Annotated in this window: 52 protein-coding genes (1 of these 52 only partly in view); 38 read left to right on the top strand and 14 right to left on the bottom strand. The window is 72.6% G+C overall.

Annotated elements, in window-relative coordinates; genetic code table 11:
- The first annotated feature begins 63 nt into the window (after nt 1–63).
- The 4 genes from HGA03_RS00515 (at nt 64) to HGA03_RS00500 (ending at nt 6,401) form a co-directional block, all read left to right on the top strand.
- Nucleotides 64–1,440 carry an MFS transporter gene (locus tag HGA03_RS00515; protein WP_168628269.1) on the top strand — a complete coding sequence of 459 codons (1,377 nt, stop codon included), beginning with the start codon at nt 64–66 and terminating at the stop codon, nt 1,438–1,440.
- A 361-nt stretch (nt 1,441–1,801) separates the two neighbouring features.
- Nucleotides 1,802–3,625 carry an ABC transporter family substrate-binding protein gene (locus HGA03_RS00510; protein WP_239073471.1) on the top strand — a complete coding sequence of 608 codons (1,824 nt, stop codon included), beginning with the start codon at nt 1,802–1,804 and terminating at the stop codon, nt 3,623–3,625.
- A 209-nt stretch (nt 3,626–3,834) separates the two neighbouring features.
- The gene (locus HGA03_RS00505) at nt 3,835–5,355 is read left to right on the top strand and encodes an ABC transporter permease (protein WP_168628267.1); all 1,521 of its coding nucleotides are present in this window, start codon (nt 3,835–3,837) and stop codon (nt 5,353–5,355) included.
- A complete protein-coding gene (locus HGA03_RS00500; RefSeq protein ID WP_168628266.1) occupies nt 5,352–6,401 on the top strand; it encodes an ABC transporter permease in 1,050 nt (349 codons plus the stop codon). The genes HGA03_RS00505 and HGA03_RS00500 overlap by 4 nt, the downstream gene beginning before the upstream one ends.
- A 52-nt stretch (nt 6,402–6,453) precedes the next feature.
- Here HGA03_RS00500 and HGA03_RS00495 read toward each other — a convergent pair whose 3' ends face one another.
- Nucleotides 6,454–7,077: a PH domain-containing protein gene (locus HGA03_RS00495; protein WP_168628265.1), complete on the bottom strand. Its 624-nt coding sequence runs from the start codon at nt 7,075–7,077 to the stop codon at nt 6,454–6,456.
- 84 nt (nt 7,078–7,161) lie between these two features.
- Between HGA03_RS00495 and HGA03_RS00490 the strand changes: the two genes are divergently transcribed.
- The 6 genes from HGA03_RS00490 (at nt 7,162) to HGA03_RS19210 (ending at nt 16,293) form a co-directional block, all read left to right on the top strand.
- Nucleotides 7,162–8,964, top strand: a complete 1,803-nt coding sequence (locus HGA03_RS00490) for an ABC transporter ATP-binding protein (protein WP_373307644.1) — start codon at nt 7,162–7,164, stop codon at nt 8,962–8,964.
- 136 nt (nt 8,965–9,100) lie between these two features.
- The gene (gene typA / locus HGA03_RS00485; RefSeq protein ID WP_168628264.1) at nt 9,101–11,029 is read left to right on the top strand and encodes a translational GTPase TypA; all 1,929 of its coding nucleotides are present in this window, start codon (nt 9,101–9,103) and stop codon (nt 11,027–11,029) included.
- A 5-nt stretch (nt 11,030–11,034) separates the two neighbouring features.
- The gene (locus HGA03_RS00480) at nt 11,035–11,997 is read left to right on the top strand and encodes a PIG-L family deacetylase (RefSeq protein WP_168628263.1); all 963 of its coding nucleotides are present in this window, start codon (nt 11,035–11,037) and stop codon (nt 11,995–11,997) included.
- A gap of 4 nt (nt 11,998–12,001) precedes the next feature.
- On the top strand, nt 12,002–12,364 hold the full coding sequence (locus tag HGA03_RS00475) for a DUF6113 family protein (protein WP_168628262.1): 363 nt from the start codon (nt 12,002–12,004) through the stop codon (nt 12,362–12,364).
- Entirely contained in the window at nt 12,364–12,852 is a 489-nt protein-coding gene (locus HGA03_RS00470) for a flavin reductase family protein (protein ID WP_168628261.1), read from the top strand. The genes HGA03_RS00475 and HGA03_RS00470 overlap by 1 nt, the downstream gene beginning before the upstream one ends.
- Nucleotides 12,853–12,978: 126 nt before the next feature.
- Nucleotides 12,979–16,293, top strand: a complete 3,315-nt coding sequence (locus HGA03_RS19210; protein ID WP_168628260.1) for a VanW family protein — start codon at nt 12,979–12,981, stop codon at nt 16,291–16,293.
- 1 nt (nt 16,294) lies between these two features.
- Here the strand turns inward: HGA03_RS19210 and HGA03_RS00460 are convergent, their stop codons facing one another.
- Nucleotides 16,295–16,516, bottom strand: a complete 222-nt coding sequence (locus HGA03_RS00460; protein ID WP_168628259.1) for a putative acetyltransferase — start codon at nt 16,514–16,516, stop codon at nt 16,295–16,297.
- 105 nt (nt 16,517–16,621) lie between these two features.
- Here HGA03_RS00460 and fdxA point away from each other — a divergent pair, with 105 nt between their 5' ends.
- The 3 genes from fdxA to HGA03_RS00445 all read left to right on the top strand — a co-directional run bounded on the left by fdxA (nt 16,622) and on the right by HGA03_RS00445 (nt 19,526).
- Nucleotides 16,622–16,948 (top strand): ferredoxin, encoded by a 327-nt coding sequence (gene fdxA / locus HGA03_RS00455; RefSeq protein WP_168628258.1) that lies wholly within the window; start codon nt 16,622–16,624, stop codon nt 16,946–16,948.
- A complete protein-coding gene (dapC, locus tag HGA03_RS00450; RefSeq protein ID WP_168628257.1) occupies nt 16,948–18,069 on the top strand; it encodes a succinyldiaminopimelate transaminase in 1,122 nt (373 codons plus the stop codon). Before fdxA ends, dapC begins: the two co-directional genes overlap by 1 nt.
- A 164-nt stretch (nt 18,070–18,233) precedes the next feature.
- A complete protein-coding gene (locus HGA03_RS00445; RefSeq protein ID WP_168628256.1) occupies nt 18,234–19,526 on the top strand; it encodes a citrate synthase in 1,293 nt (430 codons plus the stop codon).
- On the opposite strand, the gene HGA03_RS00440 is transcribed toward HGA03_RS00445, so the two are convergent.
- Both HGA03_RS00440 and dapD read right to left on the bottom strand, forming a co-directional pair.
- Nucleotides 19,502–20,434 (bottom strand): hypothetical protein, encoded by a 933-nt coding sequence (locus HGA03_RS00440; RefSeq protein ID WP_239073637.1) that lies wholly within the window; start codon nt 20,432–20,434, stop codon nt 19,502–19,504. The two genes, HGA03_RS00445 and HGA03_RS00440, sit on opposite strands and share 25 nt — an antisense overlap.
- Complete coding sequence (gene dapD, locus HGA03_RS00435) at nt 20,434–21,375, bottom strand: 2,3,4,5-tetrahydropyridine-2,6-dicarboxylate N-succinyltransferase (protein WP_168628255.1); 942 nt, start codon at nt 21,373–21,375, stop codon at nt 20,434–20,436. The genes HGA03_RS00440 and dapD overlap by 1 nt, the downstream gene beginning before the upstream one ends.
- 40 nt (nt 21,376–21,415) lie before the next feature.
- Here dapD and dapE point away from each other — a divergent pair, with 40 nt between their 5' ends.
- The 6 genes from dapE to HGA03_RS00405 all read left to right on the top strand — a co-directional run bounded on the left by dapE (nt 21,416) and on the right by HGA03_RS00405 (nt 27,411).
- The gene (gene dapE / locus HGA03_RS00430) at nt 21,416–22,504 is read left to right on the top strand and encodes a succinyl-diaminopimelate desuccinylase (protein ID WP_203767530.1); all 1,089 of its coding nucleotides are present in this window, start codon (nt 21,416–21,418) and stop codon (nt 22,502–22,504) included.
- 25 nt (nt 22,505–22,529) lie between these two features.
- Nucleotides 22,530–23,357 (top strand): LOG family protein, encoded by an 828-nt coding sequence (locus HGA03_RS00425; RefSeq protein ID WP_168628253.1) that lies wholly within the window; start codon nt 22,530–22,532, stop codon nt 23,355–23,357.
- Nucleotides 23,354–24,280, top strand: a complete 927-nt coding sequence (gene folP, locus HGA03_RS00420; protein ID WP_168628252.1) for a dihydropteroate synthase — start codon at nt 23,354–23,356, stop codon at nt 24,278–24,280. The genes HGA03_RS00425 and folP overlap by 4 nt, the downstream gene beginning before the upstream one ends.
- Entirely contained in the window at nt 24,277–25,464 is a 1,188-nt protein-coding gene (locus HGA03_RS00415) for a hypothetical protein (RefSeq protein WP_168628251.1), read from the top strand. Before folP ends, HGA03_RS00415 begins: the two co-directional genes overlap by 4 nt.
- 188 nt (nt 25,465–25,652) lie before the next feature.
- Nucleotides 25,653–25,820, top strand: coding sequence for a DUF3117 domain-containing protein (locus tag HGA03_RS00410; RefSeq protein WP_082812748.1), 168 nt, complete (start codon nt 25,653–25,655; stop codon nt 25,818–25,820).
- Nucleotides 25,821–25,854: 34 nt separating this feature from the next.
- Nucleotides 25,855–27,411 (top strand): leucyl aminopeptidase family protein, encoded by a 1,557-nt coding sequence (locus tag HGA03_RS00405; RefSeq protein ID WP_308439768.1) that lies wholly within the window; start codon nt 25,855–25,857, stop codon nt 27,409–27,411.
- Nucleotides 27,412–27,448: 37 nt separating this feature from the next.
- Here HGA03_RS00405 and HGA03_RS00400 read toward each other — a convergent pair whose 3' ends face one another.
- On the bottom strand, nt 27,449–28,081 hold the full coding sequence (locus HGA03_RS00400; RefSeq protein ID WP_168628848.1) for an O-methyltransferase: 633 nt from the start codon (nt 28,079–28,081) through the stop codon (nt 27,449–27,451).
- A 178-nt stretch (nt 28,082–28,259) separates the two neighbouring features.
- On the opposite strand from HGA03_RS00400, the gene sigE reads away from it, so the two are divergent.
- From sigE to HGA03_RS00370, 6 genes are all read left to right on the top strand, one after another.
- The gene (gene sigE / locus HGA03_RS00395) at nt 28,260–28,865 is read left to right on the top strand and encodes an RNA polymerase sigma factor SigE (RefSeq protein WP_203767528.1); all 606 of its coding nucleotides are present in this window, start codon (nt 28,260–28,262) and stop codon (nt 28,863–28,865) included.
- Nucleotides 28,862–29,830 (top strand): anti-sigma factor family protein, encoded by a 969-nt coding sequence (locus tag HGA03_RS00390; protein ID WP_168628248.1) that lies wholly within the window; start codon nt 28,862–28,864, stop codon nt 29,828–29,830. The genes sigE and HGA03_RS00390 overlap by 4 nt, the downstream gene beginning before the upstream one ends.
- A 56-nt stretch (nt 29,831–29,886) precedes the next feature.
- Nucleotides 29,887–30,243, top strand: coding sequence for a twin-arginine translocase TatA/TatE family subunit (locus tag HGA03_RS00385; protein WP_168628247.1), 357 nt, complete (start codon nt 29,887–29,889; stop codon nt 30,241–30,243).
- 68 nt (nt 30,244–30,311) lie between these two features.
- The gene (trpS, locus tag HGA03_RS00380) at nt 30,312–31,331 is read left to right on the top strand and encodes a tryptophan--tRNA ligase (RefSeq protein WP_168628246.1); all 1,020 of its coding nucleotides are present in this window, start codon (nt 30,312–30,314) and stop codon (nt 31,329–31,331) included.
- Nucleotides 31,328–31,930: a 2'-5' RNA ligase family protein gene (locus tag HGA03_RS00375; protein WP_168628245.1), complete on the top strand. Its 603-nt coding sequence runs from the start codon at nt 31,328–31,330 to the stop codon at nt 31,928–31,930. Before trpS ends, HGA03_RS00375 begins: the two co-directional genes overlap by 4 nt.
- 10 nt (nt 31,931–31,940) lie before the next feature.
- Nucleotides 31,941–32,951, top strand: a complete 1,011-nt coding sequence (locus HGA03_RS00370) for a YihY/virulence factor BrkB family protein (RefSeq protein WP_168628244.1) — start codon at nt 31,941–31,943, stop codon at nt 32,949–32,951.
- 124 nt (nt 32,952–33,075) lie between these two features.
- Here HGA03_RS00370 and HGA03_RS18550 read toward each other — a convergent pair whose 3' ends face one another.
- From HGA03_RS18550 to sdhC, 5 genes are read right to left on the bottom strand one after another with little or no spacing between them, the layout of a single operon-like run.
- Complete coding sequence (locus HGA03_RS18550; RefSeq protein ID WP_239073636.1) at nt 33,076–35,334, bottom strand: DNA-3-methyladenine glycosylase 2 family protein; 2,259 nt, start codon at nt 35,332–35,334, stop codon at nt 33,076–33,078.
- Between the two features lie 55 nt (nt 35,335–35,389).
- Nucleotides 35,390–36,154 carry a succinate dehydrogenase iron-sulfur subunit gene (locus HGA03_RS00355; protein ID WP_168628243.1) on the bottom strand — a complete coding sequence of 255 codons (765 nt, stop codon included), beginning with the start codon at nt 36,152–36,154 and terminating at the stop codon, nt 35,390–35,392.
- Nucleotide 36,155: 1 nt separating this feature from the next.
- Complete coding sequence (gene sdhA, locus HGA03_RS00350) at nt 36,156–38,009, bottom strand: succinate dehydrogenase flavoprotein subunit (RefSeq protein ID WP_168628242.1); 1,854 nt, start codon at nt 38,007–38,009, stop codon at nt 36,156–36,158.
- A gap of 35 nt (nt 38,010–38,044) precedes the next feature.
- A complete protein-coding gene (locus HGA03_RS00345) occupies nt 38,045–38,494 on the bottom strand; it encodes a succinate dehydrogenase hydrophobic membrane anchor subunit (protein ID WP_168628241.1) in 450 nt (149 codons plus the stop codon).
- 2 nt (nt 38,495–38,496) lie between these two features.
- A complete protein-coding gene (gene sdhC / locus HGA03_RS00340; RefSeq protein ID WP_168628847.1) occupies nt 38,497–38,910 on the bottom strand; it encodes a succinate dehydrogenase, cytochrome b556 subunit in 414 nt (137 codons plus the stop codon).
- 197 nt (nt 38,911–39,107) lie between these two features.
- On the opposite strand from sdhC, the gene HGA03_RS00335 reads away from it, so the two are divergent.
- The 11 genes from HGA03_RS00335 (at nt 39,108) to deoC (ending at nt 50,911) form a co-directional block, all read left to right on the top strand.
- Complete coding sequence (locus HGA03_RS00335) at nt 39,108–40,235, top strand: mannose-1-phosphate guanylyltransferase (protein ID WP_168628240.1); 1,128 nt, start codon at nt 39,108–39,110, stop codon at nt 40,233–40,235.
- Between the two features lie 30 nt (nt 40,236–40,265).
- Complete coding sequence (locus tag HGA03_RS00330; RefSeq protein ID WP_168628846.1) at nt 40,266–41,456, top strand: amidohydrolase; 1,191 nt, start codon at nt 40,266–40,268, stop codon at nt 41,454–41,456.
- 203 nt (nt 41,457–41,659) lie between these two features.
- A complete protein-coding gene (locus HGA03_RS00325; protein WP_168628239.1) occupies nt 41,660–42,733 on the top strand; it encodes a BMP family lipoprotein in 1,074 nt (357 codons plus the stop codon).
- 119 nt (nt 42,734–42,852) lie between these two features.
- Nucleotides 42,853–44,433 (top strand): ABC transporter ATP-binding protein, encoded by a 1,581-nt coding sequence (locus HGA03_RS00320; protein ID WP_168628238.1) that lies wholly within the window; start codon nt 42,853–42,855, stop codon nt 44,431–44,433.
- The gene (locus HGA03_RS00315) at nt 44,430–45,686 is read left to right on the top strand and encodes an ABC transporter permease (protein WP_373307701.1); all 1,257 of its coding nucleotides are present in this window, start codon (nt 44,430–44,432) and stop codon (nt 45,684–45,686) included. The genes HGA03_RS00320 and HGA03_RS00315 overlap by 4 nt, the downstream gene beginning before the upstream one ends.
- Nucleotides 45,683–46,981, top strand: a complete 1,299-nt coding sequence (locus HGA03_RS00310) for an ABC transporter permease (protein WP_168628237.1) — start codon at nt 45,683–45,685, stop codon at nt 46,979–46,981. The genes HGA03_RS00315 and HGA03_RS00310 overlap by 4 nt, the downstream gene beginning before the upstream one ends.
- A 10-nt stretch (nt 46,982–46,991) precedes the next feature.
- Entirely contained in the window at nt 46,992–47,399 is a 408-nt protein-coding gene (locus tag HGA03_RS00305; RefSeq protein ID WP_168628236.1) for a cytidine deaminase, read from the top strand.
- Entirely contained in the window at nt 47,396–48,682 is a 1,287-nt protein-coding gene (locus HGA03_RS00300) for a thymidine phosphorylase (RefSeq protein WP_168628235.1), read from the top strand. The genes HGA03_RS00305 and HGA03_RS00300 overlap by 4 nt, the downstream gene beginning before the upstream one ends.
- 151 nt (nt 48,683–48,833) lie before the next feature.
- On the top strand, nt 48,834–49,055 hold the full coding sequence (locus HGA03_RS00295) for a hypothetical protein (RefSeq protein ID WP_168628234.1): 222 nt from the start codon (nt 48,834–48,836) through the stop codon (nt 49,053–49,055).
- Nucleotides 49,056–49,160: 105 nt separating this feature from the next.
- Nucleotides 49,161–50,240 carry an adenosine deaminase gene (locus HGA03_RS00290; RefSeq protein ID WP_168628233.1) on the top strand — a complete coding sequence of 360 codons (1,080 nt, stop codon included), beginning with the start codon at nt 49,161–49,163 and terminating at the stop codon, nt 50,238–50,240.
- Nucleotides 50,237–50,911: a deoxyribose-phosphate aldolase gene (gene deoC / locus HGA03_RS00285; protein WP_168628232.1), complete on the top strand. Its 675-nt coding sequence runs from the start codon at nt 50,237–50,239 to the stop codon at nt 50,909–50,911. Before HGA03_RS00290 ends, deoC begins: the two co-directional genes overlap by 4 nt.
- Nucleotides 50,912–50,980: 69 nt before the next feature.
- On the opposite strand, the gene HGA03_RS00280 is transcribed toward deoC, so the two are convergent.
- Entirely contained in the window at nt 50,981–52,795 is a 1,815-nt protein-coding gene (locus tag HGA03_RS00280) for a phospho-sugar mutase (protein ID WP_168628231.1), read from the bottom strand.
- A 20-nt stretch (nt 52,796–52,815) separates the two neighbouring features.
- Nucleotides 52,816–53,646, bottom strand: a complete 831-nt coding sequence (locus HGA03_RS00275) for a purine-nucleoside phosphorylase (protein WP_168628230.1) — start codon at nt 53,644–53,646, stop codon at nt 52,816–52,818.
- A 103-nt stretch (nt 53,647–53,749) separates the two neighbouring features.
- Here HGA03_RS00275 and HGA03_RS00270 point away from each other — a divergent pair, with 103 nt between their 5' ends.
- A complete protein-coding gene (locus HGA03_RS00270) occupies nt 53,750–55,207 on the top strand; it encodes an NAD(P)H-quinone dehydrogenase (protein WP_239073634.1) in 1,458 nt (485 codons plus the stop codon).
- Here HGA03_RS00270 and ftsW read toward each other — a convergent pair.
- A complete protein-coding gene (gene ftsW, locus HGA03_RS00265; protein ID WP_168628228.1) occupies nt 55,137–56,345 on the bottom strand; it encodes a putative lipid II flippase FtsW in 1,209 nt (402 codons plus the stop codon). The genes HGA03_RS00270 and ftsW overlap by 71 nt on opposite strands.
- 149 nt (nt 56,346–56,494) lie before the next feature.
- A complete protein-coding gene (locus HGA03_RS00260; protein ID WP_168628227.1) occupies nt 56,495–57,475 on the bottom strand; it encodes a sugar-binding transcriptional regulator in 981 nt (326 codons plus the stop codon).
- A gap of 192 nt (nt 57,476–57,667) precedes the next feature.
- Between HGA03_RS00260 and HGA03_RS00255 the strand changes: the two genes are divergently transcribed.
- Nucleotides 57,668–57,671, top strand: partial view of an RpiB/LacA/LacB family sugar-phosphate isomerase gene (locus HGA03_RS00255; RefSeq protein ID WP_168628226.1) — the beginning only. Its footprint extends 464 nt past the window's final position; only the first 4 of its 468 coding nucleotides appear in the window; the start codon lies at nt 57,668–57,670; the stop codon falls past the right edge of the window.

The raw sequence follows: 57,671 nt of genomic DNA, 5'->3' as shown, positions 1-57,671 counted from the left end.
TCCTCTCGGTGCGGCGGCTGACCGGGTCATCGTAGGAGCACCCGGGGCGTAACGTCGTGGCACGTGCCGACCCCCACTCATGAGCGACCGTTCGGGCCGCGGTTCGTCGTCCCGGTGCTGATCGGCCCGGTGCTCAACCCGATCAACACCACAATGATCTCGGTCGCCCTGGTGCCGATCTCGCGGGATCTGGGCGTGCCGACGTCGCGGGCGGTGTGGCTGGTGGCCGGGCTCTACCTGGCGAGTGCGGTGGCGCAGCCGGTGATGGGCAAGTTCGCGGATGTGCTGGGCCCGCGCCGGGTGTACTCCGCCGGGCTGGTGCTGGTGGCGCTGGCGGGGCTGCTGCCCGAGCTGTGGTCCGGCTTCGGTGGGGTGCTGGCGGCGCGGGTGCTGATCGGACTGGGCACCTCCTCGGCGTACCCGTCCGCGATGACGCTGATCCGTGACCAGTCCGGCCGGGCGGGCCTGCCGACACCACCGGCGCTGCTGTCCGGGTTGTCGATCGCGAGCCTGACCACCTCCGCGGTGGGCCCGGTGCTGGGCGGGGTGCTGATCGCCGCCTTCGGCTGGCCGTCGATCTTCCTGGTGAACGTGCCGCTGGCGCTGCTGGCGCTGGTGCTGACCTGGCTGTGGGTGCCGAGCGACGCCACCCGCCCGCGGACGGCGGCGAGCGGTGTCCCGTTGCTGCGGTCGATCGACCCGGTGGGGATCGTGCTGTTCGCGGTGGGCCTGGCGGCGCTGCTGGTGTTCCTGCTGGAGCTGGGCGACCCGCTGTGGTGGCTGCTGGTGCTGTCCGTCGTGGTGCTGGCGGGCTTCGCGGCGTGGGAGCTGCGCCGGACCGCCCCGTTCGTGGATCTGCGGATGCTGGCGGCGAACGGGCCGCTGACCCGGACCTACGCCCGGATGTTCCTGGTGTACCTGGCCGCCTATGCGGTGGTCTACGGCTACTCGCAGTGGTTGCAGGGCGCGGCGGGCTTCGATGCCGATACCGCGGGGCTGCTGCAGTTGCCGACGGCGGTGCTGGCCGGGGTGGCGTCGGTGCTGGTGGCGAGGAACACCCGGCTGCGCCCGCCGCTGGTGGTGGCGGGGGTGCTCGCGCTGACCGGGGGAGTGCTGCTGATCGGCCTCGGCTCCGGGGCGCCGGTCTGGCTGCTGCTGCTGGTGGCCGGGGTCTTCGGCATCCCGCAAGGTCTGGCGTCGGTGACCAACCAGGCGGCGCTGTACCGGCAGGTGCCGCCGGCGCAGACCGGAACCGCCTCGGGGCTGTCCCGGACCGCGGTGTACCTGGCGGCGATCGGGTCGTCGGCGGTGATCGGCCTGACCTTCGGCGACAGTCCGTCGGATGCCGGGCTGCACGCGATCGGCTGGCTGATCATGGTGGCCTCCGCGGGGGCGACCGTGCTGGCGCTGGTGGACCGCGCACTGCGCCCCCGCACCTGACCCACCACCCAGGGCGGCGCCCCGAGGGCACCCTTAACACATGCGGCTGGTCACCGGCCGTGGCAGAGTCGGTTTCGGTTCGCTCTGCGAGACGCGGGCCGGGCGGTTGCGCATGTTTCCGGCATGTTTCTCACCCGTGACGTCTCGAATACTGGACAGTACTGTCCAGTATCAATCCGGTAACGATCACCCACTCTGGTCCCTCCGGCGTTCAGTGGGTCCGTCGGCAGGAACTAGCGTGTGCGCATCCAGGCAGGTCTGTGCGTCTGCCGAGCGGCAGCACCCCCGCGACGTCCCGCGGTCGGTCGCTGACCGCCAGTTGTCAGGAGGAACATTGAGGATCACACGTAAGGCCGCTTCCGTGGCCTCGATCGCCGCCGTCAGCGCGCTCGCGCTCGCTGCGTGCTCGGGATCGAGCGACGACGGCTCCACCGGTGACGACGCGGGGATCAACTCCCAGACGTCGGTCAACATCGCGTGGAACCAGCCGTTCTACTCGTACAACCAGAACAGCACCATCGGCAACGCGACGGCGAACTCCATCGTCACGTACCTGACGAAGTCGGCGTTCAACTACTACGACGCCGACCTCGCGCTGCAGGAGGACACCTCCTTCGGCACCTACGAGAAGGTGTCGGACGACCCGCTGCAGATCAAGTACACCTTCGCCGACACCGCGAAGTGGTCCGACGGCACCGCCGTCTCGCCGACCGACTTCCTGCTGGAGTGGGCCGCCCAGAGCGGCACCTTCAACAACGTCGAGGCCGAGTACGACGACGAGGGCAACATCACCAACCAGGACGCCCTGGACGCCGGTGTGTTCTTCGCCGCCGCCTCGCCCTGTGTCGCGCTGATCGAGGACACCCCGGAGATCGAGGACTCCTCCATCACCTTCACGTACTCCAAGCCGTTCGCGGACTGGGACACCTGCTTCACCGCGCCGACGCTGCCCTCCCACATCGTGGGTGAGCGCGCGCTGGGTGTCGACGACGCCGAGACCGCGGTGCAGGACGTGCAGGACGCGATCGTGAACGCGGACACCGACGCGCTGTCCAAGATCGCCAGCGTCTGGACGAACGACTTCAACTACACCTCGCTGCCGGACGACGAGGGCCTGTACCTCTCCAACGGCGCGTACATCATGTCGGACTTCGTGACCGACCAGTACATGACCCTGGTGGCCAACGAGAACTACGAGGGTGACCACAAGGCCACCATCGAGACCGTGACCATCCGCTGGAACGGTGACCCGATGGGTCAGGTCCAGGCCCTCCAGAACGGTGAGGTCGACCTGATCAGCCCGCAGTCCACCGCGGACGTGCTGGAGGCCATCAACGCCCTCGACGGTGTGACCGTCGAGACCGGCGAGGAGGGTACCTACGAGCACGTGGACCTGCAGTTCGCCAACGGTGGTCCGTTCGACCCGGCGACCTACGGCGGCGACGCCGACAAGGCCCTCAAGGTGCGCCAGGCGTTCCTGAAGACCATCCCGCGCCAGGACATCGTCGACACCCTGATCAAGCCGCTGAACCCGGACGCCACCACCCGTGACTCCTTCTCGGTGGTCCCCGGTTCGCCGAACTACGACGCGGTCGCCGACGCGTCCGGTCAGGCCGAGGCCTTCGGCGAGGTCGACATCGAGGGTGCGAAGGCGCTGCTGGCCGAGGCCGGTGTCACCTCCGTGAACGTGCGTCTGCTGTTCGACCCGAACAACACCCGCCGTCAGAACGAGTTCAACCTGATCGCGGAGTCCGCTGCCGAGGCCGGCATCAACGTCACCGCCTACCAGGTCCAGTCCGACTGGGGCACCGACCTGTCGACCGCGACCTCGTACTACGACGCCGCGCTGTTCGGCTGGCAGTCGCAGTCCACCGCGGTGACCGAGCTGGACGCGAACTACCGCACCGACGCCACCAACAACTTCTACGGGTACTCCAACCCGGAGGTCGACTCGCTGCTCGACCAGCTCCAGGTGTCCACGGACTCCGACGAGCAGACCGACCTGCTGGGTCAGATCGAGAAGCACCTGGTGGACGACGGCTTCGGCGTCACGATCTTCCAGTTCCCGAGCGTGACCGCCTGGAACCCGGAGAAGATCGACGGGATCGACCAGATCTCCATCAACCCGACCATCTTCGCCGGGTTCTGGAACTGGACCCCGGGGAGCGCCGCCTCGGCGAGCTGACCCGGTTCGATGTCGTAACCTGTCCGGTGGTGCCCGGCTTCGTGGCTGGGCACCACCGGATAGTTCATGCAGTATCCGAGAAGGCGACCGCGGCATCGCCCCGGGCGCCTTCTTCGTGTGACCAGCCGCCGAACGGTGGCCGGAGTCGCGCCCGGAGGGACTAACATTCCTCAGTCCGCGGCACCCTGACCGAGCGAGGTTCTCTCCCCGTGCTGAGATTCCTGTGGCGCCGCCTGCTGGCGGGGCTGGCCACGTTGTTCGTGGCACTCTTCCTGATGTACATCCTGGTGAACGCCGCGATCGATCCGCTGGCGGACCTCCGGGAGAGTACGGCGCCCAACAAGCAGCAGCTGATCGACCAGCGCATCGAGCAGCTCCAGCTCGACACGAACGTCGTGGTCCGCTTCTTCCAGTGGATCGGCAACTTCGTGACCGGTGACTGGGGCATCGCCTGGCGCACCAACGAGGCCGTCGGCGACCTGATCAAGCACGCCATCGGCTCCACGCTGCAGCTGGTGACCGCGTCCACCGTCCTCGCGCTGATCCTCGGGATCACGGTCGGTGTCGTGAGCGCGCTGCGTCAGTACAGCGCCTTCGACTACCTGATCATCTTCCTGTCGTTCCTGCTCTACTCGCTGCCCTCGTTCTGGGTCGCGGTGCTGCTCAAGCAGTGGGGCGCGATCGGCTTCAACGACTTCCTGGGCGACCCGACGCTGTCCTGGCTGGTGATCGCCGGCATAGCGGTGATCTTCGGTGTGCTGTGGATGCTCGCGATCGGTGGCGACGTCAAGCGGCGCCTGACCACCTTCGCCGTGGCGACCGTGGCCACCGGCGGCCTGCTCGCCTACCTCCAGCTCAGCGACTGGTGGAGCAACCCGCGGATCGGGCCGGTGCTGCTGGTGATCCTCGGTGGCGGTACCGCCCTGGCGATCACCGCGGTGACCGCCGGCCTGCAGAACCGCCGGGCGCTCTACACCACGCTGGCCACGGTCGGCCTGGGCCTGGTCATGTACTTCGTGATGATCGAGGTGTTCAACCAGATCGACGAGGCCGACTGGCTGATGGCCGTGTTGGCGATCGTCGCGCTGGTGATGGGTGGCGTGGTCGGCCGGCTGTTCGGTGGCCCGGACTGGCGGATCTCCGCCCGGGCCGGTGCGATCACCGCGCTGATCATGGCCGCGCTGACCTTCGCCGACCGGGTGCTGAACGTCTGGCAGCCCTACTACGCCGCGCTCGGTGGGCGGCCGATCCCGACCTTCGGTGACCGGACCCCGAACCTGGGCGGCAACTACTGGGTGCAGACGCTCGACTCGCTGACCCACCTGATGCTGCCGACCCTGACGCTGATCCTGATCGCGTTCGCCGCCTACACCCGGTACTCCCGGTCCAGCATGCTCGAGGTGATGAACCAGGACTACATCCGCACCGCGCGGGCCAAGGGCCTGCCGGAGCGGGTGGTCGTGGTCCGGCACGGCTTCCGCAACACCCTGATCCCGCTCGCCACCGTGGTCCCGATCGACGTGATCGCCCTGGTCGGTGGTGCGGTGATCACCGAGGCGGTCTTCGCCCGGCCCGGCATGGGCCAGCTGTTCGTGAAGTCGCTCAACGGCGCCGAGATCGAGCCGGTGATGGCCTACCTGGCCATCGTCGCCACGCTCGCGATCATCGCCAACATCGTCGCGGACCTGATCTACGCGGCTGTCGACCCCCGAATCCGGTTGGACGCATGAGCATGTCTTCCACTCCCCAGACCCCCGACGCGGGTTCCGAGCACCTCGAGAACGAGATCGAGCTCAAGGAGATCGCCGGCCTGTCCCAGGGCCAGATCGTCCGCGGCCGGTTCTTCCGGCACAAGGGCGCCATGACCGGCCTGTTCCTGGTGGTCGCGGTGGCGCTGCTCGCCTTCACCTCGGTGGGCGTCGGCCCGATCCCCGGCTGGTGGAAGTACACCGGCCGCACCGACCCCAAGGGCATCCTGAACGGCGGTCGCCCCACCGGCGAGCACCCGTTCGGTCAGGACGAGCTCGGCCGGGACATGTTCGCCCAGGTGATGAAGGGCATCCAGACCTCGCTGATGGTGATGGTCGTGATCGGCCTGGTCGCCTGCATTATGGGTGTGCTGGTCGGATCGCTGTCCGGCTACTTCCGCGGCAAGCTCGACACCGCCCTGATGCGGGCCACCGACCTGGTGATCACCGTGCCGACCCTGGTGATCGGCGCCGTGATCGGCAAGCTCGCCGGTGGTGTGTCCGCGGCGGTGCTGGCGGTCGCACTGGGACTGATCCTGTGGACCAGCCTCGCGCGGCTGGTGCGCGGTGAGTTCCTGACCCTGCGCGAGCGGGAGTTCGTCGACGCGGCCAAGGTCGCCGGCGCGAGCACCCCGCGGATCATCTTCAAGCACATCCTGCCGAACGCGGTGGGCGTGATCATCGTCAGCACCACGCTGCTGATGAGCCAGGCGATCCTGCTGGAGACCGCGCTGTCCTACATCGGCTTCGGCATCACCCCGCCGGAGGTCTCCCTGGGCCGGCTGATCAGCGAGTACCAGAGCGCCTTCGCCACTCGGCCGTGGCTGTTCTGGTGGCCCGGTCTGTTCATCGTGCTGATCGCGCTGAGCATCAACTTCATCGGTGACGGCCTGCGCGACGCCTTCGACCCGCGGCAGAAGCGGGTGCCGTCGGTGCGCAAGATGGAGCGGGCCGAGGCGAAGCTGGAGTACAAGAACCCCGTCGTACCGCCGCAGCTGCGTACGCCCGGCTCATCGTCGGGGATGTGACCCACCGGTGACCTCGCCGAACGGGCGTGTGGCCCTCGGGGTGCGGGTCGGCTCAGCCGATCAGCACCCCGAGCAGGCCCGCGACCACCAGCACGGCCGCCGCGGTGAGCGTGCGGACGTGCAGGGTGCGCACCGGGGCGATGCCTCCCGCGCGCACCGCCTGCTCGGCGCCCGCCAGGTGCCCGGCCGACTTCAGCGCGCCGTAGCGGGCGACGATCACCGCGGCTGCCGCGTCGGCGGTGCCGGGATGCCGGACCGTGGTGTCCGGGTCACCGGCGTCGACGACCGCCGGTGTGGTGTCGTCGGCCGTGCCGCGGCGGCGCATCCGGGCCGCAGCACCGCTGGACCGGGGCGCCGCCCAGGCGCTGACCGTGCCGGTGGTGGTCTCCACCTCCAGGGAGTAGCGGGCCTCCACCGCCCGGAAGGTCGGCCAGGGGATCTGGGTGGTCGTCCAGACGTTGCGGATCTCGATCCCGCCGTCGGACACCACCACCCGGGGCAGCCAGAACAGGGCGGCCACGGCCAGCACGCCCAGCAGGATCCAGGGCGCGGCGCGCAGCAGCCCGCCGACGCCCTCCGTGACCGTGATGCTGACCAGCATGATGGCGGCGACCACCGCGCCGGCGCCGGTCAGGACACGGCCGTACATCGAATCGAACACGTGCGTGGGGCCCATGCCGCCATGCTGTCAGACGCGCGGTCGACGACCGTCACGTCGCTGGGTACCGGCATCGCGCCGGTGCGGGAAGGACACTGAACCGTGGCCATCGACACCTCTCACGAGTCCACTGCCGCGCAGGGCGCGCCGGTGCTGAGCGTGCGCGACCTCGGGGTCGACTTCTACGTGGACGGCACCTGGTTCCCCGCCGCGCGTGGGGTCACCTACGACGTGCACCCGGGCAAGGTCCTGGCGATCGTCGGCGAGTCGGGTTCCGGCAAGACCCAGTCCTCCATGGCGATGATGGGCCTGCTGCCGGTCAACGGCCGGGCCCGGGGCTCTGCCAAGCTGGAGGACCGCGAGCTGATCGGCATGCCGAACGGCAAGCTGCGCCGGATCCGCGGCAAGGAGATCGCCATGATCTTCCAGGAGCCGATGACCGCGCTGAACCCGGTGTACACGATCGGCTTCCAGATCGTGGAGACCCTGCGCAACCACTTCGAGATGGGGCCGCACGCCGCCAAGGAGCGGGCGATCGAACTGCTGCGCCTGGTGGAGATCCCCGAGCCGGAGCGGCGCTTCGACTCCTACCCGCACCAGCTGTCCGGTGGTCAGCGCCAGCGCGCGATGATCGCCCAGTCGCTGGCCTGTGACCCGAAGCTGCTGATCGCCGACGAGCCGACCACCGCGCTCGACGTGACCGTGCAGGCCGAGATCCTCAAGCTGATGCGTGACCTGCGCAGCCGGATCAACTCCGGGATCATCCTGATCACCCACGACATGGGCGTGGTCGCCGACATGGCCGACGACATCCTGGTGATGAAGGACGGCGAGGTGGTCGAGCAGGGCACCTCCGCTTCGATCTTCGCCTCCCCGCAGCACCCGTACACCCAGAAGCTGCTGGACGCGGTGCCGCACCTGGGCCGGGAGACCGCCTCGTCGTCGGCCACCACCACCGAGCCGGTGGCGGACCCGATGGCCGGCCGCGATCTGGTGCTGGACGCGCGGGGCATGGTGATCGAGTACCCGGGCCGTGGCCGCCAGCCGGCGTTCCGGGCGGTGAACGAGGTCGACCTGACCATCCACCAGGGCGAGGTCGTCGGCCTGGTCGGCGAGTCCGGCTCCGGCAAGACCACCATCGGCCGCGCCGTGGTCGGCCTGCTGCCGGTGACCGGTGGTTCGCTGAAGATCGCCGGCACCGACATGGTCGGGGCGAGGACCAAGGACCTCAAGCCGCTGCGCAACCAGGTCGGCATCGTGTTCCAGGACCCGGGCTCCTCGCTGAACCCGCGGCTGCCGATCGGTGAGTCCATCGCCGAGCCGCTGCTGCTGCACCGCGGGATCAAGGGCGCCGCGCTGAGCCGCGAGGTGGAGCGCCTGTTGGACCAGGTGCAGCTGCCGCGGGCGATGCGCAACCGCTACCCGCACGAGCTGTCCGGTGGTCAGCGCCAGCGCGTCGGCATCGCCCGGGCGCTGTCCCTGGAGCCGAAGCTGCTGGTCGCCGATGAGCCGACCTCCGCGCTGGACGTGTCGGTGCAGGCCACCGTGCTGGAGCTGTTCCAGGAGCTGCAGCGCGAACACGGGTTCGCCTGCCTGTTCATCAGCCACGACCTCGCGGTGGTGGAGATCCTGTCCGACCGGATCGCCGTGATGCACAAGGGCGAGCTGGTCGAGGTGGGCGAGACCTCGCAGATCGTGAACAACCCCCAGCACCCGTACACCCAGCGGCTGCTGACCGCGGTCCCGGTGCCCGACCCCGAGGAGCAGCGCCGCCGCCGTGAGGCCCGCGACGCCATCCTGGAGGCTCAGCGCGCCGAGATCGAGAAGGACGAGGAGATCACCGCCGCCGGCGTGCGCCCGCACGCCGAGGACAACGAGGCGGCGCACCTGCCGCCGGCGGTCTGAGGCCTCACCTGCACCGACGGTGATGCGGCGCGGAGCGTGACGAACGCCTCCGCGCCGCATCGTCGTCTGCGCGTAGAATCGACCGGCGCTCGACGACGTTGCGCCCCCCACCCACTCTCCGGATCGGAAACCTTCTATGTCCGTGCCCTCCGGCACCAGCGTGCGCGGCGACCTGCGTAACGTCGCCATCGTCGCCCACGTCGACCACGGCAAGACCACTCTCGTGGACGCCATGCTCTGGCAGTCCGGCGCCTTCGGCGAGCACTCGCACGTCGACGAGCGTGCGATGGACTCCGGCGACCTGGAGCGGGAGAAGGGCATCACCATCCTCGCCAAGAACACCGCGGTCCGGTACGCCGGTCCCGCGGCCGCGGCGGCGGGTCAGCCGGACGGGATCACCATCAACGTGATCGACACCCCGGGCCACGCCGACTTCGGCGGTGAGGTGGAGCGCGGCCTGTCGATGGTGGACGGCGTGGTGCTGCTGGTGGACGCCTCCGAGGGTCCGCTGCCGCAGACCCGGTTCGTGCTGCGCAAGGCGCTGGCCGCCAAGCTGCCGGTGATCCTGGTGGTGAACAAGGTCGACCGCCCGGACTCCCGGATCACCGAGGTGGTCGGCGAGGCCACCGACCTGCTGCTCGGCCTGGCCTCCGACCTGCACGACGAGGTCGAGGACCTGGACCTGGACGCGATCCTGGACGTGCCGGTGGTGTACGCCGCCGCCAAGGCCGGTCGCGCCTCGCTGAACCAGCCCGCCGACGGTGCACTGCCGGACAGCGAGGACCTGGAGCCGCTGTTCGCCACCATCCTGGAGAAGATCCCGGCGCCGACCTACACCGAGGGCGCCCCGCTGCAGGCGCACGTGACCAACCTGGACGCCTCGCCGTTCCTGGGCCGGCTCGCGCTGCTGCGGATCTTCAACGGCACCCTGACCAAGGGCCAGACGGTCGCCTGGGCCCGGGCCGACGGCACCATGCAGAACGTCCGGGTCACCGAGCTGCTGGAGACCAAGGCGCTGGACCGGGTGCCCACCGACCAGGCCGGCCCCGGCGACATCGTCGCGGTGGCAGGCATCGAGGACATCACCATCGGTGAGACCCTGACCGACCCGGACGACCCGCGGCCGCTGCCGCTGATCACGGTGGACGACCCGGCGATCTCGATGACGATCGGGATCAACACCTCGCCGCTGGCGGGCAAGGGCGGCAAGGGGCACAAGGTGACCGCCCGCCAGGTGAAGGACCGGCTGGACAAGGAGCTGATCGGCAACGTCTCGCTCCGGGTGCTGCCCACCGAGCGGCCGGACGCCTGGGAGGTGCAGGGCCGCGGTGAGCTGGCGCTGGCCATCCTGGTCGAGCAGATGCGGCGCGAGGGCTTCGAGCTGACCGTCGGCAAGCCGCAGGTGGTCACCAAGAAGATCGACGGCACCGTGCACGAGCCGGTGGAGCGGATGACCATCGACGTGCCGGAGGAGTACCTCGGCGCGGTCACCCAGCTCCTGGCGCAGCGCAAGGGCCGGATGGAGACCATGACCAACCACGGCACCGGCTGGGTGCGGATGGAGTTCCTGGTCCCGGCCCGTGGCCTGATCGGCTTCCGGACCCGGTTCCTGACCGACACCCGCGGCACCGGCATCGCCTCGTCGATCGCCGAGGGCTACGAGCCGTGGGCCGGCCCGATCGAGACCCGGGTGGCCGGTTCGCTGGTCGCCGACCGTGCCGGTGTGGTGACGCCGTACGCCATGATCAACCTGCAGGAGCGCGGCAGCTTCTTCGTCGACCCCACCCAGGAGGTCTACGAGGGCATGATCGTCGGCGAGAACTCCCGCAGTGAGGACATGGACGTCAACATCACCAAGGAGAAGAAGCTCACCAACATGCGGTCCTCCACCGCCGACAACTTCGAGAACCTGGTGCCGCCGCGGCACCTGACCCTGGAGGAGTCGCTGGAGTTCGCCCGCGAGGACGAGTGCGTCGAGGTCACCCCCGAGGTGGTGCGGATCCGCAAGGTGGTGCTCGACCAGTCCGAGCGCGCCCGGATCACCGCGCGCAGCAAGAAGTCCTGATCGCGGTGGGCGCCCGGGGTGGGGTGGTCGCGGTGCACGCGCACCCCGACGACGAGACCCTCACCTCGGGTGCCCTGCTCGCCGCGACCGTCGCCGCCGGGCTGCCCGCCACGGTGGTGACCTGCACCCGGGGCGAACGCGGCGAGGTGATCGGCCCGCTGCACGACACCCTGGAGGGTGACGGCGACGCGCTGGCCCGGCACCGGGAGACCGAGGTCGCCGCGGCGATGCGGGCGCTCGGCGGCGTCGGCCAGCTGTTCCTGGACACCCTGCCCGGCACCGAGGACCGCTATGCCGACTCCGGGATGGCCTGGGTCGAGGGGCATGCCCGTGCCGGTGCCGCCGCCGATCTTCCGCCGCACGCCCTGGTCGGCGCCGACCTGGACCGGGCAGCCGGTGCCCTGGCGGACTTCCTGACCGACCGGCGCCCGGAGCTGGTGGTCAGCTACGAGCCCGGCGGCGGCTACGGGCACCCGGACCACGTCCGGACCCACCAGATCGTCCGGCGCACGGTCGACCTGCTCGGAGCGGACGCCCCCGCGCTGGCCTGGGCCGTGGCCGACGCCGCCGATCTGCGGGCCGCCGCCCGGGCACTGGCCGGCGACCCGGTGGTCGCCGGGTTGGTCGCCGCACACGCCGCACCGGAGCTGGCGGCCACCCGGCAGGGCCCGTTCACCCCGCCCGCACCCGGTGACCCGCTGCCCGTGATGGCCCGCGAGCGGGTCGGCGCCGGATTCGCCGTGCCGGTCGGGCCGGTCCGTCCCGCGGTGCTGGCCGCCCTGACCGCGCACGCCACCCAGGTGCAGGCGGTCACTGCGCTCGACCTGCCCGCGGCGGTGGGCTGCTACGCGCTGTCCAATGGTGCGCTGGCCGCCCTGTTGCCGGTCGAACGCTACGAGTGGGCGGACCCGGAGCGGACCACCGGCATGGTGACCGCCGTCGCCGCACAGTCCGACGCCGTAGCCTGACCGCGTGCGCGCACTCCTCCGCCTGCTCGGCGTCCTGCTGCTCGGTGTCGTCATCGGGGCCGTCGGCTCCGTGATGCACCGCGCCAGCCAGCCCTGGGGCCTGGTGCTCTCCCTGGCCCTGGTCACCACGTCCGCGATCGGTGTGCGCGCCGGACTCGGCCGGGCCGCCACCCTGGCCTACCTGGCGGTGCTGATGATCGTGCTCGGTGTGCTGTCCCAGTCCGGCCCCGGCGGCGACGTGCTGATGCCGGCCTCCGACCACTGGGGCTGGTACTGGCTCGGCGGCACCGTCCTGGTGGCGCTGGCCGTGATCGCACTGCCCGCCCGGTGGTTCAGCGACCAGCCGCTGCGGCGCCAGGCCTCCTGATGCCGGTGGACCTGGACCGCTTCCGGTCCACCATGGCCCGGCTGCCCGGGGGAGTGGCGGTGGTGGCCGCCCGCTGGCGCGACGCCGACCACGCCGCCACCGTCTCCGCCGTGCTGTCGGTGTCGCTGGAACCGCCGATCGTGCTGGTCAGCCTGCACACGGACAGCCGGATCCGGGACGCGCTCGACCAGGTCGACGGCTGGGCGGTGAGCATCCTGGCCGACGACCAGGCGCCGATCGCGGACTGGCTCGCGTCGCCCGGGCGTCCGGTGATCGGCCAGCTCGGCCGGGTGCCGCACCACCGTGCGCCCGAGTCCGGCGCCGCCTGGGTGGACGGCGCCGCCGCCTGGGTGGACTGCCGCACCCGCCAGATCGTCCCCGCCGGTGACCACGACCTGGTGCTCGGGGACGTGGTCGCGGTCCGGGAAGGACGGCCGGACGCCGGAGGACTGGTTCATCTGCGGCGCCGCATGCACCCGCTCCGCTGAATTCGCCCTATTCGCACAATCCTGACAGCCCGTCCCTGGAATGCGCGTGGGTGGCGCGGAATACGCCCCTAGAATCGGGGGCGGTGCCCGTGGCTGCGGGCCGCGCCGGTGAGAAGGGACCACCAGATGGGCCAGGGGAAGTCGGAGGGCAGCGCTCCGGAGGACACCACCCCCGAGGCGACGCAGGGATCAGCGGACACCCCCGCCCCCGCGAGCCCGACCACCCCGGAACCCGCTGAGGCCAGCACCGCGACGCGACGGATCCCGGTGGTCGCCGGGGCGGACGACGGTGCGCCGGTGGGCGAGGGCGACGGTGTGCCGACCAGCGATGGCGACGGCGAGGTGCCCGAGGGTGGTGCGCCGGTGGGCGACGATGCCGGTGCGCGCGAGGGCGACGAGCCGGTGGGTGACGGCGACACCGAGGCTCCCGTGAGCGACAGCCTGGCGGGTGAGGGCGACGGCGAGCCGCGCGAGGGCAACGCCCCTGAGGCCGAGGCGCGCCAGGGCGGTGAGCCGGCCGGCGACCCCGCCCCGACGGCGGGCGGTGGCGACGACCCGACCGATCCGACGACGACTGACGCCGAGGGTGCCGCGGCGGCGCCGGTGTCGGCCGCAGGTGAGGGCCCGAGCGTCGATCAGCCTGACGACGCCGGTGCCCCGGCGGCTGCCCTCGGCGACGCGGGCGCCACGGGTGGTCCTGCCGACGGTCCGAGTGCCGCTACCGACTCCACCGACGACCGTGGCGCGTCGTCCGCCGAACCCGGCGCGGCGGTTGCGGCGGAGCCCGATCGGCCCGGCACCGAGACCTCGGTCGCCGAGGCCGCGCCGACGAGCCCTGTGCCGACAAGCCCTGTGCCGACGAGCCCGACCGCGGACGCCGAACCGCCCGCCACGTCCACCGCGAGCGAGGCGCTGTCGCCGCGAACGGAGCAGGACGCGGCGGTGAGCGAGGCGCCGACACCGCGACCGGAGCAGGGCGCGGCGCTGAGCGAGCGCGAGACCGGGTCACCGCGACCGGAGCAGGACGCGGCGGCGAGTGGGCGCGAGGCCGGAACCCCGAAGGCCGACGGCAGCAATGAGCCCGTCGTCGACTCCCCGGCACCCGCGGCCGCGGCGGCGTCCGGTGCTGCGGCCGACGCTGCACCCAGCACACCGGGCCGGGCCCCGATCGCCTCCCGTCTCGGCGCGGACAGCACGGCGGAGTCTGAGACCGCCGGGACCGCAGCCGCCAAGACCACGGCGCACGACGAGGCCGACGACGCCACGACCGTCCTCCCGGTCGCCCGTGACACTGCGGGAACCCCGGCCGGGCAGAACGCCCCGTCGGCCGTGTGGCCCGCAGCGGCCCAGGGCACCGCGGCAGCCACGACGCCGAGTGAGTCGCAGACCGCGACCCCGCTGCCGTCGGAGGCACGGCAGGCCGAGGCCCCGACGTCGCCGGACGCGCCGCAGACCGTGGCCCCGTCGTCGCCGGACGCGCCGCAGACCGCCGCGTCGTCGGCTGGCGCGCCCGCCGGGAAGGCGGGCGACGACGCGGCGACCGCGATCACCCCGGCGGTCGCCGCCTCTACCGCCGCCGGCACCGCATCGAGCGCTCCCGGCAGTGCCCCCGGCACCCCCGGCACCCCCGGCACCCTCGGCACCCCCGGCACTGCACCCACCGCCTCCGGCGGCGCATCCGCTGCCCCCACCCCCGCCCGCGAGGAGGGCTCCCCCCTGGACGTCTTCGACGAGGAGCCCGCCGGCAAGCGCCGGTGGTGGCGTCCGGTGCTGATCGTGGCCGGTGTGCTGGTGGTGCTCGGCGGCGCCTATGTCGGCGGTGCGTACGCCCTGGCCGACCGGGTGCCGCGCGGCACGACGGTGGCCGGGATCGAGGTCGGCGGGATGTCGGCGCAGGATGCCCGGACGGCGCTGACCGAGGGGCTGGCGGAGCGGTCGTCGCAGCCGATCACGGTGACGGCGCGGGAGGTGAGCGGCACCGTCGATCCGGCGACCGCCGGCCTGACCTTCGACGTGGAGGCGACGGTCGATTCGCTGACCGGCATCGACCTTCGCCCGCAGCGGATGTGGCAGCACCTGGCCGGTGGTGGCGCGGAGTCCCCGGTGACCGAGGTGGACGAGGGGCTGCTGGACGCCGCGATCGAGGACCTGTCCGGGTCGCTGACCCTGGCGCCGGTGGACGGATCGGTGGTGTTCGTGGACGGTCAGCCGCAGGGTGTGGCCGCGGTGGACGGCTGGTCGCTGGACACCGAGGGCGCCCGCAGCACGCTGGAGGACGGTTGGCTGACCGAGGCGCTGCCGATCGAGTTGCCCAGCGACACCGTGACCCCGGCGATCACCCAGGACGAGGTGGACCGGGTGGTGCGAGACGTGGCCAGTGCGGTGGTGTCCGGGCCGGTGACCGTGAGCGTCGCGGGCCAGAACGCCGAGCTGCCGGTGGACGTGGTGACCGCGGCGGCGTCCTTCGTGCCGCAGGACTCGCAGCTGGTGTTGCAGATCGACGGGGCGGCGCTGGTGGAGCAGGTGGTCAGCCGGACCACGGATCTGCTGACCACGGCCGCGGACGCGACATTCGAGTTCCAGGACGGGGCTCCGGTGATCGTGCCGGGGACGCCGGGTACCACGCTGGACCCGGCGGCGCTGGCCACGGCGGTGGCGACCGCGGCCTCCAGCACGTCGGAGCGCACCGCCACGGTGGAGCTGGTGGAGTCGGACCCGGCGCAGAGCACCCAGGCGCTGGAGGAACTGGGGGTGAAGGAGGCGATCTCCGAGTTCTCCACCCCGCTGACCAGTGAGCCGCGCCGGACCCAGAACATCGCCGCCGGGGCCGCCGCGATCAACGGCACGCTGATCCGGCCGGGGGAGACCTTCTCCCTGACCGAGGCACTGGGGCCGATCGACGCGGCGCACGGCTTCGTACAGGCCGGCGCGATCGTGAACGGCGAGCACTCCGACGCCTGGGGCGGTGGCCTGTCGCAGCTGTCGACCACCACCTTCAACGCCGCCTTCGAGGCCGGGATGGAGGACGTCGAGCACACGCCGCACTCGGAGTGGTTCCAGCGGTATCCGGCGGGCCGGGAGGCCACGCTCTACACCGGCTCGATCGACATGAAGTGGAAGAACACCTCGCCCTACGGGGTGCTGGTGCAGGCGTATGTCGCGGACGGCAAGACCTGGGTCCGGCTGTGGAGCACGCACCACTTCGACGTGGAGATCACCTCCGGGGCGAAGACGAATGTCGTGTCCCCGACCACGGTCTACAACACCTCGCCGACCTGTTCGGCGCAGTCGGCGGGCAATCCGGGCTTCAGCATCAGCGTGACCCGGAACGTCCTGCTCAATGGCCAGGTGCAGAGCACGGACAACCTGTCCTGGCGGTACAAGCCGCAGAACCGGGTGGTGTGCGGGCCCGACCCGGCAAGCCAAGCCGCCGCCGGCTGAGTCAGCGGCGGGGCCGGGGGACCAGCTTGCCGATCGCGATCTGGTCCCCCGGCACCCGCACGTCGCCGTGCCGCCGGGTGCGCAGCAGCAGTCCGTCGTCGTCGACCTCGATCAGGTCGCCGACCACGTCGGTGAACCGGTGGGTGTCGCCCTCGGGCAGTCGCCGGCGGACCATCGCCCGGGCGCCGACCGGCCAGCCACGCCAGGGGTCGTCGTCGGCCATCGGTGCTCCTCACGGCGTGGAACGGGTGCTGGTGAGCGATACTAGGCGGCGGAGCCCGCAGCAATCGAAGGCCGCCCGGGTAACCCGGGCGGGTGGAGGACAGTCGTGACCTATGTGATCGCCCAGCCCTGTGTGGATGTCAAGGACAAGGCCTGCATCGAGGAGTGCCCGGTCGACTGCATCTACGAGGGCAAGCGCTCGCTGTACATCCACCCCGACGAGTGCGTGGACTGCGGCGCCTGCGAGCCGGTCTGCCCGGTGGAGGCGATCTACTACGAGGACGACGTCCCCGAGCAGTGGGCCGACTACTACCGGGCGAATGTGGAGTTCTTCGACGACCTCGGGTCGCCCGGGGGTGCGGCCAAGCTCGGCCTGATCGAGAAGGACCACCCGGTGATCGCCACCCTTCCGCTGCAGGTGCACGGCGACTGATGGGCCTGTTCACCGCGGCGCTGCCGGACTTCCCCTGGGACACCCTCACCCCGTACGCCGAGCAGGCGCGACGGCATCCGGACGGGATCGCCGACCTGTCGGTGGGCACCCCGGTCGACCCGACCCCGGAGCTGCTGCGCCGGGCGCTGGCGCAGGCCGCGGACTCGCCGGGTTACCCGCAGACCTGGGGCACCCCGCAGCTGCGTGCGGCGGTGGCGGACTGGTTCGCGCGGCGCCGGAACGTCCCGGACCTCGACCCGGCGGGCGTGCTGCCCACGGTCGGGTCCAAGGAGATGGTGGCGCTGCTGCCCGCCCTGCTCGGTCTGGGCGCCGGTGACCTGGTGCTGCACCCCGCGGCGGCGTACCCGACCTACGACGTGGGTGCCCGGCTGGCCGGCGCGACGCCGGTGCCGGTGGACGACCCGGTCGCCGCACTGACCGGGCCACAGGGCGCCCGGGTCAAGCTGGTCTGGCTGAACTCGCCGGGCAACCCGGACGGCAGCGTGCTGGGCGTGGACCGGCTGCGGGCCGTGGTCGAGGCGGCCCGGGCGGTGGGGGCGGTGGTGGCCTCCGACGAGTGCTACGCCGAGCTGCCCTGGGCCGAGCCCTGGGTCACCGACGGCGTGCCGAGCGTGCTCGACCCGCGGGTCACCGGCGGCGACCACCGCGGCCTGCTGGCGCTCTACTCGCTGTCCAAGCAGTCGAACCTGGCCGGGTACCGGGCCGCCTTCACCGCCGGTGACCCGGAGCTGGTCGCCGGGCTGCTGGCCACCCGCAAGCACGCCGGGATGATCGTGCCCGGACCGGTCCAGGCGGCGATGACGGTCGCGCTGGGCGACGACGCGCACGTCGAGGAGCAGCGGGAGCGGTACCGGGCGCGCCGGCAGGTGCTGCTGCCCGCGCTGGAGGGTGCGGGCCTGCGGCTGGACGGCTCCGAGGCCGGCCTGTACCTGTGGGTGACCGCCGACCAGGACTGCTGGGCCACCGTCGCCCGGCTGGCCGAGCTCGGCATCCTGGTCGCCCCGGGCACGTTCTACGGCGCACCCCGGCACGTCCGGGTCGCGCTCACCGGCACCGACGAGCGGATCGCCGCGGCCGCAGCCAGACTCCGGTCGGTGTGAGGGGGGTCACACCCGGTCGCCGCGGCCCGGGATGGTCGTCGGCCCGCACGTCACGTACGGTGCTGGCGGGCCGCACACCGGTCACCGGGCGAGGCGCCGCAACGTAGCCGCAGCCGTACCCCGCCAGGGCGTTCAGCCCACCATCCCGCCCGAGGAGGAGCGCCATGTCCGACCCCGCAACCGTGCAGCTGACCGTGGACGGCACCCCGCACGACCTGTCGGTGGTGCCCGCCACCGAGGGCAACTCCGGCATCGTGGTGTCCTCGCTGCTGCGGGACACCGGCCTGGTCACCGTGGACCCCGGCTTCATGAACACCGCGTCCTGCGAGTCGCAGATCACCTACATCGACGGCGACGCCGGCATCCTGCGCTACCGCGGCTACCCGATCGACCAGCTGGCCGAGCACTCCTCCTTCCTGGAGGTCGCCTACCTGCTGTTCAACGGCGAGCTGCCCACCACCGACCAGCTCGAGGCCTTCGTCGAGCGGGTGAACCGGCACACCTTCGTGCACGAGAACTTCCGCACCTTCATGGGGACGTTCCCGGCCGGGGCGCACCCGATGGCGGTGATGAGCTCGGCGATCAACGCGCTGGCCACCTTCTACCCGGAGTCGCTGGACCCGTTCGACCAGGAGGCGGTCGAGCTGGCCACCGTGCTGATCCTGGCCAAGACCCGGACCATCACCTCCTACCTGCACCGCACCTCCCGCGGCGAGCCGCTGCTGTACCCGGACTACTCCCGGGGCTACGTGGAGGACTTCCTGCGGATGACCTTCGCGGTGCCGTACCAGCAGTACGACATCGACCCGACCGTGGTGCGGGCGCTGGACAAGCTGCTGATCCTGCACGCCGACCACGAGCAGAACTGCTCCACCAGCACCGTCCGCCAGGTCGGCTCCGCGCACGCGAACCTGTACGCCTCGGTCGCGGCAGGGATCAACGCGCTGTCCGGCCCGCTGCACGGCGGGGCGAACGAGGCCGTGCTGCGGATGCTGGCCGAGATCAAGGCCAACGGTGGCGACGCCAGCGACTTCATGCGCCGGGTGAAGGACAAGGAGCAGGGCGTGCGCCTGATGGGCTTCGGCCACCGGGTGTACAAGAACTACGACCCGCGCGCCGCGATCGTGAAGGAGAGCGCCGACGCGGTGCTGTCCGCCCTCGGCCAGGATGACGAGCTGCTGGACATCGCCCGCAAGCTGGAGGAGATCGCGCTCAGCGACGACTACTTCGTCTCGCGCAAGCTCTACCCGAACGTCGACTTCTACACCGGCCTGATCTACAAGGCGATGGGCTTCGACGAGTCGATGTTCACCCCGCTGTTCGCGCTGGGCCGGATGCCCGGCTGGATCGCGCAGTGGCGGGAGATGATGCTGGACCCGAAGACCAAGATCGGCCGGCCGCGCCAGGTGTACACCGGCTCCGGCCTGCGGGACTACGTCGAGGTCGCCGACCGCTGATCGGCCAGGGTCACCGCGACGGTCCCGGCGGGCAGCGCGTCGGGACCCTCGCCGGTGGTCCACTCCCCGGTGCCGCGGTCCCAGGTGGAGTCGCCGACCTGGACCGCGGTGATCTGCTGGCCCGCGGCGACCGCCACCGCCCACTGCGCGGCGGCCCAGCCGGCCCGGTCGGCCTCCGCCCCGGCGGCGTGCGCCAGGGCATCGGTGGTGAGCAGCACCCGGGTGCCGTCGCCGGTGGCGTCGGTGGAGGCGACCACGCTCCCGGCGAAGTCCCGGGCCACCCGGGCGCCGAAGTCGTCGATCGACCCGTCCACGGTGGGTGCGGGCAGGTCGCAGCTCAGCGCGGAGGGTGACCACCCGGTCAGCGCGGAGGCCCAGGACCGCGCCCGTGGCTCGTGCTGGGCGTAGGCCTCCGGGAAGGCCGAGCGCTGCACCGCCTGCGCGGCCTCGGTGACCGGCATCTCGGTGTACCCGGCGATCCCGTCCAGCCCGTCGTAGAACTTCCCGGTCGAGTACACCGGGTCCATGATCTGCTCGACCGTGCCCCAGCCCTGCGACGGCCGCTGCTGGAACAGCCCCACCGAGTCCCGGTCGCCGTAGTCGATGTTGATCAGCTTGGACTCCTGCAGCGCGGTGGCCAGCCCGATCGTCGCCGCCCGCGCGGGCATCCCGCGGTGCATGGCGGTGACCGAGATCAGCGCCGCGTTGTCCGCCTGGGCGGCCGACAGCTCCCACACCGTGCCCTCGGCCTCGGCGCTGCACCGGTTGCTGGCCGCAGGCTGGGACGAGGGCAGCCGGACCAGCCAGACCACCCCGGCGACCACCCCGGCCAGCAGCACCAGGGCGGTCAGGGCCGCACACCCCACCCGGGAACCGCCGGGGCGGTGCGCCCGCCGGGTGCCGGACATCAGTTCGCGTGCAGGTCCGCGTTGAGGGTGATGCCGTGGCCGCTGCGCGGGACGACCTCGACCCCACCGGTCAGCGAGTTGCGCCGGAACAGCAGGCCGTTCGCGCCGGACAGCTCGCGGGCCTTGACCACGGTGCCCGCGGCGTCGCCACCCGCGATGGTCACCTTGGTGCCGGCGGTCACGTACAGCCCGGCCTCGATCACGCAGTCGTCGCCCAGGGCGATGCCCAGCCCGGCGTTGGCGCCCAGCAGCGACCGCTCACCGATCGACACCACCTCGCGCCCGCCACCGGACAGCGTGCCCATGATGGACGCGCCGCCGCCGATGTCGCTGCCCTCGCCGACCACGACCCCGGCCGAGATCCGGCCCTCCACCATCGAGGTGCCGAGCGTGCCGGCGTTGAAGTTCACGAAGCCCTCGTGCATCACCGTGGTGCCGGAGGCCAGGTGCGCGCCCAGCCGGACCCGGTCGGCGTCGGCGATCCGGACCCCGGTGGGCAGCACGTAGTCGACCATCCGCGGGAACTTGTCCACGCCGAACACGCTGATCCGCTGCCCGGCGACCAGGTGCCGGCCGCGCACGTCCTCGAAGCCGTCGACCGCACACGGGCCGCGGTCGGTCCACACCACATTCGGCAGCACCGCGAAGATGCCGGTGAGGTCCAGCCCGTGCGGGCGGACCAGCCGGTGCGACAGCAGGTGCAGGCGCAGGTAGGCGTCCGCGGTGTCCGCCGGGGCGGTGTCCAGGTCGATCACGGTGCGCACCAGCTCGATCCGCACGGCGCGCAGCGGGTCCTCGCCCTCGGCGGCCCGCAGGTGGCTCGGGGCGGTGCCGGTGGCCGGGGCGCCGAGTGCGGGCTCGGGGTACCAGGTGTCCAGGACGGTGCCGTCGGCGGAGATCGTGGCCAGGCCCCAGCCCCAGGCGGTACGCATGTCGGTCATGGCGAAAGCCTACGGGGACCGCGGTCTAGGGTCGGTGCCCATGACCGCCACCGCCCTGGACCTGACCGCCGACCTGACCACCCTGACCGCGCAGCTGTGTGACCTGCGGTCGGTCAGCGGGCAGGAGACCGCGCTCGCCGATGCGGTGGAGTCCGCACTGCGTGCGCTGGGCCACCTGACCGTCGAGCGGGACGGCGACGCGGTGGTCGCCCGCACCGAGCTGGGCCGGCCGAGCCGGGTGGTGATCGCCGGGCACCTGGACACCGTGCCGGTCACCGAGGACCCGGCCAACCTGCCCACCCGGCTGGTGGACGGGGTGCTCTGGGGCCGGGGCACGGTTGACATGAAGGGCGGCGTCGCCGTGCAGCTCGCGCTGGCCGCCGAGCTGACCGCGCCCAGCCGGGACATCACCTGGGTGTTCTACGACCACGAGGAGGTGGACGCCTCGTTGAACGGCCTGGGCCGGATCGCGCGGAACCACCCGGAGTGGCTGGCCGCGGACTTCGCCGTGCTGTGCGAGCCGACCGATGCCGGGCTGGAGGGTGGTTGCAACGGCACCCTGCGCGCCGAGATCGAGGTCACCGGCGTGGCCGCGCACTCCGCCCGGGCCTGGACCGGTCGCAACGCCATCCACGACACCGCCACCGTGCTGAACCGGCTGGCCGCCTACACGCCGGCCGAGATCGAGGTCGAGGGCCTGGTCTACCGGGAGGGCCTGAACGCGGTGCTGATCAGCGGCGGGATCGCCACCAACGTGATCCCGGACCGCTGCGTGGTCACGGTGAACTACCGCTTCGCCCCGTCCCGGTCGGTGCAGCAGGCCGAGGCGCACGTGCGCGAGCTGTTCGACGGCTTCACGGTCCGGGTGACCGACTCCGCCGCCGGCGCCCGGCCCGGGCTGGACCACCCGGTGGCCGCCGACTTCGCCGATGCGGTGCTCGCGGTCACCGGGGGAGCGCCCGCGCCGAAGTACGGCTGGACGGATGTCGCCCGGTTCTCCGCGCTCGGCGTCCCGGCGGTGAACTTCGGCCCCGGCGACCCGCTGCTGGCGCACAAGGACGACGAGCGCCTGCCGGTCGGCCAGCTCGACCAGTGCCGGGACGCACTGCGGTCCTGGCTCACCGCCTGAGGTCCGCCCCGTACAGTCGGGTGCCATGAGCGACGACGGCATCCCGGTCCCCGGCACCGGCTACCGCAAGGGCCCGGTGCTGCTGCGCCGGGACCAGATCCCGGCGACCACCACCGATCAGCGCCTGCTGTCCGGCAGCGACGGCGCGGACTGGTTGCACGGTGACCCGTGGCGGGTGATGCGGATCCAGAGCGAGTTCGTCGAGGGCTTCGGCGCGCTGGCGGAGGTCGGCCCCGCGGTGAGCGTCTTCGGCTCGGCCCGGGTCAAGCCGGAGCACCCGGACTTCGCCACCGCCGAGGAGGTCGGCCGCCGGCTGGTCGAGGCCGGATACGCGGTGATCACCGGCGGTGGCCCGGGCATCATGTCCGCGGCCAACAAGGGCGCCTCCGAGGCCGGCGGGCTGTCGATCGGTCTGGGCATCGAGCTGCCGTTCGAGCACGGGATGAACCCCTGGGTCGACCTCGGGGTGAACTTCCGCTACTTCTTCGCCCGCAAGACCATGTTCGTCAAGTACGCCGAGGGCTTCATCGTGCTTCCCGGCGGCTTCGGCACCTTCGACGAGCTGTTCGAGGCGCTCACCCTGGTCCAGACCCACAAGGTGGTCGAGTTCCCGATCGTGCTGGTCGGCACGGACTACTGGCAGGGCCTGCTGGACTGGATCGGCGGCCCGGTGCTGGAGCGCGGCATGATCTCCGAGGCCGACCTCGCCCTGATCAAGCTGGTCGACGACCCGGCCGAGGCGGTGCGGATCGTCGCCGAACGCGGCGCCGAGCTGCGCGGCACCGAGCAGGCCGCGGTCCAGGACGAGGCGGCCGACCAGACCGCCGCGGCCACCTACCAGAGCGGGGAATGACCGCCGGGGTGCCCGCCGCGGGCGCCGACCTGGTGCTGCGCGGCCGGCGATTCGGGCCGGAGCACCCGGTGGTGATGGCGGTGGTGAACCGCACCCCGGACTCGTTCTACGCCGCCGCCCGCTACGACGACGACGGCGCCGACGCGGCGGTCGCCCGGGCCGAGGCCGAGGGCGCCGACCTGGTCGACCTGGGCGGGGTGCGGGCCGGACGCGGGCCCGAGGTCACCGCCGCCGAGGAGATCGCCCGGGTCGTCCCGCTGGTGGAACGGGTCCGCCGCCGCCATCCGGAGCTGCTGGTCAGCGTGGACACCTGGCGGTCCGAGGTCGCCCGGGCCGCCGCCGATGCCGGGGCGGACCTGCTGAACGACACCTGGGCCGGACACGACCCCGCGCTGGCCGAGGTCGCCGCCGAACGCGGACTGGGCGTGGTCTGCTCGCACACCGGCGGACTCCCGCCGCGCACCGACCCGTTCCGGGTGGCCTACCCGCTGCCCGAGGGCGTACCCGCGGATACCGACCCGCGCGACGGGGTGCTGATCGACGTGCTGGACACCCTGCGCGCCGCCGCGGCCCGGGCGGTCGGGTTGGGCGTGCCGCCGGAGTCGGTGCTGGTCGACCCGACCCACGACTTCGGCAAGAACACCTGGCACTCGCTGCACCTGGTGCGGCGCACCGCCGCGCTGGTGGAGCTCGGCCACCCGGTGCTGGTCGCGCTGTCCCGCAAGGACTTCGTCGGGGAGACCCTGGACCTGCCGCCGGAGCAGCGGTTGGAGGGCACCCTGGCGGCCACGGCACTCGCGGCCTGGCACGGGGCCCGGGTGTTCCGGGCGCACGATGTCCGGGCCACCCGGCGCACGGTGGACATGGTGGCCTCGATCCGCGGCGACCGGCCGCCGTCCCGGGCGACCCGGGGCCTGCTGTGAACCCCCGGCGCTGGCCCTGGTGGGTGCAGTGCCTGGCGGTCTACGCCGCCGCCCGGCTGTTCTCCGCCGTCGCGCTGCTGGTGGTCGCCGGGCACCAGGTGGCCAACGGCTGGACCGGCGCCTCGCCCGGCTACGCGGACTACACCGGCCTGATGTGGGACGCCACCTGGTACCGGCAGATCGCCGAGGGCGGCTACCCGGACACCCTGCCGGTGGGCACCGACGGTCAGGTGGTGCAGAACGCCTGGGCCTTCTTCCCGCTGTTCCCGCTGCTCGCCCGCGGCGTGATGGAGCTGACCGGCGGCTCCTGGGCGGTGGTGGCGCCGACGCTGGCCCTGCTGCTCGGCGCGGCGGCGATGCCGGTGATCCACCGGCTGATCGAGCGCGGGGCGCCGCGGGCGGTGGCGGCCCGGCCCGGACTGCCGCTGGCGACCGTGCTGCTGGTCAGCGTGTTCCCGACCTCGGTGGTGCTCCAGGTCGGCTACACCGAGTCCCTGGCCCTGCTGCTGATCGCCCTCACCCTGCTGGCGATCGTGACCCGGCACTACGGCTGGGCCGCCGCCGGGGTGCTGGCGCTCGGCCTGACCCGTGCGGTGGCGCTGCCGATCGCGGCGGTGGTGCTGGTGCACGCCTGGCTGCGCTGGCGGGAGCGCCGGACCCTGCCCGCCCGGACCTGGTGGGCGCTCGGCGGGCTGGCGGTGGCCGCCGCGGTGTCCGGTGTGCTCTGGCCGGTGATCTGCGGCTGGGTCACCGGGGTGCCGGACGGCTACCTGCAGACCCAGGGTGCGTGGCGGGGGAGCCGCGACATCGCCCCGTTCGGTGCCTGGGGGTACATCCTGCCGTTCTGGTTCGGCGATGCCTGGCCGTGGATCGGGCTCGGCATCGTGGTGGTGATCGCGGTGGTGCTGCTGGCCCCGTCCACCCGGCGGCTGGGCGGGGAGCTGTGGACCTGGGCAGCGGCCTATCCGCTGTACCTGTGCGCCGCGATCGAACCCGGCAGCAGCCTGGCCCGGTTCCTGCTGCTGGCCTTCCCGCTCGGCGCCGCCACCGTCGGGGTGCTGCCCCGGCCGGTGCGGGCGGCCCGGCTGTGGACCGGCGGCGTGGCGGTGGTGATGCTCGGGCTGCAACTGGTGTGGCTCTGGCAGATCTGGCGGTTCGTCCCGCCGGCGGGCTGGCCGCCGTGACCCGCACCCGTCCGGGTGCGCAGCGCGCTGACCGGCAGTGTCCTGAGCACCGGGTCGGCGGGTTGAACTAGACTGTGCGCTGGACATCCATCGAGCCGGTGCCGGTGAGCGACCCGATCCGCAGTCCGCGGATCAGCGCCCCGGGCCACGAACGCCGCCTCGCTACCGATGCAGAAGGAGAGCCACGCATGGCCGCGATGAAGCCCAGGACTGGTGATGGTCCCCTCGAGGTGACCAAGGAGGGGCGCGGCATCGTGATGCGGGTTCCGCTCGAGGGCGGCGGTCGACTGGTCGTCGAGCTGAACGCCACCGAGGCGCAGGAGCTGGGCGAGGCCCTGACCTCCGTCGTCAGCTGACGACAGCCGCATGGCTCGCACTCCCGCGCACCCCGTGCGTATCGGACGCCCGGTACCGGCGATCTCGCTGGCACCGGGCTCGTTCGCGTCCTCGGCCCTGCTCGACGCGCAGGACGTGGACGCCGTCGCCGTCCCGGTGGCCCCGGCCGCCCCGGACGACACCGACCTGCAGCCCCGGCAGGGCACCGCCGAGGCGGCCGCCCGCTACGGGATCGACCTGGCCGAACTGGCCGAGCGGGCCGGGCTGACCGGCGCCGCCGGTGAGGCCTGGACCCTCCTGCTGCCCCGCCCGGTCGGCAGCGCCGCGGCCGCGTTGCCCTGGCAGTCGCTGCCGCGCCGCGTGGTGCTGGTCGGTGTCGGCGACTCCTCCCCGCTGGCCCTGCGCCGCGCCGGTGCCGCACTGGCCCGGGCCACCCGCGGCCTGCGCCGGGTGCTGACCACGGTCGGCACCGAAGCGCCGGAGACCGTGCGCGCGCTGGCCGAGGGTTACCTGCTGGCGAGCTACCGGGTGCAGCGGATCGGCGCCCCGGCGCCCGAGCGTGAGCGCCCCGCCGCCGAGCTGGTCGTGGTCGGCCGCGACGACGACCCGACCGCCGAGGCGCTGACCACCGCCGTGCGTGGCGCCACCGCCACCTGGCTGGTCCGCGACCTGGCGAACACCCCCTCGAACATCAAGGACCCGGCCTGGATGGCCGACCGGGCCGCCGAACTGGGCCAGGCCGCCGGTCTGACGGTGACCGTGCTCGGCCCCAAGGAGCTGACCGCCCAGGGCTTCGGCGGGATCCTCGCCGTGGGCGCCGGGTCGGCCTCCGGTCCGCGCCTGGTCACGGTCGAGTACCGGCCCACCGCTGCGGCCGGCAAGCACGTGGTGTTGGTCGGCAAGGGGATCACCTACGACACCGGCGGGATCTCGATCAAGCCGCGCGAGTCGATGGTCACGATGAAGACCGACATGGCCGGCGCCGCCGTGGCCCTGGCGACCGTGCTCGCCGCCGCCGAGGCGCAGGTCCCGCACCGGGTGACCGCCGTGCTCCCGCTGGCCGAGAACCACTTCGGTGCGGCCAGCTACCGGCCGGCCGACGTGCTGCGGATGTACGGCGGCCGCACGGTCGAGGTGGCCAACACCGACGCCGAGGGCCGGCTGGTGCTCGGCGACGCGCTTGCCTTCGCCGACGCGACCCTGGACCCGGACGTGCTGATCGACGTGGCGACCCTGACCGGTGCCGCCAGCCTCGGGCTCGGCAAGCAGCACGCCGCGCTCTACGGCACCGACCGGTCGCTGGTGGACGCGCTGCGCGCCGCCGCCGACGTGTCCGGGGAGCCCGCGTGGGAGATGCCGCTGGTGCCGGACTACACCGGTGCGACGCACTCCGACGTGGCCGACCTGCGGCACGTCGCTCAGGACCCCAAGTACGGTGCCGGCTCGATCACCGCCGCCCTGTTCCTCAAGGAGTTCACCGGATCGCGGGCCTGGGCGCATCTGGACATCGCCGGGCCGGCCCGCTCCACCGCGGACAAGCACGAGGTGACCGAGGGTGCGACCGGGTACGGGGCACGGCTGCTGCTGAGCTACCTGACCGCGCTGCGCTGATCCGGGGCGGTTCTTCCCCGAGCCCGGACCCGCGCGACTACCGCCGGACCGCGACCAGCAGTCCGTCGCCCACCGGCAGCATGCTGGCGATCAGGTCGTCGTCCTCGCGCACGATCCGGCCGGTCTCCCGGACCAGGGTGGTCGCCTCGTCCCGGCGGGCGGGGTCGGGCACCCGGTCGTGCCAGAGCGCGTCGTCCACGGCCAGCACACCGCCGGGGCGCAGCAGCCGCACCGCCTGCCGGACGTAGGACGGGTAGTTCTCGATGTCGGCATCGACGAACACCAGGTCGTAGGCGGCGTCGGTCAGCCGGGGCAGCACGTCCAGCGCCCGGCCGGAGATGGTGCGGGTCCGGGCCGGCCGGACGCCCTCCTCCGCGAAGGCCTGCTTCGCCGCGCGCTGGTGCTCGACCTCGACGTCGATGGTGGTCAGCACGCCGTCGGCCGGCATCCCGCGCAGCAGCTGGACCGAGGAGACCCCGGCTCCGGTGCCGATCTCCACCACCGCGCGGGCCTTGGACGCCGCGGCCAGCACGCTCAGTGCGGCGCCGGTCCCGGGGGCCACTGCGGTGCAACCGAGCTCGGCGGCACGCTCCCGTGCCCGCAGCAGGGTGTCGTCCTCCGGGACGAAGCCCTCGGCGTAGACCCAGCTCCCGGCCTTGTCGCTGGCGATGGTGCCCTCCTGATGCAGTGCTGACGGGTGAGATTCCGCGGCTCAGCCTAGTGCCCGGGAACTCCACGAACTCCCCTCACGTTCCTCCCGTGTACGCCGGTGGCCCACCGGTGGATGCGCCTGCGACACTGGTACCCGGTTCCGCAGCGTGCGGGACGGTGACGACGAGGGACGTGGATTGGCCACAACGGCATCCGAGCAGGACTGGCAGCCGCCGAGCTGGGAGTCCATCGTGCGCGAGCACTCGGCACGGGTGTACCGGCTTGCCTACCGCCTGACCGGCAACCGGCAGGACGCCGAGGACCTGACCCAGGAGACGTTCATCCGGGTGTTCCGCTCGCTGTCCAGCTACACCCCGGGCACCTTCGAGGGCTGGCTGCACCGGATCACCACCAACCTGTTCCTGGACGGCGCCCGCCGCAAGCAGCGGATCCGGATGGACGCGATGGGGGAGGAGTCCGACCGGTTCGCCGCCGCCGAGGGCCTTGACCGCCCGGAGCGCGCCTTCGAGCACGACAACCTGGACGTGGACATCCAGGCGGCCCTGGATGAGCTGCCGCCGGACTACCGCGCGGCCGTGGTGCTCTGCGACATCGAGGGTCTGTCCTACGAGGAGATCGCGGTCACCCTGGGCATCAAGCTCGGCACGGTCCGGTCCCGGATCCACCGCGCCCGGGCCCGGCTGCGGGTGTCGCTGGAGCACCGCGCCCCCCGGCCCGCGCCGGCCGGTGACGCGATGACCGCGCTGGAGGCGATCGAGCCCGCCGAGGCGGTCGGTCGATGAGCGGCCTTGGTGGGCACCTCGGCGACCGGGTCACCGCCCTGGTCGACGGCCAGCTCGGCCCGGCAGCCACCGAACGCGCCCTGTCCCACGTGGCCGGCTGCCCGCGGTGTGCGCAGGAGCTCGCGGAGGCGCGGCAGGCCCGGCGGGTGCTGGCCCAGGTCTGCGACATCCGCCCCGACGGGGACCTGACCGCCCGGCTGATGGCGCTCGGCTGTGCACCCGGCGGGTTCACCCCGCCAGCCGGTGCGGCGCGCCCGGCCCCGGCGGTCCCGGCCCCGCAGCCGAGCCGGCTGACCTCCTGGCTGCCGGCGCTGAGCGGCCACGGCGCGCTGACCGGGGAGCTGTCGCCCTCCCGGCGCGGACTGCGGGTGCTGGTCGGGTCGGTCACCGGACTCGGGGTGGTCGCGGTGGGCCTGTTCGTGCTCGGCGGTCGCCCGGCCGCGGTGGCACCCTCCGCCCAGCCGCAGGAGGCGCTGTCCCTGCTCGGCCAGTCCGGGGCCGCCACCACCGCGACGCCGGTGTCGGCCGCCGCGGAGGGCTCCACCACCGAGGAGTACCTGAGCTGGATGCGCCAGGAGGGCTGGACCTGCCCCAGCGACATCCCGGAGGGCTGGTCGGTGACCTCCGTCCGGCTGCGGGACGAGGGCGCAACCCTGCAGGTCGGGATCGCCGGACCGCTGGGCGAGCTGGTGGTCAGTGAGCAGCACGGTCAGCTCGATCCCGCCGCGCTGGTCGGCGCCGACCAGCTCACCATCGGCGACCGGACCGTCTACCTGCTGTCCCGGGCGCCGTGGCACCTGGCCTGGCAGGACGGCGACACCGTGGTCGAGGTGGTCTCCGACGACGACGGCGACTCGGCCACCGAGGTGGTCGCCGCCTTCCCGGGCAGCGCCTACGACGACGGGGTGCCGGCCCGGCTGACCCGGGGCTGGGACACCCTGGCGGCGGCGGTCTCGCTGCCCTGAACCCGCCCCCGACCAGGCGACTCCCGCTCTGGCGATCGGACAGGTAGCCTGGCCGGATGTTCGGGATCAATGGCGGCGAGTTCCTCGTGATCTTGCTCGTCGCCGTGATCGTGATCGGCCCCACCCGGCTGCCCCGGTACGCCGAGCAGCTGGCCCGGTTGACCAAGCAGGCCCGCCGGTTCGTGCAGGACGCCCGCTCCCGGGTGGACGAGGAGCTCGGCGAGGACGTCAAGGACATCGACTGGGCCGCCCTCGACCCGCGGCGCTACGACCCGCGCCGGATCGTCCGCGACGCGCTGCTGGACCCCGACCCGGTCCGCCCGGCCGCCGCCGCCGGATCCGCGGCGACCGCCGCCGCGTCGGTCCCGGACCCCGCGATCACCCGCACCCCCTTCGACGACGAAGCCACCTGACGGCCCACTCGTCCGCCCCATCCCCTCCCCGGGCCCCCTCCGGCCCCCGAACCGCTAGAAATGGACCCATGGCTCCAGGTATGCCGCGCATCTTCTCCGGGATGCAGCCCACCAGTGACTCCCTCCACCTCGGCAACTACCTGGGGGCCCTCACCCAGTGGGTCGCCCTGCAGGACTCCTACGACCCGATCTACTGCGTCGTCGACCTGCACGCGCTGACCATCAGCCCCGACCCGGTCGTGCTGCGCGAGCGCACCCGTCGGACCGCCGCGCAGTACCTGGCGGCCGGCGTCGACCCGGAGCGCTCGATCCTGTTCGTGCAGTCGCATGTGGCCCAGCACGCCGAGCTGGCCTGGTTGCTGTCCTGCCAGACCGGCTTCGGCGAGGCCGGCCGGATGACCCAGTTCAAGGACAAGTCCAGCAAGTACGGCGCCGAGGGCACCTCGGTCGGGCTGTTCACCTACCCGATCCTGATGGCCGCGGACATCCTGCTCTACGACACCGCCCTGGTGCCGGTGGGCGAGGACCAGCGCCAGCACCTGGAGCTGACCCGCGACCTGGCCCAGCGGCTGAACTCCCGGTTCGGCGCGGGCACCGCGGTGGTGCCGGAGGCGCACATCGTCAAGGCCACGGCCAAGATCTACGACCTGCAGGACCCGACGGCGAAGATGAGCAAGTCGTCGTCCAGCCCGAACGGCATCATCGAGCTGCTCGACCCGCCGAAGACCGTCGCCAAGCGGATCCGCTCCGCGGTGACCGACGCCGGGTCCGAGATCCGCTACGACCGGGAGAACCAGCCCGGCATCGCCAACCTGCTGACCATCTACTCGGCGCTGACCGGCCGGGAGATCGACGCGATCGTCGCCGACTACCAGGGCAAGGGCTACGGGCACCTCAAGGTCGACCTGGCCGACGTGGTGGTGGAGTTCCTCACCCCGTTCCAGGAGCGGGTGAACGAGTACCTGGCCGACCCCGCGCAGCTGGACGCGGTGCTGGCGGACGGTGCGGACAAGGCGGCGGAGATCGCCGCCCCGGTGATGCGGCGGATCGCGGACCGCTTCGGACTGCTGCCGCGCCGCACGGCATGACCGACCAGACGCAGGCGATCCCGATCGTCCGGGGCGCCCCCGGCACGGTCCGGATCGGTGTCGCGGTCGGGATCCCCGAACCGTGGGCCACGCAGCTGCACGACGCGCGCGCCCGGGTCGGGGACCCCGCCGCCGACCTGATCGCCCCGCACATCACCCTGCTCGGCCCGACCACCGTGCACCGGGACGAGCTGGCGCAGGTGCACCGGCACCTGGCCGCGATCACCGCCGAGCACCCGCCGTTCCGGGTGCACCTGCGCGGCACCGCCAGCTTCCGGCCGGTGTCACCGGTGGTCTTCGTCCAGGTCGTCGAGGGGATCGGCCCGTGCGAGACCCTGGAACGGCGGATCCGCTCCGGGCTGCTCGCCCAGGAGCTGCGGTTCCATTACCACCCGCACGTCACCATCGCGCACGAGGTGCCCGACGACGCCCTGGACCGGGCCTTCGAGGACCTACGCGACTTCGACGCCTGCTTCCTGGTGGAGTCGATCCAGGTCTACCAGCACGGCGACGACGGCCAGTGGCGGGTGCTGGACACCCACCCGCTCACCGGCGCCCACCAGCCGGTTCGGGATGCCGAGGGCGGATCCGGCTCCTAGGGTCGCCTGCATGAGTCCGGCGGCTGAACCACGAGGATCGGGACGCATCCACGCGCAGGTCGCCGGCGCGACCGACACCGCGGCGGGCGACCGCAAGGATGTCGGCGCGCGGGCCTACCCGGCCGGGATCAAGGGCCTGATCGAGCGGGTGAAGGCCCTGATCACCTGGTGGCAGCGCACCCGGGCGGCACGAGCCAATGCCCGGTTCGGCGAGGCTGGCGGCGGGGTGCTCACCGGCGGCATCGCCTACGCGGCGCTGTTCTCGGTCTTCGCCGGGCTGACCATCGGCTACACCGCGTTCATGGCGGTGCTCGGCGGCAACGAGAGCCTGCGCCAGACCGTGCTGGACACCGTCGACGCCAATCTGCCCGGCCTGGTCGACACCGGCGGCAACTCCACCGGGCTGATCGATCCCGACTCGCTGGAGTTCAGCCGGGGGCTCGGGATCGCCAGCATTATCGCCTTCGTCGTGCTGCTGATGTCCGCGATCTCCGCGATGGCGGCGCTGCGCACCGCGGTCCGGGCGATGTTCGACCTCGACCCCGCCGGCGAGGACAACGCGGTGGTCGGCAAGCTACGCCAGCTCGGCGGGTTCGTCGGGATGGGGCTGGCGATCCTGCTGTCCGCGGTGTTGAGCATCGGCACCACCACCGCGGCGGACTGGCTGCTCGGCCTGGTCGGGTTGGACGACTCGACGGCCGGGGCGGTCACCGTCCGGGTGCTCGGACTGCTGGTCGCCTTCCTGGTCGACGCCGCGACGTTCTGCCTGATCGTGATCCTGCTGTCCGGCATCCGCCCGGCCTGGCGGGACCTGCGCGGTGGGGCGATCATCGCGGGGGTCGGGCTCGGTGTGGTGCGGGTCCTGGGCACGTCGGTGGTGGCGGGATCGGCGAGCAGCAATCCGCTGCTGACCTCGTTCGCGGTGCTCGTGACGCTGCTGGTCTGGATGAACCTGATCGCGCGGATCGTGCTGCTGGCCGCCGCGTGGACCGCCGACCCGCCACCCCCCGACGACGCCTGACCCGCCCGCCGCGGATGGTTTCGCCGCGGCCGCCGCGCCCGAGCCCGCTGGCGCTGCGCCGAGAGTGCACGAATGCACGCCTCAGCGCCGGTTTGGCGTGCATTCGTGCACTCTCGGCGTCGGCTCAGGCCGCGCGCCACAGGTGGGTGACGGCGTAGGAGCGCCAGGGCGCCCAGTCGGCGGAGCGGGCGGTCAGGGCACGGTGTGCCGCAGCGCGGGGCAGCCCGGGGTCGACGAACCCGAGCGCGCGGGCGCTGGTCAGCAGGGCGGCATCGCCGGGCAGCCACACGTCCGGGTCGCCGAGCACCCGGATCGCCAGGTACCCGGCCGTCCAGGGCCCGATGCCGGGCCGGGCGACCAGGGCGGCGGTCAGGTCGGCGGTCGACGCGCCGACATCCACCCGCAGCGATCCGTCCGCCAGAGCGGCGGCGGTGTCCCGGATCGCCGCGACGGACCGGCCGGGCAACCGCAGCGGCCGGTCCGGATCGGGTGACGAGACCCGCCCGAGGCTGGGGTCCGGGTCGTGTGACGAGTGCTCCCCGCCGCCGGGTTCCGGGTCCGGGCCGTGTGACGAGTGCCGCGCGAGACCGGGGGCCGGGTTCGGGTCGGGCGGGGAAGGACGCCCACCGGCCGGTCTCGGTCCGGCCGGGACCGGGCTGGGCGGGTGGTGGTGCGTGCCGGACATGGCCGAGGGCTGCCCTGCCGCCGCCGGTCCGGGCTCCAGTCCGCCGATCGTGGGTGCCCCCAGCGCATCGGCCACCTGTGCCGCGGTCGGGAACAGCCGGTCCAGCCCGGCGAACGAACTGACCACCGGCGTCCCGATCCGCGCAGCGAGCCGGCTGAGGTGCCCCCGGGCCGCGGCCACGCTGATCTGCTGCCCGACCATCGCCCGCAGCACCATCTCCTCCGGGTCCACGGCGCCCGGCACCCGCAGCCCGGGCACTGCGGCCACCAGCGGCGCGAGCACCGGGTCGGCGGACAGCGCAGCATCCACCGCGGCCGGGTCGGCGTCCAGGTCCAGCAGCCGCCGGACCCGGGCCGTTGCCACTCCGACATCGGCGAGCGAGGTCAGCTCGATCCCCGCGCGCAGCCGCCAGCCGTCCGGCATGAGTACCGCGGTCACCTCGATCGCGCCGGGACCGTGCGGAAGGTGCAGCGTCCGGGCATAGCGCAGCGGTCCACCGGGGGGCAGGTCGGCCGACTCCACGCCGGCGACGGCGCGGGCGGCCAGGAAGCCGAACACCCCGGGGGCGTCGTAGGGGCGGCGCACGGGCAGGTTGAGGGCGAGCCGCACGAGGGCCACGGCGCCAGCGTCCCGCGCGGTGTCAGGACCCGCCGCGCCCGCGGTCATCGACGATCCCGCGCCGGGCCACGTCGAATGGTCGGCCGACCGCGCGCCTGTGGCCGCGCCGGGCGCCGAGGCGCCCGTGGCCGCTCGCGTTGCCGCGCCCGACGCCACCGGACGTCCGAACCCCCGCACTCCCGTGCCTGGCAGGCCCGCAGCCCCGGCGCCCCGCACCTCCGGCCCCCGCAGGCCCGCAGCCTCGGCGGCCAGCGCCTCCGCTCCCGGCGGGCCCGCGGTCCCGGCAGCCAGCGACTCCGTGCCCGGCACGCCCGCAGCCCCGGCGGCCAGCGGCTCCGTGCCCGGCACGCCCACCGCCCCGGCGGCCAGCGTCTCCGCTCCCGGCAGGTCCCCGGCCCCGGCGCCCCGCACCTCCGGCCCTCGCCGGTTCCCGCCCCCGGCCCCCCGTGCCTCCGTGCCCGGCAGGCCCCCGGCCCTCGCCCGCGGCTCCCGGGCCCGGAGCTCGCCGGGTGTCGTGTCGAACACCTCCCGCACCGTGTCGTTGAACTGCCGGACCGACCCGAACCCGGCGGCGAAGGCGATGTCGGCCAGCGGCAGCCCGGTGCCGACCAGCAGGCTGCGGGCGGTCTGGGCGCGGCGGGCGCGGGCGAGCGCGAGTGGTCCGGCGCCGAGTTCGGCGGTGAGCGTGCGGTGCACCTGGCGGGGGGAGTAGCCGAGCCGTCCGGCCAGGCCGTCGACCCCGTCCCGGTCGACCACGCCGTCGGCGATCAGGCGCATCGCCCGGCCGGCCAGGTCGCCGCGCAGGTCCCACTCGGGGGTGCCGGGCGCGGCCTCCGGCAGGCAGCGCTTGCATGCCCGGTACCCGGCCTCGTGCGCGGCGGCGGAGGTCAGGTAGAAGGAGACGTTCTCCGGCTTGGGCGTGCGGGCGGGGCACGACGGGCGGCAGTAGATGCCGGTGGAGGCGACGGCGGTGAAGAACTGGCCGTCGAACCGGGCGTCCCGGGCGTCGATCGCCCGGTACCAGCGGTCGAACCGGGGGTCGCCGGGTACACAGCGGGCGGCGTCGTGGGCGGGGGTCACCGCACCAGTGGACGCCGCCCGGCCGTGGTGTGTCTAGCGGGAATCGGACACGGGCTCAGAACGCCCGGGTGATCATCGCCCGCTTCACTTCCTGGATCGCCTTGGTCACCTCGATGCCGCGCGGGCAGGCCTCGGTGCAGTTGAAGGTGGTCCGGCAGCGCCAGACGCCCTCCTTGTCGTTGAGGATCTCCAGGCGCTGGGCGCCACCCTCGTCCCGGCTGTCGAAGATGAACCGGTGCGCGTTGACGATCGCGGCGGGGCCGAAGTACTGGCCGTCGGTCCAGAACACCGGGCAGGAGCTGGTGCAGGCCGCGCACAGGATGCACTTGGTGGTGTCGTCGAACCGGGCGCGCTGTTCGGGAGACTGCAGGCGCTCACGGGAGGGCTGGTTCCCGGTGGTGATCAGGAACGGCATGATCTCCCGGTAGGAGGCGAAGAACGGCTCCATGTCGACGACCAGATCCTTGATCACCGGCAGGCCCTTGATCGGCTCGACGGTGATCGGCTTGCTCGGGTCCAGGTCCTTGAGCAGCGCCTTGCAGGCCAGCCGGTTGCGGCCGTTGATCCGCATCGCGTCCGAGCCGCACACCCCGTGGGCGCAGGACCGGCGGAAGGTGACCGAGCCGTCCAGTTCCCACTTGATCGTGTGCAGCGCGTCCAGCAGTCGGTCGGTGCCGTGCGCGGTGACGGTGAAGTCCTGCCAGTACGCCTCGTCGCCGTGGGTCTCCGGGGTGTAGCGGCGGATCCGCAGCGTGACCTGGAAGGACGGGATCTCGGCGGGGGCGGCCTCGGCGGCGGGCTTGTCCAGAGTGGCGGTCATGTCAGTACTTCCGCTCCATCGGCTGATAGACGGTGGTGATCACGGGCTTGGTGCCGAGCAGCACGCTGGGCCGCTCCGGCGGGAAGACCGGGATCTCCTCACCGGCGGGGGCGGGCGCCACCGGGTCGTCGATCACGGCACCGGCCGGCCGGCGGTAGGCCATGGTGTGCGACATGAACTGCGCGTCGTCCCGGTCGGGGTAGTCCTCGCGGAAGTGCCCGCCACGGGATTCGCGCCGGTTCAGGGCGCCGACGATCACCACCTCGGCGATGTCCAGCAGGAAGCCGAGCTCCAGCGCCTCGATCAGGTCGGTGTTGAACGCCTTGCCCTTGTCCTGGACCGAGACCCGGGAGTACCGGTCCTGCAGGGCGTGCACGTCGGACAGCGCCTGGCGCAGGGATTCCGCAGTGCGGAAAACCTGGGCGTTGGTATCCATGGTCTGCTGCAGTTCGCGGCGGACGTCGGCGACCCGCTCGCCCTTCGGTCGGGCGCGCATCTCCTCCAGCTCGGCCACGGTCAGCGACTCCGGGTTCTCCGGCAGGTCGACCCACGGGGCGGTCGCCGCGTACTGCGCGGCGGAGATGCCGGCCCGCTTGCCGAAGACGTTGATGTCCAGCAGCGAGTTGGTGCCCAGCCGGTTGGAGCCGTGCACCGAGACGCAGGCGACCTCCCCGGCGGCGTAGAGGCCCTTGACCACGTCGCGGGGGTTGCGCAGCACCTCGCCCTCGACGTTGGTCGGCACACCGCCCATCGCGTAGTGCGCGGTCGGGTAGACCGGCACCGGCTCGGTGTAGGGCTCGATGCCCAGGTACGTCCGGGCGAACTCGGTGATGTCCGGCAGCTTGGCGTCGATGTGCGCCGGGTCCAGGTGGGTCAGGTCGAGCAGGACGTAGTCCTTGTTCGGCCCTGCGCCCCGGCCCTCGCGCACCTCGTTGGCCATCGACCGGGCGACGATGTCACGGGGTGCCAGGTCCTTGATGGTCGGGGCGTAGCGCTCCATGAACCGTTCGCCGTCGGCGTTGCGCAGGATGCCGCCCTCGCCACGGGCCGCCTCGGACAGCAGGATGCCCAGCCCGGCCAGCCCGGTCGGGTGGAACTGGAAGAACTCCATGTCCTCCAGCGGCAGGCCGCGCCGGTAGGCGATCGCCATCCCGTCGCCGGTCAGGGTGTGCGCGTTGGAGGTGGTCTTGTAGATCTTCCCGGCGCCACCGGTGGCCAGGACCACCGACTTGGCGCGGAACACGTGGATCTCCCCGGTGGCCAGCTCGTAGGCGACCACCCCGGCGACCGCGACCTCCTCGCCGTCCGCGACCTCACTCTGCCCGCGCTGCTCTCCTGACAGGTCGCGGTTGAGCAGCAGGTCCAGGACGTAGAACTCGTTGAAGAACTGCACGTCCTGCTTCACGCACTGCTGGTACAGGGTCTGCAGGATCATGTGGCCGGTGCGGTCGGCGGCATAGCAGGCCCGGCGGACCGGCGCCTCGCCGTGGTTGCGGGTGTGGCCACCGAACCGGCGCTGGTCGATCCGGCCCTCGGGGGTGCGGTTGAACGGCAGGCCCATCCGCTCCAGGTCGAGGACGGCGTCCACCGCCTCCTTGGCCATGATCTCCGCCGCGTCCTGGTCGACCAGGTAGTCGCCGCCCTTGACGGTGTCGAAGGTGTGCCACTCGGGGTTGTCGTCCTCGACGTTGCCGAGGGCCGCGCACATCCCGCCTTGGGCGGCACCGGTGTGCGACCGGGTCGGGTACAGCTTGGAGATCACCGCGGTGCGGGTGCGGGCCGAGGACTCCAGGGCCGCGCGCATCCCGGCGCCGCCGGCTCCGACGATCACGACGTCGTACTGATGGGTCTGCATCGGGGGCGATGCCTTTCTATCGACGTGCGGGTGGTTCAGGCGGTGCAGAACGACGGCAGCAGGCTCGCCGGGCTGTTCACCGGGCAGGGGTCGAAGGTGAAGATCACCAGGGTGCCGAGCACCACCACGACGGTGAACGCGGTGTAGAGCGCCAGCTTCAGGACGAGCCGGGTGCCGTCGCGCTCGGCGTAGTCGTTGATGATGGTGCGCACGCCGTTGGTGCCGTGGATCATCGCCAGCCAGAGCATCAGCAGGTCCCAGATCTGCCAGAACGGCGAGGCCCACTTCCCGGCGACGAAGCCGAAGTCGATCGCGCTGATCCCGTCACCGGCGACCAGGTTCACGAACAGGTGGCCGAAGATCAGCACCAGCAGCACGACGCCCGAGGCGCGCATGAACACCCAGCCGTACAGCTCCCAGTTCCCGCGGCTGGTGCGGCGGGAGGGGCGGGCCACCGGCGAGTTCGGGGCGGGGATGGTGGTCATCGTCAGCCTCCGAAGACGTGCATGAGGTGGCGGGGCAGGAAGCCGGCCATCGTGACGACGAACAGGCCGACCACCACCCAGAGCATCACGCGCTGGTACTTGGGGCCCTTGGCCCAGAAGTCGACCAGGATGATCCGGATGCCGTTGAAGGCGTGGAAGACGATCGCCGCGACCAGGCCGGCCTCGCCGAGGCCCATGATCGGGTTCTTGTAGGTGCCGATCACGTCGTTGTAGGCCTCGGGGGAGACCCGGACCAGCGACGTGTCGAGCACGTGCACCAACAGGAAGAAGAAGATCAGCACGCCGGTCACCCGGTGGGCCACCCAGGACCACATGCCCTCGCGGCCTCGGTACAGGGTGCCGGCAGGCTTGCGGCGGGGTTTCGGTGTGTGTGCGGGCGCTGGCCCGGTCTGCACACTGGGCACGGAAGGCCTCCTGGTCATCGGGACTGCGGTGTCCGGTGGGAGCACTCTAGGCATCGTGCGCCGTGCCAGAGACTCCGTGCGGCCGAATTGAGGTGAGTGTGACGAACCGCACACCTAGTTCGGGACCACAGTCCCATGCGTGGTAGCCGAGTCGGGGGTGGGCAGGTCGTCCCGGCTAGCCTGTCCGGATGACCGAGCACGTGATCCCCGGATTCCACGCCGTCATCCCGGCCGGAGGTGCCGGGACCCGGCTGTGGCCGCTGTCCCGCCAGGGTGCGCCGAAGTTCCTGCACGACCTGACCGGCACCGGCCGCACCCTGCTGCAGGGCACCGTGGACCGGCTGGCCCCGCTGTCCGGCCCGGAGGGCGTCCTGGTGGTCACCGGAGCCCGGCACGTGGACGCCGTGCGCCGGCAACTGCCGGAGCTGACCGCCGACCAGGTGATCGCCGAGCCGTCGCCGCGGGACTCGATGGCCGCGATCGGACTGGCCGCCGCCGTGCTGGCCGAGCGCCACGGGCCGCAGACCGTGCTGGGCTCCTTCGCCGCCGACCACGTGATCGGCGAGCTGCCCCGGTTCGACGCCGCGGTGCGGGAGGGGGTCGAGGCCGCCCGGGCCGGCTACGTCGTGACGATCGGGATCGAGGCCACCGAGCCCTCCACCGCCTTCGGCTACATCCACGCCGCCGATCCGCTCGGGGTGGACGGTGCACCGTCGGCCCGGCACGTGGCCGCCTTCACCGAGAAGCCGGACGCCGAGACCGCCGCCGAGTACCTGGCGACCGGCCGGTACTGGTGGAACGCGGGCATGTTCATCGTCGCCGCCGGGGTGCTGCTGGACCACCTGGCCACCCAGCTCCCGCCGCTGGCCGCCGGACTGCGCGCGATCGCCGCGGCCTGGGACGACGAGGCCGCCCGCGACCGGGCGATGACCGAGATCTGGCCCACGCTGACCAAGATCGCGATCGACCACGCGATCGCCGAGCCGGTGGCCGCCGCCGGTGGGGTGGCCGTGGTGCCCGGCGACTTCACCTGGGACGACGTGGGCGACTTCGCCTCCCTGGCCCCGCTGCTGCCCGCCGCCGGCCAGCCGGACGACGGGTCGCGGACCCTCGGCGAGGAGTCGCTGGTGCAGCGGCTGGACGCTCCGGGGTCGCTGGTGCTGACCGGCGGCCGGACGGTCACCGTGCTCGGCGTGCCGGACGCGGTGGTGGTCGATACCCCGGACGCGGTGCTGGTGACCACCCTCGCGCACGCCCAGCAGGTCAAGGGCGCGGTGGACGGCTGGCGGGCCCGGGGGCGCGAGGACCTGCTCTGACCTCGGCGGCTGGGTAGTGTCGGTCCGGTGATGGTCGACGTGTCCCGGGTGCAGCAACTGGTCGGATCGCTCAGCGAGGAGCTGATCGAGATCCGGCGGGACCTGCATGCGCACCCGGAACTCGGCCGCACCGAGCAGCGCACCACCCGGGTGGTGGCCGACCGGTTGCGCGCCGCCGGGCTCCGGCCCCGGATGCTGCCCGGCACGGGTCTGACCTGTGACATCGGCCCGAACCCGGTGGGCACCGGCCGGCGCTGGATCGCACTGCGGGCCGATCTGGACGCGCTGCCGGTGCCGGAGACCACCGGGCTGGACTTCGCCTCCACCGTGCCGAATGTGGCCCACGCCTGCGGGCACGACGTGCACACCGTGGCCGTGCTGGGCGCCGGGCTGGTGCTGGCCGCACTGCACGACGCCGGGGAACTGGACACCGGGGTCCGGCTGGTGTTCCAGCCCGCCGAGGAGGTGCAGCCCGGCGGCGCGCTGGACGTGATCGCCGCCGGTGGGCTGGACGGGGTCGGCCGGATCTTCGCGGTGCACTGCGACCCGAAGGTGGACGTCGGGCAGATCGGCAGCCGTATCGGCCCGATCACCTCCGCCTCGGACGAGGTGACCGTCCTGCTGACCGGGCCGGGTGGGCACACCTCCCGTCCGCACCTGACCGCCGACGTGGTCTACGCCCTCGGTCAGGTGATCACCCAGGTGCCGGCGGTGCTCGGTCGCCGGCTGGACCCGCGGGCGGGGGTGAACCTGACCTGGGGGGCGGTGCAGGCCGGGCAGGCGCACAACGCGATCCCGGCCACCGGTTCGGTGCGCGGCACGCTGCGCTGCCTGGAGGTGCGGGCCTGGGAGCGGGCCTCGCAGGTCTTCCACGACGCCGTGGAGCAGGTGGTCGCGCCCTACGGCGTCCAGGTCGAGATCCGGCACCAGCGCGGCGTCCCGCCGGTGGAGAACGACGAGCGGGCGGTGGCGGTGCTGGAGGCCGCGGCCCGGGACGTGCTGGGCGAGGAGTCGGTGCAGCTGACCGAGCAGTCATTGGGCGGGGAGGACTTCGCCTGGTACCTGACCAAGGTGCCCGGGGCGATGGCCCGGCTGGGCACCCGCACCCCCGGCGGCCGGTCCTACGACATCCACCAGGGCAACCTGGTGATCGACGAGCGCGCGGTGCCCGCCGGTGCGGGGCTGCTGGCCCGGGTGGCGCTGCTGGCCGGCCGTCCCTGACCGCTCCTGCACCCGAACGGCCGACGGAACATTCCAAGTCCGTAACGGATCACGGGATGTACGCCTCGGTAACACCACCGTCATCCCGGCGTGGCTAGGGTGCTCACCGAACGCCGGACCGAACCACCCGGACCGGGAGCAACGGCGCTCCCGGCCCGGGGGCCCCTCCCGGGGCCGGCGCAGACGACGAGCAGGAGTGCAGTGTGAAGAACATCGTTCGTGCGGCCGCCCTCGGCGGGGCCGTCGCCCTCGCCCTGGCTGCCTGTGGCAGCGCCCCCGAGGAGTCCGGCTCGACCGGCGGTTCGGACACCGGGGCCAGCGACTTCAAGGCCTGCATGGTCTCGGACTCCGGTGGCTTCGAGGACAAGTCCTTCAACCAGTCGGGTGCCGAGGGCCTCGACCGGGCCGAGGACGAGCTCGGGATCACCGCGGTCAAGGTGGAGTCCTCCGCCGAGACCGACTTCGGTCCGAACGTCGACCAGCTGGTCGCGCAGGACTGCAACCTGATCATCGGCGTCGGCTTCCTGCTGGCGGACTCGCTGACCGAGGCCGCCGCCGCGAACCCGGACATCGAGTTCGCCCTGGTCGACTCCGGCTTCAACGAGGAGTCGGACAACGCCAAGCCGCTGCTGTTCAACACGCAGGAGGCCGCGTTCCTGGCCGGCTACGTCGCCGCGGGCACCTCGACCACCGGCACCGTCGCCACCTTCGGCGGCATCTCCATCCCGTCGGTGACCATCTTCATGGACGGCTTCGTCGACGGCGTGGCCAAGTACAACGAGGACAACGGCGCCGACGTGCAGGTGCTGGGCTGGGACAAGGAGGCCCAGACCGGCTCCTTCACCGGTGACTTCGAGGACCAGACCAAGGGCCAGAACCTGGCCAAGGGCTTCATCGACCAGGGCGCCGACGTGATCATGCCGGTCGCCGGCCCGGTCGGCCTGGGTGCCGCCGCCGCCGCGAAGGAGGCCGGCAACGTCTCCATCGTGGGTGTGGACGCCGACTGGTTCGAGACCTCGCCCGACTACTCCGACATCGTCCTCACCTCGGTGATGAAGGAGATCGGCCAGGCCGTGTTCGACACCGTGTCCGAGGCCGCCGACGGCAACTTCACCTCCGAGCCCTACGTCGGGACCCTGGAGAACGAGGGCATCGGCCTGGCGCCGTTCCACGACTTCGACTCGGTCGTCCCGGACGAGGTCAAGACCGCGGTGGAGGACCTGCAGCAGCAGATCATCTCCGGTGACCTGGTCGTGGAGTCCCCCAGCCAGAACTGAGGTCAACACGGACGGCGGCCCGGGCGGGATGGTTCTGCCCGGGCCGCCGCTGTGACCGCACCCCCGCGCGGTCTACGCTGCGCGGGACGAATCGACGACGATCGAGGAGCAGGCCCACCGTGAAGCTGGAGCTGCGCGGGATCACCAAGCGTTTCGGGACGCTGGTGGCCAACGACCACATCGACCTGGTGGTCGAACCCGGTGAGATCCACGCCCTGCTGGGTGAGAACGGCGCCGGGAAGTCCACCCTGATGAACGTCCTGTACGGGTTCTACGACCCGGACGAGGGACAGATCCTGGTGGACGACGAGCCGGTCACCTTCGACGGGCCGGGCGACGCGATGGCCGCGGGGATCGGCATGGTGCACCAGCACTTCATGCTGGTGCCGGTGTTCAGCGTCGCCGAGAACGTGGTGCTCGGGTACGAGCCGACCAAGGCCGCCGGGCTGATCGACCTGCCCGAGGCCCGCCGCCGGGTCAAGGAGATCTCCGACCGGTTCGGCTTCGACGTCGACCCGGACGCGATGGTCGAGGACCTGCCGGTGGGCGTCCAGCAGCGGGTCGAGATCATCAAGGCGCTGTCGCACGACGCCAAGGTGCTGATCCTGGACGAGCCCACCGCCGTGCTCACCCCGCAGGAGACCGACGAACTGATCGCGATCATGCGCCAGCTCAAGGCCGCGGGCACCTCCATCGTGTTCATCACGCACAAGCTGCGCGAGGTCCGCGCCGTCGCCGACCGGATCACCGTCATCCGGCGCGGCACGGTGGTCGGTTCCGCGGACCCGCAGTCCAGCGAGACCGAGCTCGCCTCGCTGATGGTCGGCCGTTCGGTCTCCCTCGGGGTGGACCGGGCTCCGGCCCAGCCGGGCGAGGTCGCGCTGCGGGTGCAGGACCTGAGCGTGCTGGACGAGGCCGGGGTCCGGCAGGTCGACGGCATTTCCTTCGACGTGGCGCGGGGCGAGATCGTCGCCGTCGCCGGTGTGCAGGGCAACGGCCAGACCGAGCTGACCGAGGTCATCCTCGGCCTGCAGCCGGCACTGGCCGGGTCGGTCACGCTGGACGGCAAGGAACTGCTCGGCCGCACGGTCAAGGAGGTGCTCACCGCCGGGGTCGGCTTCGTCCCGGAGGACCGCACCGAGGACGGCATCGTCGCCGACTTCTCGGTGGCCGAGAACCTGATCCTGGACATCTACGACACCCCGGCCTTCGCCACCGGCATCTCGCTGGACCCGGCGAAGGTGCGGGCCAACGCCGAGCAGCGCGCGGTCGAGTTCGACGTGCGCACCCCGTCGGTGGAGGCGCTGGCCGGCACGCTGTCCGGCGGCAACCAGCAGAAGGTGGTGCTGGCCCGGGAGATGTCCCGCCCGCTGCGCCTGCTGATCGCCTCCCAGCCCACCCGTGGTCTGGACGTGGGCTCGATCGAGTTCGTGCACAAGCGGATCGTCGCGGAGCGCGACTCCGGGACCCCCGTGATCATCGTCTCCACCGAGCTGGACGAGGTCCTGGACCTGGCCGACCGGATCGTGGTCATGTACCGCGGCCGGATCGTCGGCACGGTGCCCGGGGGGACAGACCGGGACGTGCTCGGCCTGATGATGGCCGGCGTCCCGCAGGAGGAGGCCGTCAAGCAGGCCGCCTCCCACCACACGGTGCTCGGCGAGGCCGACATCGAGGCCGCCGAGGAGGAGAGCGAGTGAACGCCGCAGCTGACGTCACCGCGAAGGACCAGCAGGACGAGCGGCTCGAGCCGCGGCTGCAGCGCGCGCTGCGGGAGATGCTGACCAGCAACTGGCTGGTCACCCTCGCCGCGCTGCTGCTCGCCCTGGTCGTGTCGGGCGTGCTGATCGCCGCCGCCGACGAGGACGTGCACACCACCGCGAGCTACCTGTTCGCCCGGCCCGCGGACTTCTTCTCCGCGGTGTGGGACTCGGTGTGGAGCGCCTACGTCGCCCTGTTCCAGGGTGCGATCGTCGACCCGAGCGCCTCGACCTTCGCCCGGGCGATCCGCCCGCTGACCGAGACCATGACCTGGTCGGTGCCGCTGATCCTGGCCGGTCTCGGCCTGGCGGTCGGCTTCCGGGCCGGACTGTTCAACATCGGTGCGCAGGGCCAGATCATCCTGGGTGCGGTCTTCGGCGGGTACATCGGCTTCGCCTTCGGGCTGCCGCCGGTGCTGCACCTGCTGCTGGCGATCATCTGCGCCGCCCTGGGTGGCGCGATCTGGGCCGGGATCGCGGGCTTCCTCAAGGCCCGCACCGGCGCCAACGAGGTGATCGTCACGATCATGCTCAACAACATCGCGGGCTATCTGGTCGCGTACCTGTTGACCACCACCGCGTTCAAGCGCGAGGGCAGCAACAACCCGCAGTCCCCGCCGATCGAGAGCACCGCGATCTACCCGCGGCTGCTCGGCGACGACTTCCGGCTGCACGCCGGGTTCCTGCTGGCGATCCTGGCGACCTTCTTCGTGTGGTGGCTGATGGACCGCTCGACCCTGGGCTTCCAGTTCCGGGCCGTGGGCGCCAACCCGTCCGCCGCCCGCACCGCCGGGATCAACATCAACCGGATCTACCTGCTGGTGATGATCACCTCTGGTGCGCTGGCCGGTCTGGCCGGGTCGGCGCAGGTGCTCGGCACCGAGCGGGTGCTCACCGCCGGGGTGGCCGCGTCCTTCGGCTTCGACGCGATCACCGTGGCGCTGCTCGGCCGGTCCAAGCCGCTGGGCACCTTCCTGGCCGGCCTGCTGTTCGGTGCGTTGCGGGCCGGTGGCTTCGCGATGCAGTCCCGGACCGGCACGCCGATCGACATCGTGCTGGTGGTCCAGTCCCTGGTGGTGCTGTTCATCGCCGCCCCGCCGCTGGTCCGGGCCGTGTTCCGGTTGCCCGCACCGGGTCGTCGCAAGCAGATCAGCCCCACCCCCGCGCCCGTCACCAAGGAGGCCGCAGCGTGAGCACCCTCACCGCCACCCCTGCGCCGGCCGCCCCGGCACGTCCGGCGGCCCAGCCGCTGCCGCCGATCTCCTACCGTGCGCCGATCACCTACGTGGTGGTCGCCGCGCTGGCCCTGATCGTGTTCGGCATCCTGCCCGCGTCGGGCAAGAAGACTGGCTTCACCGTCTCCACCAGCACCGACTTCTTCCAGATCGAGAAGTTCTCGGTGCCGAGCAAGACCACCGCGATCGTGCTGTGCCTGATCGCCCTCGCCCTGGGCGCTCTGTCGTTCTGGTACGCCCAGCGCCGCCGCAAGGCCGGGCTCTGGCTGCCCGCGGTGTACGCGGTCGCGCTGATCCTGGCGCTGCTGGTCTGGGCCGTGGCCGGCAAGAACCAGCCGCTGCCGCTGACCAGCCTGCTGCAGGGCTCGCTGTTCCTGGCGGTCCCGCTGGTGTTCGGTGCGCTGGCCGGTGTGCTGTGCGAGCGCTCCGGCATCATCAACATCGCGATCGAGGGCCAGCTGCTGGCCGGCGCGTTCCTGGCCGCGGTGGTCGCCACCCTGACCCAGTCGGCCTACCTCGGCCTGATCGCCGCGCCGATCGCCGGTGCCCTGGTCGCGGCGCTGCTGGTGGCATTCTCGATCAAGTACGTCGTGGACCAGATCATCGTCGGTGTGGTGCTGAACGTGCTGGTGGTCGGTGTGACCAGCTATCTGTTCTCCACCGTGCTGAAGGTGAACGCGAGCACGCTGAACACCCCGCCCCGGCTGCCCACGCTGCCGATCCCGGTGCTGAGCGAGATCCCGGTGATCGGGCCGGTGCTGTTCCGGCAGACCGCGCTGGTCTACATCATGTACGTCGTCGTGATCGCGCTGCAGATCCTGATCTTCCGCTCCCGGTGGGGCCTGCGGCTGCGGGCCGTGGGCGAGCACCCCAAGGCCGCGGACACCGTGGGCATCAAGGTGAACCGGACCCGGGTGCGCAACACCCTGCTCGGCGGGGCGGTCGCGGGTCTGGGTGGCGCGTTCTTCACGGTGGCGAACGGGCTGGCCTTCGGCAAGGAGATGACCGCCGGGAAGGGGTACATCGCCCTGGCGGCGATGATCCTGGGCCGGTGGAGCCCCAAGGGTGCGCTGGCCGCGGCCCTGCTGTTCGGGTTCGCGGACAACCTGCAGGTGGTGCTCGGCATCATCGGCACCCCGATCCCCAGCCAGCTGATGCTGATGACGCCCTACGTCGTGACGATCTTCGCCGTGGCCGGTCTGGTCGGGAGGGTCCGCGCACCGGCCGCCGAGGGCACCGCCTACGTCAAGTGAGGACCGAGAGTTGAGCACCATCGACTGGGACGGCCTGCGGGCCGCCGCCACCGAGGCCATGGGCCATGCCTACGTCCCGTACTCCAAGTTCCCGGTGGGCGTCGCCGCCCTGGTGGACGACGGGCGGGTCGTGACCGGGTGCAATGTGGAGAATGCCTCCTACGGCCTGACCCTGTGCGCCGAGTGCGCGCTGGTCTCCGGCCTGCACCTGTCCGGGGGCGGCCGCCTGGTCGCCTTCACCTGTGTGGACGGCCTGGGCAACACGCTGATGCCCTGCGGCCGGTGCCGTCAGCTCCTGTGGGAGCACGGCGGCGCCGACCTGGTGCTGGACACCGTCAGCGGATTCAAGACCATGCGCGAGGTCCTGCCGGACGCCTTCGGGCCCGAAGACCTCGACGAGCGGAAGGTGCAGGCGTGACCGAGAGCTTCGACGCCGTCGATGTCATCGTGGCGAAGCGGGACGGCCACCGGCTGTCCGACGCCCAGATCGACTGGGTGATCGACGCCTACACCCGGGGGGTGGTGGCCGAGGAGCAGATGTCCGCACTCAACATGGCCATCCTGCTCAACGGGATGGACCGGGCCGAGATCGCCCGCTGGACCGCGGCGATGATCGCCTCCGGCGAGCGGATGGACTTCTCCGGGCTGCGCCGCCCCACCGCGGACAAGCACTCCACCGGTGGCGTCGGGGACAAGATCACCCTGCCGCTGGCCCCGCTGGTGGCGGTGTTCGACGTCGCGGTGCCGCAGCTGTCCGGCCGCGGTCTCGGCCACACCGGCGGCACCCTGGACAAGCTGGAGTCCATCCCGGGCTGGCGCGCGGCGCTGACCAACGAGGAGATGATGGCCCAGCTGGACGACGTGGGTGCCGTGATCTGCCAGGCCGGGTCCGGGCTGGCCCCCGCCGACCGCAAGCTGTACGCGCTGCGGGATGTCACCGGCACGGTGGAGGCGATCCCGCTGATCGCCTCGTCGATCATGAGCAAGAAGATCGCCGAGGGCACCGGCGCGCTGGTGCTGGACGTCAAGGTCGGGTCGGGCGCGTTCATGAAGAACGCCGACCGGGCCCGGGAACTGGCGCGCACCATGGTCGACCTGGGCACCGACGCGGGCGTCACCACCGTCGCGCTGCTGACCGACATGGAGACCCCGCTCGGCCTGACCGCCGGCAACGCGCTGGAGGTGCGGGAGTCGCTGGAGGTGCTGGCCGGTGGCGGCCCGGCGGACGTGGTCGAGCTGACCGTCGCGCTGGCCCGGGAGATGCTGGCCGCGGCCGGCAAGCCGGATGCCGACCCGGCGGCCGCACTGGCGGACGGCCGGGCGATGGACGCCTGGCGCCGGATGATCGAGGCCCAGGGCGGCGACGCCGACGCACCGCTGCCGGTGGCCGCGCACACCGAGCAGGTGCTGGCCCCCGCGGACGGCGTGCTCAGCCGGCTGGACGCCTACGCGGTCGGCATCGCGGCCTGGCGGCTCGGTGCCGGCCGGGCGCGCAAGGAGGACCCGGTGCAGGCCGGGGCGGGCGTCGAGCTGCACGCCAAGCCGGGCGACACGGTGAAGGCCGGTCAGCCGCTGATGACGCTGCACACCGACACCCCGGAGCGCTTCGCCCGGGCCACCGAGGCGCTGGCGGACGCGGTGGACATCGCGGACTCCTACCAGGCCGGGCCGCTGGTGATCGACCGGATTGTCGCGGGCTGACCGTCCAGCCCTGACCGGGCAGCCGGAACGACCGAGGCCGGACTCCTGCGGGGGTCCGGCCTCGGTCGTCCCCAGGTGGACGATCCGCCCTGGCGCCCCCGGTGGGACCGGGTCACGATGGGGGGACCAGCATCGAGCGAGGGAGGACCCCATGAGCACGATCCCCGGTCACGAGTCCTGGCGCGACGCCGGCCTGGAAGGGCCCGAGGCCACCGATCTGCCCGAGATCGAGCCCGACGACGAGGAGCTGGACCAGGGGGCGTACGTCCCGGCGGATCCCCGGCCGGACCTGGACGGCACGGCGAATCACGCGGATGTGGCGGAGCAGCTGGCCGAGGTGCCCGAGGACGAGAGTGAGGCCTACCCCGGCTGACCGGATGACCCGTGGCGGGCGGCCGGTGGACGGAGCAGACGCCGGGAGGCGGGGGAGGGCGGTAGCGATGCGGACCGGCGGCCGGTGGGCCAGTACCGTGGCGCCATGACCCCGGAGCAGATCGCCGCACTGCCCAAGGTCGTCCTGCACGATCACCTGGACGGTGGGCTGCGGCCCTCGACGGTGGCCGAGCTGGCGGCCCGCACCGGACACCGGCTGCCGGTGGACGATCCGGCGGAGCTGGGCGACTGGTTCTACGCCCAGGCGAACAGCGGGAGCCTGGTCGCCTACCTGGCGACCTTCGAGCACACCCTGGCGGTGATGCAGGACGCCGAGGGCCTGGCCCGGGTCGCCCGGGAGGCGGTGCTCGACCTGGCCGCGGACGGCGTGGTGTACGCCGAGGAGCGGTTCGCCCCGGAACAGCACCAGCGTGGCGGGCTGTCGCTGCAGCAGGTGGTCGACGCGGTGCGGGCCGGGGTGACCGAGGGTGAGGCCGAGGCGCGGGCGGCGGGCCGGGAGATCCGGATGAACCTACTGCTGTGCGCGATGCGGCACACCGACCGCGCCGAGGAGATCGCCGAGCTGGCGCTGGCGCACCGGGACCGTGGGGTGGCCGGCTTCGACATCGCCGGGCCGGAGGCCGGGTTCCCCGCCCAGGGCATGGGCGCCACCTTCGCCCGGCTGCGCGCCGCCCGGTTCCCGGTGACCGTGCACGCCGGTGAGGCGGCCGGGGCGGAGTCGGTGGACGAGGCGGTGGAGGTCGGCGCGCTGCGGATCGGCCACGGGGTACGCCTGGTGGAGGACCTGCACGACGACGGCGCGGGCGGCACCCGGCTCGGGCGGCTGGCGCACTGGGTCCGGGACCGCCGGATCGCGCTGGAGGTGTGCCCGACCTCGAACCTGCAGACCGGCGCTGCGCGCTCGATCGCCACCCACCCGGTGACCCGGCTGCACCGGCTCGGCTTCGCGGTCACGATCAACACCGACAACCGCCTGCAGTCCCGCACCAGCCTGACCGCCGAGCTGCATCACCTGGTGCAGGACGCCGGGTGGGACATCGACGACCTGTACGCGGTCACCGTGACCGCCGCACGACACGCGTTCGCGCACCACGACGAACGTGAGGACCTGATCCGCCGGGTGATCGAGCCCGGCTTCACCACTCCAGGAAGGCTGCACCCATGACCGCCGCACTCGACGCCGCCGGGCTCGCCAAGTTCGTCGACCACACGCTCCTCAAGCCGGAGGCCACCCGGGCCGACGTCGAGGCGCTGATCGCGGAGGGCGCCGAGCTCGGCGTCTACTCGGTCTGCATCTCGCCGTCCTTCCTCCCGGTGGACGCCCGGGGCCTGAAGGTCGCCACCGTGTGCGGCTTCCCCTCCGGCAAGCACCACTCGGACATCAAGGCCGCCGAGGCCGCCCGGTCGGTGGCCGACGGCGCGGACGAGGTCGACATGGTGATCGACGTCGGCGCCGCCAAGGCCGGCGACTTCGCCGCGGTGCAGGCCGACATCGCCGCGGTGCGCACCGCGATCCCGGAGCCCACCGTGCTCAAGGTGATCATCGAGTCCGCCGCTCTCACCGACCACGAGATCGTCGAGGTCTGCCGGGCCGCCGAGGCCGCGGGCGCCGACTTCGTGAAGACCTCCACCGGTTTCCACCCCAGCGGCGGCGCCAGCGTGCACGCGGTCGAGGTGATGGCGGCCACCGTCGGCGGCCGGCTCGGGGTCAAGGCCTCCGGTGGCATCCGCACCGCGGGGGACGCCCTGGCGATGATCGAGGCCGGTGCGACCCGGCTGGGGCTGTCCGGCACCGCGGCCGTGCTGGCCGGGTTCGAGGCGGACGGCGGGTACTGACGCCGGGCAGACACGAACGCCCTCGCCGACCGCGGTCGGCGAGGGCGTTCGTGTCTGCGCTGGCGGGCGTCAGATCCCCAGCGCCTCCGCCACATCCGCCCGCACCCGGTCCAGCCGCTCGCGGGCGGCGGTCCGGGCCTGGCCGACCGTCTCGAACGGCGCCTCGGCCTCCACCGGCAGCACCACCTCGAGGTAGCACTTCACCTTGGGCTCGGTGCCGGAGGGGCGGACGATCACCCGGGTGCCGTCCTGGGCGAGCAGCAGGATGCCGTCGGTGGGCGGCAGGCCGGCGTATCCCTCGGACAGGTCGGTCACCGACAGCACCGGCGACCCGGCCAGCAGCACCGGCGGGTGCTCACGCAGCCGGCGCATGGTCTCCGGGATCTGGGACAGGTCCGTGAACCGGGCCGAGAGCTGGTCGGTCAGGTGCAGGCCGTGGCGGCGGGCCAGGTCGTCCAGCACGTCCACCGCGCCACGGCCCTCGGCCTTGAGCCGGGCGGCCAGTCCGGCGAGCAGCAGGGCGGCGGAGATGCCGTCCTTGTCCCGCACACCGGCCGGGTTCACGCAGTAGCCGAGCGCCTCCTCGTAGCCGTAGACCAGCCCGTCGACCCGGGAGATCCACTTGAAGCCGGTCAGGGTCTGCGCGTGCTCCAGGCCGGCGGCGCGGGCGATCCGGGACAGCAGCCGGGAGGAGACGATCGAGTTCGCCAGCACCCCGCCCGGGACCCCGGCGGAGCGCTCGGCGGCCACGGTGCCCAGCAGGGCGCCCACCTCGTCGCCGTGCAGCATCCGCCAGCCGTCGGCGCCGGCGGTGTCCGGGCCGGTGTGGGTGCGGCGGCGGGGGTCGACGATCGCGGCCCCGCACCGGTCGGCGTCCGGGTCGAGGGCGATCACCAGATCGGCCTCCACCTCCTGCGCCAGGGCGATCGCCAGGTCGATGGCGCCGGGCTCCTCGGGGTTCGGGAAGGCCACGGTCGGGAAGTCCGGGTCCGGGGCGGCCTGCAGCGGGACCAGGTGCAGGTCGGTGAACCCGGCCGCGGTCAGCACCTGGCGGGCGGTCTCGCCACCGACACCGTGCATCGGGGTCAGCACGATCCGCAGGCTCGCGGCCAGCTCGGCGGTGACCGCCGGGTCGGCCAGCGCGCCCACCGTCGCGCGGTAGTCGTCGTGGATGCCCTGGTCCAGCAGGGTCCAGCCGTCGGCGGCGCGCGGCACCGAGGTCACCGACGGCACCCGGGCGATCTCGGCGGCGATCGCGGCGTCCATCGGCGGGACGATCTGCGCGCCCTGGCCGGAGCCGGTGACCACCCGGCCGCCCAGGTAGACCTTGTAGCCGTTGTCCTGCGGCGGGTTGTGGCTGGCGGTGACCATCACGCCGGCGTCCGCGTCCAGGTGCCGCACCGCGAAGGCCAGCACCGGGGTGGGCAGCTGCGGCGGGAGCATCAGGACCTCGATGCCGACCGCGGTCAGCACCGCGGCGGTGTCCCGGGCGAAGTCGGCCGAGCCGTGCCGCGCGTCGTGCCCGACCACCACCCGCGGCGGGGCACCGGCACCCTCCAGCTCACCCAGCAGGTAGGCGCCCAGTCCGGAGGCAGCCCGGATCACCACGGCGCGGTTCATCCGGTTCGGTCCGCCGCCGATCGCGCCGCGCAGGCCCGCGGTGCCGAACTGCAGCAGGCCGGTGAACCGGTCCGCCAGCTCCTCCCGGGCCTGCTCCGCGTGCTGGGCGGCCGACTCCTGCTCCAGCGGGGAGCCCTGGTCGGTGGGCGCCTCGGCCCGGGCCAGCAGCGCGGTCAGCTCGGCGGCGGTGCGGGGGTCCGGGTCGTCGGCGATCCAGCTACGCACCTCGTCGGCGAGCTGCTGCCAGGTCTTCTGCGCGGTCATGTGCGGTCCCTTTCCGGCGCTCAGATGTCGCTGACGATGTCGGCCAGCAGCTTGCTGATCCGCGGCCCGGCGGCGCGGCCGGCCTCCAGCACCTCCTCGTGGGAGAGCGGCTCGGCGCTGATCCCGGCGGCCAGGTTGGTGACCAGGGAGATGCCCAGCACCTCCATCCCGGCGTGCCGGGCGGCGATCGCCTCGATGGTGGTGGACATGCCGACCAGGGAGCCGCCCATGATCCCGGCCATCTTCACCTCGGCCGGGGTCTCGTAGTGCGGGCCGCGGAACTGCACGTAGACGCCCTCGTCCAGGCTGGGGTCCACCCGGTGGGCGACGTCCCGCAGCCGCTGGCTGTACAGGTCGGTCAGGTCGACGAAGGTCGCGCCCTCCAGCGGGGAGACCGTGGTCAGGTTGATGTGGTCGTTGATCAGCACCGGGGTGCCCGGGCCCCAGGACGGGTCCAGGCCGCCGCAGCCGTTGGTCAGCACGATGGTCGAGCAGCCGGCGGCTGCGGCGGTGCGCACCCCGTGCACCACCCGGCGCACGCCCTTGCCCTCGTACAGGTGGGTGCGCGAGCCGAGCACCAGCGCGTGCTTGTCCGACCCGGTGATCCGGATCGAGCGGATGGTGCCGACGTGGCCGACCACGGCGGGCTTGGCGAAGCCCGGCACCTCGTGCGCGGGCAGCTCGGCGACGGTCTCGCCCAGCAGGTCGGCGGCGCCGCCCCACCCCGAACCCAGCACCAGGGCGATGTCGTGTCGCGCGACGCCGGTCAGCTCGGCCAGGGCGGCAGCGGCCTCCGCGGCGATCTGCATCGGGTCGGCGGTGGGGTCGTCCAGGCGGGCGTCGTCGGCCATCGGGGTGTCCTCCGGGGAGTGGGAATCGGCTGGAGTGGAGCAACAGACGAGACTACCGGCTCGGCGAGGTCGCGGAGCGGCAAGGACTAGGCATGATGTCCCGGTGACCCAGTCGCCACAGCCCCCAGCCCCCATCATCGACGACGACGCCCGCCCGCCGCAGAGGGTGGTGGTGATCGGCGGCGGCCCCGGCGGGTACGAGGCCGCCCTGGTCGCCCGCCGCCTGGGCGCCGACGTGACCGTGGTGGAGCGTTCCGGACTCGGTGGCGCCGCGGTGCTGACCGACGTGGTGCCCTCCAAGACCCTGATCGCCACCGCCGAGTGGATGACCATCGCCGAGCGCGCCCCGGAGCTGGGCATCCGGGTGGCGGTGCCCGCCGGGACCGAGGAGGGCCCGGTCGCGGCCGGGGAACGCCGGCACTCGATCGACATGGCCCAGGTGAACGCCCGGGTCCGGGAACTGGCCGCCGCCCAGTCGCAGGACATCCTCGGCCGGTTGGAGCGTGAGGGCGTGCAGGTGATCGCCGGGCACGGCCGGCTGGACGGCCCGGACCGGGTGAGCGTGGACGGCCGCAGCCTGGACGCCGATGCCGTGCTGCTGGCCACCGGCGCCACCCCGCGCACGCTGCCCGACGCCCAGCCCGACGGCGAGCGGATCCTGACCTGGACCCAGTTGTACCGGCTGGACGCGCTGCCGGAGCGGCTGATCGTGGTCGGCTCCGGGGTGACCGGCGCGGAGTTCGCCGGCGCCTACGTCTCGCTCGGATCCCAGGTGGTGCTGGTGTCCAGCCGGGACCGGGTGCTGCCCGGGGAGGACGCGGACGCGGCGGAAATGCTGGAGGAGGTGTTCCGCTCCCGCGGGATGGAGGTGGTGCCGCGCTCGCGGGCGACCGCCGCCGAGCGCACCGCCGACGGGGTGCGGGTCACGCTGTCGGACGGCCGGGTGATCACGGGCTCGCACGTGCTGCTGGCGGTCGGCTCGGTGCCGAACACCGCCGACCTCGGCCTGGAGACCGCCGGCGTGCGCACCACCCGCAGCGGTCACATCGAGGTGGACAAGGTCTCCCGGACGGCGGCCCGCGGGGTCTATGCCGCCGGGGACGTCACCGGGGTGCTGCCGCTGGCGTCGGTGGCGGCGATGCAGGGCCGGATCGCGATGTCGCACGCGCTCGGCGACGCGGTCAGCCCGCTGTCGCTGCGGTCGGTGGCGGCGAACATCTTCACCGCCCCGGAGATCGCCACGGTGGGCGGCAGCGAGGCGTCGCTGACCGAGCGGGGCGCGCACTTCGTCACCAACACCCTGCCGCTGGCCCGCAACCCCCGGGCCAAGATGCTCGGCGTGCGGGACGGCTTCGTGAAGCTGTTCGCGCACCCGGTCTCCGGTACGGTGCTCGGCGGGGTGGTGGTGGCGCCCCGGGCCAGCGAGCTGATCTTCCCGATCACGCTGGCGGTGTCGCACGGGCTGACCGTCGACGACGTGGCCTCGGCGTTCACGGTGTATCCGTCGCTGTCCGGATCGATCGCGGAGGTGGCGCGGGTGCTGCACTCCCCGGAGAGCTGACCGGGGGGTGGGCCGGGGACTGGGACGCGCCGGTCCCGGACCGGGCGCAGGCCAGCACGACCCCCAGGGCGAGCATGGTGGCGACTAGGGCCGACCCGCCCGCCGACACCAGCGGCAGCGGCACCCCGATCACCGGGGCCAGGCCGACCACGGTGCCGACGTTGACCAGTGCCTGGGCCAGCACCCAGCCCAGCACCCCGCCGGTCACGATCCGCGCGAACGGGTCCGGGTGCCGGGCACAGATCCGGATCATGGCCAGCGCCATCGCACCGATCAGGGCGAGCACCAGGAGCGTGCCCGGCAGACCGAGCTCCTCGCCGATGATCGCGAAGATGAAGTCGTTGTGCGCCTCGGGCAGGTAGGACCACTTCTGCCGGGACTGCCCGAGGCCGAGCCCGAGCCAGCCGCCGGAGGCCAGTGCCCGCATCCCCTGGGTGGTCTGGTAGCAGCTGCCCAGCGGGTCGCAGTCGCCGCCGAGCCAGTCGCTGATCCGCTGGATCCGGCGCGGGGCGGCGGCGGCCATCGCCAGGAAGACCGCCGCCGCCCCGGCACCGGCGACCGCAAACAGGCGCAGCGGGGCCCCGGCGACGAACAGTGCGGCCGCGACCAGGGCCGCCATCACCAGTGAGGTCCCGACGTCGTGCCCGGCCGCCGTCGCCGCGATCGCCACCACCGCACCGGGCAGGGCGGGAAAGGCGGCGGTGCGCCAGTCGTGGATGCCGTCCTGCCGGGTCGCCAGGATCCGGGCCAGCCAGAGCACCAGGCCCAGCTTCAGCACCTCGGCCGGCTGTCCCACCACCGGGCCGAGGGCCACCCAGCTGCGCCGCTCACCCTGGGTCAGGCCGAGCGGGGTGAAGACCAGCAGCTGCAGCACCAGGGCGACCAGCAGGGCCGGTGCCGCGATCCGCCGGTAGACCCGCAGCGGCACCCGGGATGCCACCAGCATGGCAACCAGGCCGACCGCCGCGAAGGCCGACTGCTCCACCGCGAGCGCGTAGGGCGAGCGGCCGTGGGCCAGCGAGTCGACGGTGGAGGCGGACAGCACCATCACCTGCCCGACCACCAGCAGCGTGATCGAGGATCCGAGCAGGAGCCGGTGGTCGGCGCCGAGGTCGCGGCGCGTGCGGCGCAGGATCACGGCAGAGTGCCCGGGTGCGGTCCGGTACTGGTCATGCGTCCTCCTGCGGGTCCGCTCTGATCGCGGACCAGCCCATCACGGTCTGCCGGGCGAAAGATGCGGACCCTGCCAAGACCGTGTGACGCCGGTGTGCACATGATGGGTGCGCGTCAGCCCGGATCGTCCTCCAGACGGAGCAGCGCCTCGGCGGTGCGGGAGTCCAGGACCAGTGCCGACACCAGGCCGGCGCGGATCGCCGCGCGCAGCGCCTCGGCCTTGGCCGGGTCGGCTGCGACCACGAACCGGGTCGGGATCTCCCGGATCTCGGCCGGCGGCATTCCGGTGGACCGGTCATTGATCCCGATCCCTGTGGTGCTGCCGTCGGCGCGGAAGAACATCGCGCCGAGGGACCCGACCACCCCCTGGTGCAGCAGCCCGGTGATCTCTTGCGAGGTGAGGTAGCCCGAGCGGAGCAGATGGCCGTGGTACTCGCTGGTGAGGGTGCCGACCGAGGAGATCAGGACATCCGACCGGGCGCGCAGCCGCAGGATTCGTTGGGCGCTGCGCTCCTGCCACATCGCGGCCCGGGTGTGTGGTGAGTCGAAGAACGCCGGGGTGGGGAAGTGGTGCACGGCGGCGCCGAAGGCCCGGCCGAAGCGCTCCAGGATCTGCCCGGCGTAGCCGGCGCCGGTGGAGAACACGTTGACCGAGCCGTAGAGCTGGACGATCCGGGTGCCGTGAGTGGGTCGGCCGGTCAGATGCAGCGAGATCGCCTCGACGGTCGAGCCCCACGCGACCGACACCACCATGTCGGAGCCGATGTGGTGGGTCAGCTGTTCGGCCGCCCGGACGGCCACCGTGTCCAGCAGGGCTCCGGGTGCCGCATCCTCGCTGACCGGGACGACCGTGGCGGCGAGCCCGTACCGGGCGGCGAGCAGCGGGCCGAGCTGGGCGGTGCGGTCGACCCGCCGGTGCACGGTGAACTCGATGACACCGTGCTGCCGGGCCTTGGCCAGCATCCGGGAGATGGTCGACCGGGACAGGTGCAGGCGCTCGCCGATCTCCTCCACCTTGACCCCGTGCACCCAGTACAGCTCGGCCACGTCGGCCAGGCGCAGGCGTTCGGCATCCTTGAGCGGGCGGAGATCCATGGTGCGGCATGCTCCCGACTCGGGGCGGGTGGAGGGGCACAGCACGATGACCTGACGGAGACCGCCGGGTTCGATGACACATTATCCCGATCTCAGCCCTCACATGCCCTGCAGTGAGTGGAAGTCGGGAGGATGTCGCATGTTCGGTCGCCGACTCCCGGCGGCCCCGCTTCCTGGATCGAGGTGGTTCCGATGT

This window comes from Cellulomonas denverensis (genome assembly GCF_012396125.1).
In the GTDB taxonomy this organism is placed as follows: Bacteria; Actinomycetota; Actinomycetes; order Actinomycetales; family Cellulomonadaceae; genus Cellulomonas; species Cellulomonas denverensis.
The sequence above is the reverse complement of the archived record's forward strand: the minus strand, read 5'-3'. Positions and strand labels throughout refer to the sequence as shown.

Excerpts from the sequence above, each read along its gene's own strand:
- HGA03_RS00500 (WP_168628266.1), top strand. The coding sequence starts at position 5,352 with ATGAGCATGTCTTCCACTCCCCAGACCCCCGACGCGGGTTCCGAGCAC.
- HGA03_RS00495 (WP_168628265.1), bottom strand. The coding sequence starts at position 7,077 with ATGGGCCCCACGCACGTGTTCGATTCGATGTACGGCCGTGTCCTGACC.
- typA (WP_168628264.1), top strand. The coding sequence starts at position 9,101 with ATGTCCGTGCCCTCCGGCACCAGCGTGCGCGGCGACCTGCGTAACGTC.
- HGA03_RS00470 (WP_168628261.1), top strand. The coding sequence starts at position 12,364 with ATGCCGGTGGACCTGGACCGCTTCCGGTCCACCATGGCCCGGCTGCCC.
- HGA03_RS19210 (WP_168628260.1), top strand. The coding sequence starts at position 12,979 with ATGGGCCAGGGGAAGTCGGAGGGCAGCGCTCCGGAGGACACCACCCCC.
- HGA03_RS00460 (WP_168628259.1), bottom strand. The coding sequence starts at position 16,516 with ATGGCCGACGACGACCCCTGGCGTGGCTGGCCGGTCGGCGCCCGGGCG.
- dapC (WP_168628257.1), top strand. The coding sequence starts at position 16,948 with ATGGGCCTGTTCACCGCGGCGCTGCCGGACTTCCCCTGGGACACCCTC.
- HGA03_RS00445 (WP_168628256.1), top strand. The coding sequence starts at position 18,234 with ATGTCCGACCCCGCAACCGTGCAGCTGACCGTGGACGGCACCCCGCAC.
- HGA03_RS00440 (WP_239073637.1), bottom strand. The coding sequence starts at position 20,434 with ATGTCCGGCACCCGGCGGGCGCACCGCCCCGGCGGTTCCCGGGTGGGG.
- dapD (WP_168628255.1), bottom strand. The coding sequence starts at position 21,375 with ATGACCGACATGCGTACCGCCTGGGGCTGGGGCCTGGCCACGATCTCC.
- dapE (WP_203767530.1), top strand. The coding sequence starts at position 21,416 with ATGACCGCCACCGCCCTGGACCTGACCGCCGACCTGACCACCCTGACC.
- HGA03_RS00425 (WP_168628253.1), top strand. The coding sequence starts at position 22,530 with ATGAGCGACGACGGCATCCCGGTCCCCGGCACCGGCTACCGCAAGGGC.
- folP (WP_168628252.1), top strand. The coding sequence starts at position 23,354 with ATGACCGCCGGGGTGCCCGCCGCGGGCGCCGACCTGGTGCTGCGCGGC.
- HGA03_RS00410 (WP_082812748.1), top strand. The coding sequence starts at position 25,653 with ATGGCCGCGATGAAGCCCAGGACTGGTGATGGTCCCCTCGAGGTGACC.
- HGA03_RS00390 (WP_168628248.1), top strand. The coding sequence starts at position 28,862 with ATGAGCGGCCTTGGTGGGCACCTCGGCGACCGGGTCACCGCCCTGGTC.
- HGA03_RS00385 (WP_168628247.1), top strand. The coding sequence starts at position 29,887 with ATGTTCGGGATCAATGGCGGCGAGTTCCTCGTGATCTTGCTCGTCGCC.
- trpS (WP_168628246.1), top strand. The coding sequence starts at position 30,312 with ATGGCTCCAGGTATGCCGCGCATCTTCTCCGGGATGCAGCCCACCAGT.
- HGA03_RS00375 (WP_168628245.1), top strand. The coding sequence starts at position 31,328 with ATGACCGACCAGACGCAGGCGATCCCGATCGTCCGGGGCGCCCCCGGC.
- HGA03_RS00370 (WP_168628244.1), top strand. The coding sequence starts at position 31,941 with ATGAGTCCGGCGGCTGAACCACGAGGATCGGGACGCATCCACGCGCAG.
- HGA03_RS00355 (WP_168628243.1), bottom strand. The coding sequence starts at position 36,154 with ATGACCGCCACTCTGGACAAGCCCGCCGCCGAGGCCGCCCCCGCCGAG.
- sdhA (WP_168628242.1), bottom strand. The coding sequence starts at position 38,009 with ATGCAGACCCATCAGTACGACGTCGTGATCGTCGGAGCCGGCGGCGCC.
- HGA03_RS00345 (WP_168628241.1), bottom strand. The coding sequence starts at position 38,494 with ATGACCACCATCCCCGCCCCGAACTCGCCGGTGGCCCGCCCCTCCCGC.
- HGA03_RS00335 (WP_168628240.1), top strand. The coding sequence starts at position 39,108 with ATGACCGAGCACGTGATCCCCGGATTCCACGCCGTCATCCCGGCCGGA.
- HGA03_RS00330 (WP_168628846.1), top strand. The coding sequence starts at position 40,266 with ATGGTCGACGTGTCCCGGGTGCAGCAACTGGTCGGATCGCTCAGCGAG.
- HGA03_RS00295 (WP_168628234.1), top strand. The coding sequence starts at position 48,834 with ATGAGCACGATCCCCGGTCACGAGTCCTGGCGCGACGCCGGCCTGGAA.
- HGA03_RS00290 (WP_168628233.1), top strand. The coding sequence starts at position 49,161 with ATGACCCCGGAGCAGATCGCCGCACTGCCCAAGGTCGTCCTGCACGAT.
- deoC (WP_168628232.1), top strand. The coding sequence starts at position 50,237 with ATGACCGCCGCACTCGACGCCGCCGGGCTCGCCAAGTTCGTCGACCAC.
- HGA03_RS00280 (WP_168628231.1), bottom strand. The coding sequence starts at position 52,795 with ATGACCGCGCAGAAGACCTGGCAGCAGCTCGCCGACGAGGTGCGTAGC.
- HGA03_RS00275 (WP_168628230.1), bottom strand. The coding sequence starts at position 53,646 with ATGGCCGACGACGCCCGCCTGGACGACCCCACCGCCGACCCGATGCAG.
- HGA03_RS00260 (WP_168628227.1), bottom strand. The coding sequence starts at position 57,475 with ATGGATCTCCGCCCGCTCAAGGATGCCGAACGCCTGCGCCTGGCCGAC.